Origin of the sequence: Nonomuraea harbinensis (assembly GCF_019396385.1) — a bacterium.
GTDB lineage: Bacteria > Actinomycetota > Actinomycetes > Streptosporangiales > Streptosporangiaceae > Nonomuraea > Nonomuraea ferruginea.
This window is the reverse complement of the sequence record NZ_JAHKRN010000026.1, coordinates 56533-114203: the sequence shown is the minus strand read 5'-3', so window position 1 is coordinate 114203 and position 57671 is coordinate 56533. Positions and strand designations below refer to the sequence as shown.

The following is a 57671-nucleotide window of genomic DNA, read 5'->3' as shown; positions in this document are numbered from 1 at the left end:
TCGGCGGCCGTCGCGCGCACCCCCGGGAACAGCTCGCCCAGCGTCGCCATCACCACCTGCGTCTCCCCCAGCGACGGCAGCACCTGGCCGATGTAGCGCAGGAACATCGCGTTCGGGCCGACCACCAGCACGCCGCGCCGCTCCAGCGTGTCGCGGTGGGTGTAGAGCAGGTAGGCGGCGCGGTGCAGCGCCGCCACCGTCTTGCCGGTGCCCGGCCCGCCCTGCACCACCAGCGCGCCCTGCAGCGAGGCGCGGATCACCCGGTCCTGCTCGGTCTGGATGGTGGCCACCACGTCGCCCATGCGGCCGGTGCGGCCCCGGCGCAGCGCCGCCAGCAGCGCCGCCTCCCCCACCAGCGTGCGGCGCTCGCCGTCGCTCATCCCCTCCAGGTCGAACACCTCGTCGTCCAGCCCCGTGACCGTGCGGCCCCGCAGGTGCAGGTGGCGGCGGCGCACCAGCGAGCCGGGGTCGGTGGCGGTGGCCAGGTAGAACGCGCGCGCGGCCGGGGCCCGCCAGTCGATCAGCACCGCCGAGCCCTCCTCGTCGCGCAGGCCGATCCTGCCCACGTAGACGCTCCGGCCGTCGCGGTCGTCGACCCGGCCGAAGCACAGCCCGCGCTCCACCCCGTTCAGCTGCGCCAGGCGGCGGGCCTGCGACGTGGCCAGCGCCTCGCGCTCGACCATGGCCTGGCGGGTGCCGCCGCCCCGGGCGTGCACGGCGCGCAGCGCCGACTCCGCCCGCTCCCTGGCGGAGTCGAGCCTGCCGTAGAGGCCCGACACGACCCGCTGTTCGGTGTCAAGGGCCGCGGCGAGAGCATCTTGACGATTATCCATCAAGTGGTATACTCCTTACGGGAGACGTGTGAAGACTGCCTTAGATGTCAAGCAGTCGAGCTTACCTCCCGTCGGCGTGCGCGGCAACGCCTCCCTGCCGACCGCCTCCGCCGGGCCGCGTGCTAGCTTGCCGATCATGCCTGACTACCTGCAGAGCCTGTTCTCCCTCGCTGGGCGGCGCGCGCTGGTCACCGGCGGCAGCTCCGGCATCGGCTACGCCATCGCCGAGGCGCTCGGCCGCGCCGGCGCCGAAGTGGTGATCGTCGCCCGCGGCAAGGCCGGGCTAGACCGGGCCGCCGAACGGCTGCGCGGACACGGCGTCACCGCCGCCACGATCGTGGCCGACCTCGGCGACCGCGAGGCCGTGCGCCGCGTGTGCGAGCAGGCCGGCCACATCGACGTGCTGGTCAACGACGCGGCCAACAACATCCGCAAGCCCATGGCCGAGCTGACCGAGGACGACTACGCGCAGACCATCGCGGTCAACCTGACCGCCCCCTACCTGCTCGGGCAGCACTACGGGCCGCTCATGGCCGCACGCGGCTGGGGCCGCGTCATCAACATCGGCTCCCAGCAGAGCGTCCGCGCCTTCGGCGACAGCGGCGTCTACGGCGCCGCCAAGGCCGCGCTCGCCGGCCTCACCCGCTCCCAGGCCGAGGCATGGTCCGCCCAGGGAGTGTCGGTCAACACGATCATCCCCGGATTCGTCCTCACCCCGCTGACCGAGCCCGCCCAGGCCATCCCCGGCCGCGTCGAGCAGATGGCCGCCCGTCACATGGCCGGCCGCAACGGCGTCCCCCAGGACTTCGCGGGCGCCGCGGTGTTCCTGGCGAGCGACGCCGCCGCGTTCGTCACCGGCCACCTGCTGTACGTCGACGGCGGCTTCTCGGTGCACTGACCCGGTGCCTTTACAAAGTAGATCAGATCGATCGGGCGAGTTAATAAACGAACGGTCGTTTACAAACCCGGCGGGCTGGGCGATTCCCTCGGCCTGGCGCTCGGCGCGTGGCTCCAGCTCGTATTCGGCGGCCGCGGCCAGGACCGCGAACCCTCCTTGGTGCCCCGATCGAAGTTCTCGGTCAGCGACACCACGGTGATGCCGCGGTCGCGGAGCTCGTTGACGGTGGTCGGCACGTGCCCCGGCCGAGTGGCCCACCGGCCGAACCTCCCGAACCTCAGCGTGTCGCCCGCCTTGGGCAGCGTCAGGAGCCTCCCACGCCGGTCGCGCGACGCCGCGTTCGCCCGACTTCTTCTCCGTGACCAGCTTGTCGTAGCCGCTGGGGCCAGGCTAGCTGCAGGTTCTGGCCACGCGTCGAGACTCGTACGTACGCGCAGCGCCTAGCGCCGGCTCTGAACAGAGCCGAGCGAAAAACCCCGTCTCCGCCAGCATAGATCGACGTGCCGCCCGCGTCCTTACCTGTGAACATCACGAGGAGGATTGGGTGGATCCAGGATTTGAGGCGGCCTTCCGGCACTTCGTCGCCGACCGATCGGGGGCGTTGTTCCGTACCGCGTACCTGCTGACCGGTGACCGGCACGCCGCCGAGGACCTGGTGCAGTCGGCCCTGGTCAAGACGGCCGCGAAGTGGCGCAGTGTGCGCAATCCGGTCGCCATCGAGGGATATGTCCGCCGTGTCATGTACCACGAGCAGGTGAGCTGGTGGCGGCGACGGTCACGCGTCGCGGAGGTGCCCACCGGATGGCTGCCCGACCAGATCGGTGACGGGCACGCCGACGTTGTGGACCTTCGCCTGGTGATGCGCGCGGCCCTCGCCCGGCTCACACCCCGGCAGCGGACCATGCTCGTGCTGCGCTACTTCGAGGACCTCTCCGAGACAGAGATCGCGCGCCTGCTCGGCGTCAGGGTGGGGTCGGTACGCAGCCAGATCTACCGCTCGCTGGAACGCCTGAAGAAGACGGCACCTGAACTGACCACCGTGAGGGAGTTCGGATGAACATCGAGAACCTGCTGCGTGAGACCCTCGCCGACATGGCCGGCGAAGAGCGGCCACCCGCGCCGGGCCGGTACCTCCTGGTCCTCGATCGCCGACCCCGTCGCCGCGGCCTCGCCCTGGCGGCGGCGTCGGCCGTCGCCGCGCTGGCCATCGGATCCACAGTCGTGGTGCAGGAGATGTCGTCGCGGGCTCCCGCTGATGTCGCCGGGCAACACAACGCCGTCCCGCACCTGGTCCCCGAGCGCCGACCGGCCGTCACCGTGACCGTGGTGGAAGGGATGCGGCTCTCGCAGCTCTTCAAGGTGCTGTCGTCGCTCACCGGCAGGCCGGTGGCGGAGTTCGAGAAGGCCGCCAAGGACGGCACGGTGCTCGGCCTGCCGCCCTACGCCAAGGGCAGACTCGAAGGGTTCGCCATCCCCGGCACCTATGAACTCCCCCCCACCATGAACCCGGACGAGATCCTCAGGGCGATGGTGGCCCGGTTCGGGCAGGCCGCCGAGGACACCGACCTGGTCGACGGCGCCAGGCGTGCCGGCAGAACACCGCTGGAGATCCTGACCATCGCCAGCATCGTCCAGGCCGAGGCGGGCAGGGACGAGGACATGCCCAAGATCGCCCGGGTCATCTACAACCGGCTGGACCGGAAGATGCGACTGCAGATGGACAGCACGGTCTTGTACGGCCTGGACAAGTACGGCACCGACGCAAAGCCCGGGGACCGCAAAAGCCGATCGCCGTACAACACCTACAAGCGTCTCGGCCTGCCACCCGGCCCCATCAGCAGCCCGGGGGACGACGCCATCAGGGCCGCGTTGAAGCCGGCCTCCGGCCCTTGGCTCTTCTACGTGACGACCGACCCGAAGAAGAACATCACAAAGTTCGCCGCCTCCCGCTCGGACTTCACCAAACTGGTCCAAGAACGCGACAAGAAGCACGGAATCCGGTGATGCGGCCGAACGACCATCACGATGATCCTTTGAGTACCGACCGCCGACGGTATCGGCCGGCGCCGACAAAACCAGGAAAGGACATCCGTGACGCGCGGACCTGACAGGTCAGGGCACGCTCGGGCCTTGGCGGCCCTCCCGCTCCCGATTCCCCCGTCGCCTCAAGGCACCGGTCCTCTCGGGAGGATCTGATGGCTGAAGGCCCTCGCCGGCCCGGGGGGCCTTCGCTGTTCCGGGATCCGTCCCATGCGCTCCTCCGGCCGCCCACGGGAGCGGAAGGGCGCACGCGCGAGCCGTCCATGACCGTCCTGGGAGCTGGCATCCTGTACGGATGCGACAGGTGACCGTCCTCGGCAGTTGTGGTGCGTTTCCCGAGCCGGGCCGTGCCTGCAGCGGGTTCGCGGTGGACTGGGACGGTTACCGGCTGCTGCTCGACCTCGGCTACGCCACGCTGCCGCGGCTGCTCGCGCACTGGCCGGACGGCGCGGTGGACGCGGTCGTCGTCACCCACGAGCACCCCGACCACTGCGTCGACCTGCACGGGTTGTTCCGGATGCGCTTCTACGGCGACCCCGGTGGCCCACGGCTGCCGTTGTACTGCCCGCCCGGCGTGCTCGACCGGCTCCGCGGGCTGGAGCCCGACGCCGACCTCCACGCGGTCTTCGACGTGCGTCCGCTGCCGGGCGGTCACCGGGTGGGGCCGTTCGCCCTCACGGGATTGTCGCTGCCGCACTATGTGCCCAACGCCGGCATCCGCCTGGAGGCCGACGGGGTCGTCCTGGCCTACACCGGCGACACCGGTCCGACTCCCGCGCTCGCCGAACTCGGGCGCGACACCGACCTGTTCATCGTCGAGGCCACCGACCGCGACGGCGAGACCGGCCGCCCCACCCGCAATCTGCTCGCCTCCGCGGAGGCCGGTCAGTGGGCCCGCCGCGCATCCGCCCGCCGGTTGATGCTCACTCACTTCTGGCCGGGTAACGACCGGGCCGCCGCCGTGGCCGCCGCCCGCGAGGAGTTCGGCGGTGAGGTGTTCGCGGCCGAGGAAGGACTCACTGTCCCACTCGGGTGGAACTGATCAACGAGCGAGGGCCGGCGTCCGGTGTTTTCAACCGAAGACGCCCGTCCGCAGGGCTCAGGCCGGAGTGACCGTGAGGTCCGCCGGACGATCGGAGCGGGAGCCGGGCTCGGTCAGCGGGGCGAACAGGGCGCCCAGTTTGTTCACCGTCTCGGGGATGATCCAGTAGTAGACCCAGGTGCCGCGCCGCTCGCTGCCGATCAGGCCGGCGGTGCGCAGCACCTTCAGGTGGTGGCTGATGGTGGGCGCGGTCAGGTCGAAGGCGTCGGTCAGGTCGCACACGCAGGCTTCGCCGCCGGCGTGGGAGCCGATCATGGACAGCAGGCGCAGCCGGACCGGATCGGCCACCGCCTTGAGCAGGACGGCCATCTCGGCGGCGTCGCCTTCGCCGAGCGGCCGGCGGGCGATCGGCGCGCAGCACGTCCCGGCCTGAGCGTCCTGGCTGCCTCGGGCGAGGGGCAGGGTGGTGGCGGTCATGCGGGAGCCTCCGGGCCTGACTGGTGTTTCGATGTTCGTCTAAATGATAGGCGGTGGTAGAGGGTCAGCGCCGCGGCGGCGGTCAGGCAGGTGAGGGCGACGCCGGCCATGACCCATCCGTAGCCGGCGGCCTGGGCCAGGGCCAGGGCGGCGGCCGGGCTCACGGCCTTGGCCAGGGCGGCGGGCAGGGCCAGGCGACCGGACAGGCTGGCGTAGGCGGTGGTGCCGTAGCGTTCGGTCAGCAGGTGCGGCTTGGTGATGGTGGCGACGCCGAAGCCGAGCCCGAACATCAGCACCGCGGCGACGGCGCCCGCGGTGGTGACGCCGATCAGCGGCAGCGCGGCGGCGCCCACGGCTTGCAGGGCGAAGATGGCGGCGGCGATCAGCGCGGCGGGCAGGCGGCGCTGCAGCCCGGTGGTGATCAGCCGTCCGGTGACCGACAGCACGCCGAGCAGCCCGGCCACGCCGGCGGCCAGCAGCGGCGGGTGGCCGAGGTGGATCAGGTAGGTGATGAGCAGGACCGAGATGGTGGCCGTGCCGGCGCTGTGCAGGGTGAAGGCGGCGGCCAGCAACGAGAAGGCCGCCTGGCGGGTGGCGGCGCGCACCAGCGCCGCCCGCTCGCCGGCCCCGGCCTGGGCCGAGTCACTCGTGTCCGACGGCGAAGGCTTCCCCGTCCGGGGACGGCCCACGGCCAGGAGGTGCAGCGGAACGGCCGCCGCGCCGTAGACGATGCCGAGGATGATCAGGGCCTGGCGCCAGCCGTACGCCTGGACCAGCGCGCCGGTCACCGGCATGAAGATGGAGGAGGCGAACCCGGCCACCACGGTGACCGCGAGCAGCGCCGTGGCGCGGGCCGGGGCGGCGAAGCGGGCGACGATCACGGCGAAGGCCGCCTCGTACAGCACCATGGCCGCGGCGACGCCGATGAGGACGAACACCGCGTACAACTGGGCCACGGTCCGCACCTGCGACCAGGCCAGCAGCGAGACGACGCCCAGCACCGAGCCCGCCGTCATCAGGGCGCGGCCGCCGCGCGCATCCAGCCAGCGGCCCGCCACCGGCGCGCCCAGCGCCGCGATGAGCACCGAGACCGTCAGCGCGAGCGAGACCCGCGACGGGTCGGCGGCCAGGTCGCGGCTCATCGGCGTGAGCAGCACCGAGAAGCTGTAGTACAGCACGCCGAACCCGAGGGTCTGGGTGATGGCCAGCGCCGCCACCAGGGGCCACCCCCTGCCCAGGCCGCGGCCGGGCGCGGGGCGGGCACCGCTCTCTCCGCCGGCCGAGGCGGCGGAGAGAGGATCGACGGCCGGCATAAGCGCTCCTTGGAAAGAGGCAGTCGTCGGGGATCAGCCGCAGCAGCCGCCGCCCTGCGAGGCTCCGGCGGTCGCCAGCGGCAGCGGGCCGCCCAGCAGGCCGCCGCTGATCCCGGTGGCCAGGCCGAGGCGCTGCTCCTGGGCCTCGGCCAGGCTGGAGGAGCACACGCCGGTCTCGGGCAGGTCGAGCCGCACGTCCCGGGCGGCCTCCCAGTCGCCGGCCAGCGCGGCGACGACCGACCGGGCCTGCTCGTAGCCGGTGGCCAGCAGGAAGGTGGGGGCGCGGCCGTAGCTCTTGACCCCCACCGCGTAGTAGCCGTCCTCCGGGTGCGCGAGCTCGTCGGCGCCGTGCGGCGGCACGGTGCCGCAGGAGTGCGCGTTCGGGTCGATCAGCGGCGCCAGCGCCCGGGTGGAGCCGAGGACCGCGTCCAGGTCCAGGCGCAGCTCGCTCGCGATGGCGTGGTCGGGGCGGTAGCCGGTGGCGGCCACGATCCGGTCGGCGGTGACGGCCTGCTCGGCGCCGGACGGATCGCGGCTGATCACCCGCGCCCGCGCGCCGTCGCGTTCGACGGCGTGCGTGAAGAAGCCGGTCAGCCGGCGGATGCGGCCGGAGGTGACGTGGGCGTGCAGGCGGGTGCCGAGCGCGCCGCGGGCGGGCAGCGCGTCCGCCTCGCCGCCGCCGTAGGTACGGCCGGCGTCGCCTGCGCGGATGGCCCAGGTGATCGGGGTGTCGTCGAGCTGGGCGAGCGCGAGCAGCGTGGTGGCGGCCGAGTGCCCGGCGCCGACCACCAGGACATGCTTGCCGGCGTACCGGCCGCGATCGGCGCCGAGCACGTCAGGCAGCGCGTGGTCGACCAGGTCCGCCACATCGGCCTCGCCGTGGGCGGGCAGGCCGGACGCACCGAGCACGTTCGGGGTGGCGTAGGTGCCGGAGGCGTCGACGACCGCGCGCGCGTGCAGCTCGCCGCCGCCGGCCAGCCGGATCAGGAACGGCGCCCGCTCGCGGCCGGCCGTGCGGACCCGGTCGTAGCCGAGTCTGCTGATCGCGCTCACCTTCGCGCCCGTACGGATCCGGTCGCCGAAGAGCTTGGCCAGCGGCGCGAGATAGTCGTCGATCAGCTCGGTCCCGGTGGGCAGCCACTCGGAGTCGGGGGCGCTCCAGCCATCGGCCTCCAGCAGGCGGCGGGCGGCTGGGTCGATGTCGTACTTCCACGGGCTGAACACCCGCACGTGTCCCCACTGGGCCACCGACGCGCCCGCCTGCTCACCGGCCTCCAGCACCACGAAATCGAGGCCCCGTTCGGCCAGGTGGGCCGCCGCGGCCAGCCCGACCGGGCCCGCGCCGACGACCGCGACGGGCAGGTCGTCGGATCGCACGGCCTGCGCACTCGGCTGGAGTTCGACGGCGGTGGGACCGCAGCATCCGCTCATGATGCTTCTCCTCATGGTTCCGCGGGCCGCGACGGTCCGCGCTGTTTTGACGATTGTCTAAGTAGCTTGGCGGACAACTTAGAGCAATGTCAAATTAGAGACATATCTAATCAGTGTGTACCCGGAAGCGGCCCGCTCGCGCGCCGGAGGGTTCCACGACAGCGCTGGCGTCACCCGCCTGGATGGGAGAAAGTGGGGCAAGATCGGCATTCTTGGAGGAGGCGACTGTGCGACTCGGATTCAGCATCGGCACCCTCGGGCCCGTCGCGGCCACCCACGAAGCCCAGCTCTCGCTCGTCCGGGAGGCCGAGCGGCTCGGCTACGACTCGGTGTGGGCGTCGGAGGGGTACGGGGTGGACCCGGCCACCACGCTGGCCTGGCTCGCGGCCGGGACCGAGCGGATCCGCCTGGGCACCGGGGTGCTCCAGGCGACCGGCCGCACCGCCATCGCCGCCGCCATGGCCGCGGCCACCGTCGACCGCCTGTCGGACGGCCGGTTCCTGCTCGGGCTCGGCGCCTCGGGACCGCAGGTGGCCGAGGGCTGGCACGGCCACCCCTACCGGCGCCCGCTGGCCCACCTGCGCGACTACGTCGCCGTGGTCCGCACCGCGCTCGACGGCCGCCCCGTACGGCACGACGGGCCGGAGATCACGCTGCCGCTGCCCGGCAGCCGCGGCAAGGAGCTGACCATGCAGGCGGCGCCGGTGCAGCGGCCGCTGCCGATCCACCTGGCCGCCATGGGTCCCAAGGCGGCCGGGCTGGCGGGCGAGATCGCCGACGGCTGGCTGCCCATCCACTTCCCGCCGGAGCACGTGGCCGAGACCCTGGAGCACGTCCGTGCCGGGGCGGCCCGCGCCGGGCGCGACGCCTCCCGCGTCGAGGTCTCGCCCATGGTGATGGCCATGGTCGACGACGACGCCGACTACGCCCGCGACATGGTGCGGCCCATGCTGGCGCTGTACCTGGGCGGGATGGGCACGCGCGGGGTGAACTTCTACAACCGGCTGGCGCACCGGCTCGGCTTCGGGCCGGCCGCCGGGCGGGTCCAGGACGCCTACTTCGACGGCGACCTGGGCGCGGCCGTGGAGGAGCTGCCGGACGACCTGGTCGACGCCCTCACCCTGTGCGGCACCCCGGAGCGGGTGCGCGAGCGGCTGACCGCCTACCGCAAGGCGGGCGCGACCAGGCTGATCGTCGGCCTGAACGCGCCCACCCTGGAGGACCGCGCCGAGCAGCTCGCCTGGCTGGCGGAACTCGCCGCGTGACCCTCAGCTCCCGACGGGAGCCGAGGGCAGCTCGCGCATCTTCGGGATCGGCGACCGCCACAGCACCACCATCGGCACCAGCGCCCCGATCACCGCCGCCACCAGCACCACCGGCCGCATCCCGAACGCCTCCCCGAGCAGCCCGGCCACCAGCGCGCCCACCGGCGCCGGCACCAGCCCCATCGCCCAGATGGTGGCGATCACCCGGCCGACCAGCTCGCGCGGCGCGGCCGACTGCAGCACGGTGATGTTGTTGACCACGAAGATCTGCGTGCAGAGCCCGACCAGCAGCTGCGACAGGCCAAGCGTGCCGAGCGCCAGCCACAGCGGCCCGCCGGCCAGCGGCACCAGGATGAGCGCGCTGTTGCCGATCACCGTGGACCAGAACATGGTCGGCCCCGGCCCGAACCCCTTCATCAGCCGCACCGACAGCCACGCCCCCGCCACCGCGCCGATCCCGCCGACCGCGAGCACCCCGCCGACCACCGCGGCCGGCAGGTCCACGACACCGAGCACGTACGGGATGTAGAGGGTCTGCAGGATGCCGATGTCGAAGAAGGAGTAGACGGCACTCGCGATCGCCAGCGGCCGGATGATCGGCTGGCTCATCACGAAACCGAACCCGGCCCGGATCGCCGAGATCATGCTGCCGCCGCTGTCCGGCGGGGGCGGGTCCTCCTTCTTGCGGATGAAGATCAGGCACAGCGCCGAGGCGACGTAGCTGACGACGTCGACCAGGATGATCAGCGGCGCGGAGCGGGCCGCCAGCAGGACCCCGGCCAGGCTGGGCCCGACCGCCTTGGACACCGAGTCGCTCAGCTGCAGCTTGCTGTTGCCGTCGCCCAGATGCTCGGGCGCCACCAGCAGCGGCAGGTACGACCGGTAGGCGATCTCGAACAGCACGCCGAACACGCCCATCACCAGGACGACCACGTACAGCCACCAGAGCGTGAGCATGTCCATCACGAACAGCAGCGGCACGGTGCAGAGCATGGCGGCGCGGATCACGTCGCTCCAGATCAGCACGGGCCGGCGCCGCATCCGGTCCACCCAGACGCCGACGACGAAGAACAGCACCATCGGCAGGCGGGCCAGCGCGCCGAGCACGCCCATCTCGGCGACGGAGGCGTTCAGCAGGAGGTAGGCGACGATGGGCATGGCCAGCACCGTCACCTGCGAGCCGACCAGGGACAGGCTCTCACCCGCCCATAACTTCAGGAAGTCCGGATTGCGCCACAGGGTGCCGGCGCGGTCAGTCGTCGGTGAGGCCATTGTCGATGCTGCTCCTTACCTCGGCGGCCGCCCGCGCGACCCGCGGCTCGTACATGACGGTGAAGCGCTCGCCGTGGATGGGCGAGATGCGCAGCCGCCCGGTCACGACGTCGCGCCAGCCCATGTCGTCGGGCGGCACGCCCTCGGCGGCGGGCGAGAACAGCAGCACGTCACCGTCGTAGGGGGCGTGCCGGTAGTAGCCGACGGCGTGCGCGTTGGCGCGGAAGACGGAGACGAAGCGGCGCGCCTGGCGCAGGTCGGCCGCGTCGGGCTGGAGGGTGTCGGCGCGGGCGGCGGCGTCGATGACGGCCAGCAGCCGCTCGTCGGGGTCCAGCCGGTGCAGCTCGTCCAGGTCGACCTGGACCCTGCCGCCCGCCAGGGCGTGGGTGAGCAGCACGGCGTCGTCCTCCAGCGAGGCGCGCAGCACCGGCTCGGCGGCGTCGGAGTAGAACAGCACCACCAGCGGCACCCGCTCGCCGCGCTCGCGCAGCCGGCGGGCGGTCTCCAGCGCGATGTTGCCGCCGATGCAGTAGCCGCCGAGCACGTACGGGCCCTGCGGGCGGACCCGGAGCAGGTGCTCGGTGTAGTCGTCGACCATCTCCTCCAGCGTCTTGTGCGGCTCCTCGCCGGGGGCGAGCCCGGCGGCCTGGACGGCGAGCACGGGCTGGTCGGCGCCGAGGTGGCGGGCGAGCGGCAGGTAGCGGAACACCTGGCCGCCCAGCGCGTGGAACAGGAAGATCGGGATCCGGTCGCCGGTGGGGCGCAGCGGCACGATCCGCTCGGGGACGCCGTCGTTGTCGTGCGGGCGGCGCAGCTCGGCGGCCAGCAGGGCCACGGTGGGGGCGGTGAGCACGGCCTGCAGCGGCACCTCGCGGCCCAGCTCCTTGCGCAGCCGCATGGTCAGCCGCAGCGCCAGGAGCGAGTGTCCGCCGAGGGTGAAGAAGTCGTCGTGCACCCCGACGGAGTCCACGCCGAGCGTCTCCTCCCAGGCGGTGGCCAGCCGGGCCTCGAACGGGTCGCGCGGCGGCAGGTACGGGGGCCGCCCGGCCTCGCCGGGCTCGGGCAGCGCGGCCCGGTCGAGCTTGCCGCTGGTGGTGACGGGCAGCTCGGCCAGCCGCACCCACGCCGACGGGATCATGTGATCGGGCAGATGCCGCCGTAACGCGGCAGCCAGCTCGGCACCCGGATCCTCGGCCTGCGCGGAGATCGCGGGGACGACGTAGCCGACGAGGCGTTCGCCGCGCAGGACGACGGCGGCGGCGCGTACGGACGGGTGGGCGGTCAGCAGGGACTCGATCTCGCCCAGTTCGACCCGCTGGCCGCGGATCTTCACCTGGAAGTCGGTGCGGCCCAGGTACTGGATCTCGCCGGTGGGCAGCCAGCGGGCCACGTCCCCGGTGCGGTACAGGCGCGTGCCGGGCGGGCCGTACGGGTCGGGTACGAAGCGTTCGGCGGTCAGCGCGGGCCGGTTGACGTAGCCGCGGGCGAGCTGGACGCCGCCCAGGCACAGTTCGCCCGGCGTGCCGACCGGCACCCGGCGGCCCTCGGCGTCGAGCACCTCCAGGCGGGTGTTGGCGACCGGCCCGCCGATGGGGATCACGGTCTCCCCCGGCTCGCAGGCGTGCCAGGTCACGTCCACGGCCGCCTCTGTCGGGCCGTACAGGTTGTGCAGCTCCGTACCGGGCATCCGCTCGTGGAAGCGCGCGGCCAGCTCCGGGGAGAGCGCCTCGCCCGAGCAGATGACCCGCCGCAGCGGCGGCAGCTCGGGCTCGTCCAGGAACACCTCCAGCATCGACGGCACGAAGTGCGCCACACTGGCGCGGTGCCCGGCGGCGAGGGCGGCCAGGCGGGCGCTGTCGCGGTGGGCGCCCGGCTCGGCGACGACCATCCCGGCGCCGGTGATGAGCGGCCAGAACAGCTCCCACACCGACACGTCGAACGACAGCGGCGTCTTGTGCAGGACCCGGTCCTCGCCGGTGAGCGGGAAGGTCTCCTGCATCCACCGCAGCCGGTTGACGATCGCCCGATGCGACACCCCCACCCCCTTCGGACGTCCCGTCGACCCCGACGTGAAGATCACGTACGCGAGCGCGTCCGGATGGACGGCGACCTCCGGAGTCGTGTCGGGGGCGGGACCGTCGAGAGGCAGCGCCACCACCCCGGCGGGCAGACCGGCGTCGGACGACGGCGGGTCGCCGTCGGTGAGGACGATGCGGGCGCCGGCGTCCTCGATCATGTGGGCCAGCCGTTCCGGTGGCAGGCCGGGCTCCAGCGGGAGGTAGGCGGCGCCGGCGCCGAGGACGCCGAGCAGCGCGGGCAGGAGGCCGGGGCCGCGGTCCAGGTGGAGGCCGACCACGTCGCCGGGGCGGGTGCCGGCGGCGGCCAGCCGGGCGGTGACGGCGCGGGCGCGGGCGGCCAGCTCGCGGTAGGTGATCCAGGTGCCGTCGTAGCAGACGGCCGGCGCGGTGGGGGTGCGTGCGGCCTGCGCGGCGAACAGCTCCGGGAGGGTCGCCTCCGGGTACGGCCGCGCGGTGGCGTTCCACCGGCCGATCTCCCCGGCGTCCGCCGTCAGGAACGGATCGGCCCGGCGTGGATCGGCGGCGCTCGTGGTGGCCAGGCGCAGGGCCGTCAGGTAATGGCCGCCGATACGGGCGATCTGCGCGGCGCCGAACTGGGCCCGGTCGTAGGTGATGACCAGGTCGAACCCGCCGTGCTCGCGCGAGCGGGTGAACGCGGCGGTGAACGGCAGGTCGGTCTGTTCGAAGAACTCCTGGCCGACGATCTCGGCGCCGGGCATGCCGCGGTAGACGTGGAAGTCGCGGTAGTCGAAGAGCGCGTCCAGCATCGGCGAGCGCCCGGACAGCCGCTGGATCTCGAAGAGCGGGAACTGCCGGTGCGGCAGCAGCGCCACCTCGGCGTCGAACACCCGGCGCACCAGCTCGCCCCAAGTGGGCGCGGCCGTGTCGAGGCGCAGCGGCACCGTGTTGAGGAACAGGCCGAGCACCTCCTCGCCCGCCTCGCTCTCCGGCCGGCTGTGCGTGACCAGGCCGGTCATCACCTCGTCCTCGCCCGTGACCAGCGCCAGCACCCGCAGGTGGGCGGCCAGCATGACGGTGCGCACCGGGACGGCGAGCTCGCGGGCCACCTCGGTCACGCGGGCGAGCAGGGCGGGCTCCAGCGGCAGCCGCAGCACCTCGACGCCGTCGCCGTCCCGGTGCTCGGGCAGCCGCGGCAGCCGCGTGTCCGGCGCGTCGTCCACCCGGGCCTGCCAGAAGTCACGCGTCTGGGCGCAGGCGACGACGGCGCGCTCGCGGGCCACCAGGTCGCGGAAGGCCGCGGCGGGCGGGGTCACCGGCAGCGGCTCCCCGGCCAGGCGGGCGTGGTAGCGGCGGAACAGCTCGGTGACGAGCGTGGCCACGCTCCACCCGTCGAGGATGGCGTGGTGGAAGCTCAGGCTGAACGCGAACAGCTCGCCGGGCAGCAGGTGCGCGTGCGCGCGGGCCAGCGGCGGCCGCGACCAGTCGAACGGGCGCCGTTTCTCCTCCTCCGCCCAGCGCGCCACCCGTTCGTCCGCGTCCGGGACGCCCGACAGGTCGGTCACGGCGAACGGCAGTGCGGCCGAGCGGTGCACGAACTGCAGCGGCTCGCTGAACCCGGTCATGTCGATCGAGGTGCGCAGCACCGGGTGCCGGGCGGTCACCTCGGCCAGGGCGGCCTCGAACGCCTCCCGGTCGAACCGGCCGCGCAGCGTGATCGTGGTCAGGTCGTGGTAGGTGGCCGCGTCCGGCTCGTAGGCGCTGTGGTAGAGCATGCCGGCCTGGAGAGCGGCCAGGGGGTAGGCGTCCTCCAGGCCCCGGGCCCCGGTCGTGACAGTCATCGCGCCTCGCCTTCCAGCATCCGTGCCAGGTCCTCGGGGTCGAGCAGGCCGAACGGCGCCGCGGCCCGCGGTTCGGCGGCCGGCGCGGCCGGTTCCAGCCGGGCGGCCAGCTCTCTGACCGTCTGGTGCAGGAACAGCTGTTCCAGCCGTACGGCGTAGCCCGCCTCGCGCAGCCGGGAGACCACCTTGAGGCTGCGGATGGAGTCGCCGCCGACGGCGAAGAAGTTGTCGTGCGCCGACACCCGCGCCAGGCCGAGCACGCCCTGCCAGGCGGCGGCGACGGCGCGTTCGGCCTCGCCCTCCGGGTCGGCGTGGGCGGCCGGGTCGGGGGCGGACGGGTCGGGCAGCGCGTCGCGGTCGAGCTTGCCGCTGCGGTTGAGCGGCAGCGCGTCCAGGATCGTCAGGGTGGCGGGGACCAGGTGGCCGGGCAGCCGCTCGCGCAGCAGGGCGTGCCACCGCGCCGGGTCGTGCTCGCCGGGGTCCGGCACCACGTATCCGGCCAGCCGCAGCCCGGCCCCGTCGGCGACGGCCCGCGCGGCGGCGGCGCGCACGCCGGGCAGCGCCGACAGCGCGGCGTCGATCTCGCCCAGTTCGACCCGCATGCCGCGGATCTTGACCTGGTGGTCGGCGCGGCCCAGGTACTCGATCTCGCCGTCGGGCCGCCATCTGGCCAGGTCGCCGGTGTCGTACAGCCTGCCGCCGGGCGGGCCGTGCGGGTCGGGCGCGAACCGTTCGGCGGTCAGGGCGGGACGGTTGACGTAGCCGCGGGCGAGCTGGACGCCGCCGATCCACAGCGTGCCGGGGACGCCGACGGGCACCCGGTTCATGCGCTCGTCGAGGATCTCCAGGCGGGTGTTGGCGACCGGCCCCCCGATGGGGATCACGGTCTCCCCCGGCCGGCAGGCGTGCCGGGTGACGTCCACGGCCGCCTCCGTGGGGCCGTACAGGTTGTGCAGCTCCGTGCCGGGCATCCGCTCGTGGAAGCGCGCGGCCAGCTCCGGGGGCAGCGCCTCGCCGGAGCAGATGACCCGCCGCAGCGGCGGCAGGCCGGGTTCGTCGAGGTAGGCGTCGAGCATGGACGGCACGAAGTGGACGGTGCTGACGTCCCCGGCGCCGAACAGGCGGGTCAGGTAGCCGGGATCGGCGTGCCCGCCGGGGTCGGCGACCACCATTCCGGCGCCGGTGATGAGCGGCCAGAACAGCTCCCACACCGACACGTCGAACGAGAACGGCGTCTTGAACGCCACCCGGTCCTCGCCGGTGAGCGGGAAGGCGTCCTGCATCCACCGCAGCCGGTTGACGATCGCCCGGTGCGACACCCCCACCCCCTTCGGACGTCCCGTCGACCCCGACGTGAAGATCACGTACGCGAGCGCGTCCGGATGGACGGCGACCTCCGGCGTCGTGTCGGGGGCCGGCTCCGTGAGGGGGGTCGCGTCGAGGAGGACGGGGGTGACGCCGGAGGGCAGGAGGGCGTGGTGGGTGGTGCTCGTGATCGCGAGGCGGGCGCCGGAGTCGGACAGCATGGCGGCGAGCCGGGCCGGCGGGTGGTCCGGCTCCAGCGGCAGGTAGGCGGCGCCGGCGGCGATCACCGCGTGCACGGCGACCACCAGGTCCGGCCCGCGTTCCAGGCACACGCCGACGACCCGGTCGGGTCCGGCGCCGAGCGCGCGCAGCGTGCGGGCCAGCCGGTCGACCCGGGCGGTGAACTGCTCGTAGGTGAGCCACTCCTCCCCGTGGCGCACAGCGGGGGCGTGCGGGGTGCGCGCCGCCTGGTCCGCCAGCAGGCCGGCGAGCGTCGCGCTCTCGTACGGGGTGGCGGTGTCGTTGGCCCGCAGGACAGTCTCCAGCTCTCCGGGCGTGAGCAGCGGCACCTCGCTCACGGGACGGCCGGGCGCGGCCACCGCCCGGGTGAGGAAGGCGCGGAAGTGGTCCGCGAACCGCTCCATCCGGTCATGGTCGAACACGTCGGTGGCGTAGTGCAGCACCCCCGTCAGCCCGTCACCGGCCTCCTCGATCACCAGGTGCAGGTCCGCCTGGGTGACGCCGGGGTCGATGTCCAGGGTGCGCAGCGACACCCCGGCCGCCTCCGGCGGGGCGGGCGGCACGTTCTGGTAGGCGAGCATCACCTGGAACAGCGGGTTGCGGGCCAGGTCGCGCTCCTCGGCCAGCTCCCGCACCAGCACCTCGAACGGCAGCTCGGCGTGGTCGTGCGCGTCGAGCACCCGTTCCCTGGTGCGCCGGACCAGCTCGCCGAAGCCGGGGTCGCCGGACAGGTCGCCGCGCAGCACCAGCGTGTTGAGGAACAGGCCGGCCAGCTCCTCGACGTCCGGGTGCGCCCGGCCGGACACCGGCGTGCCGATCGGGATGTCGTCGCGGCCGGTGTAGCGGGCCAGCACCGCCTGCAGCGCCGCCAGCAGCACCATGAACGGCGTCGCCTGCCGCTCCGCCGCGAACTCCCGGACCGCGGCGACGGTGTCCGCGTCGATCCCGAACGTCAGCCTGCGGCCCGCCATGCCCGCCGGCCCGTGCCGGTGCCGGTCCGCGGGCAGGTCCAGGGTGGCGGGCAGGCCGGCGAGGGTGTCCTTCCAGTACGCGAGATCGTCCGTACGTTCGCCGGCCCGGCGGCGGTGCCAGGCGGCGAAGTCGCGATAGCCGGTGGGCAGGGCGGGCAGGTCCGGCGGCGTGCCGGTGACGCGGGCCCGGTAGAGCTCCATGAGGTCGCGCAGCAGGATCGACAGGCTCCACCGGTCGGCGCTCACGTGGTGCAGGGTCAGGAACAGGTCGTGCTCCTCCCGGCTCCGCCTGACGAGGACGGCTCTGGCGAGGGGGCCGGTGGCGAGGTCGAACCGGTGGCGGGCCTCCCGGCGCCCGATCTCGTCCTCGTCGGTCCCGCCGGGAGCGGGGAGGGGGCGGACGGCCAGGCGGGGTCTGCGGGTGCCCTCCTGGAGGTGCGGTTCGCCGTCGGCGCCGGTGATGACGAGGCGGAGGGCGTCGTGCCGGTCCACCAGGTCGTCGAAGGCGGCGGCCAGCGCCTCGACGTCGAGCGGGCCGGTCAGGCGTTCGGCCCAGGCCACGTTGTAGGCGGGGCTGCCGGGATCGAGCTGGTCCAGGAACCACAGGCGGGCCTGGGCGTGCGACGGCTCCACCGGCCCTTCGGCCGCGGGGATGGAGGCGGCGTGCGCCGAGGTCAGCAGGGGGGCCAGCCCGGCGATGGTCGGCGTCTCGAAGCAGCGGCGCAGCGTCACCCGCGCGCCGAACTCCTCCCGCATCCTGACCACGAGCCGCATCGCCAGCAGGGAGTGGCCGCCGAGGGTGAAGAAGTCGTCGTCCACGCCGATCCGGTCCCTGCCGAGCAGGCCGGTCCAGACGGCGTGCAAGGTGTGCTCCTCCGGCGTGCGCGGCGGCCGCTGCTCGCGGGCCTCTTCCGGCGGGGGCGGCGGGAGGGCCTTGCGGTCGAGCTTGCCGCTGGGCAGCACCGGGAAACCGTCCACCGTCACGAACGCCGCCGGGATCATCGCCTCCGGCAACCGCGCCCGCAAGAACCCCCTCAACGAACCAGAATCAACCCCCGAACCCGCACCAGGCTGGACATACGCCACCAGACCACGACCACCCGGAGCATCGTCACGCACCACCACCACCGCGCGACCCACCCCCGGACACTCCCCCAGCACCGCCGCAACCTCATCAGGCTCGACCCGCACCCCCCGCACCTTCACCTGATCATCAACACGCCCCAGATACTCCAACTCCCCCGACACACACCACCGCACCAAATCCCCCGTCCGATACAACCGCCCCCCACCACCACCGAACGGATCCGGAACAAACCGCTCCCCCGTCAACCCCGCACGACCGTGATAACCCCGAGAAACCCCCACCCCACCCACCAGCAACTCACCCGGCACCCCCACCGGAACCGGACACAACCCCCCATCCACCACATACACCGACGTATTCGCCACCGGCGTGCCGATGAGGATCGTGGTGGCGTCACGCGGCACCCGGTAGGCGGTGGACCAGATGGTGGTCTCCGTCGGGCCGTAGAAGTTCCACAGCTCCCCGGCCACCTTCAGCAGCCGCGCCGCCAGGTCGGGCGGCAGGGGCTCGCCGCCGAGGATGAGGCGCGGCAGGCCGGGCGGCAGGTGCCCGGCGACCAGGCCGGCCACCGAGGGGGTGAGCTGCACCAGGTCCACCCCTTCGGCGGCGCGACCGGCCTGGCGGGGCACGCGGGAGGTGTCGTCGGGGGCGACGACGAGGGTGCCGCCGGACAGCAGCGGCGTGAAGATCTCCAGCGCGGCGATGTCGAAGGACAGCGACGTCATGAGCAGCGCGCTGCCGCCGCCGACCCGGCGGATCACGTCGGTGACCAGGTTGACGACTCCCCGGTGCGGCACCTCGACGCCCTTGGGCCGCCCGGTCGAGCCGGAGGTGTAGATCAGGTAGGCCAGGTTGTCCGGACCCACCCGTACCGGCGTCGCGGGCGGCCCTTCCGGCGGCCGGTCCAGCAGGAACACCGGCGGCCGGTCGGCGGGGAGGTCGCCGGCCAGGCGCGAGGTGGTGATCAGCAGGCGCGCGCCGGAGTCGGCCAGGATGTACGACAGCCGTTCCGCCGGGTACGCCGGGTCCAGCGGCAGGTAGTGGCCGCCCGCCCGCAGGACCGCCAGCAGCGCCACCACCAGATCGGCGTCGCGGGGCAGGCACAGCGCCACGCAGGTCTCGGCGCCCACGCCGGCCGCCGCCAGCCGCCCGGCCAGCGCGCGGACGCGCTCGTCCAGCTCGGCGTAGGTGAGCGTGCCGCCGGCGAGGTCGCGGAGCGCGACCGCGTCCGGCGTGCGCGCGGCCTGCTCGGCGACCAGCTCGTGCAGGGTTCCTGCGGGGTACGGTGCGGCGGTGGCGTTCCAGCCGGTGAGCAGCCGCCGTTCCTGTTCGGGCGTCATCAGCGGCAGCCGTGACAGCCGGACGCCCGGGTCGGCGGCGACGGCCTCCAGGACGAGCCGGTACGCCTCGGCCATCCGCGCCACCGTGTCCGCGTCGTACAGCTCGGTGCTGTACTCGAAGTAGAGGCCCGCGCCGGAAGGGGTCCTGACCACGTCGAGGCCGAGGTCGTGCTGGGCGGTGCCGTTGGGGAACTGGCCGCGCGTGTCCATCGGCAGCAGGTTGAAGCCCACCTGGTACAGCGGGGTGCGGCTGGGGTCGCGGGCCGGCCGCAGCGCCTCCACCAGCCGGTCGAACGGCACGTCGGCGTGGTCCAGCGCTTCCACGACGGTGCCGCGCACCCGGTCCAGCAGCTCGTCGAAGGACGGGTCGCCGGACAGGTCCGTGCGCAGCACCAGCGTGTTGACGAACATGCCGATGACCGGCTCGAACTCGGGCAGGTCCCGGCCGGCTACCGGCGAGCCGACCACGACGTCGTCCTGGCCGCCGTAGCGGGCGAGCAGCGCCTTGAACCCGGCCAGCAGCACCATGAACAGGGTGGCGCCGCGCCGCCTGGCCAGCTCCTCCAGCGCGCCGACGAGGTCCGCGGGCAGGGTGCGGGCGTACTCGTCGCCGGCGTGGCCGCGGGTGGCCGGGCGCGGCCTGTCGGTGGGCAGGCCGGTGTCGCCGGGCAGGCCGGCCAGGCGTTCGCGCCAGTAGCCGAGCTGGCCGGCGAGCACGCCCCCGGCGAGGTGCTCGCGTTGCCAGGCGGCGTAGTCGGCGTACTGGATGGGCAGTTCGGGCAGGTCCGGCTCGCGGCCCTGGCCGAGCGCGTCGTGGATCTCCTTCAGCTCACTGGTGAAGACGACGCCTGAGCGGGCGTCGAACACCGCGTGGTGCACGACCAGCACGATCCGCTGCAGCTCGTCGCTCATGCGGACCAGCCGCGCCCGCCACAGCGGCGGCCGGTCCAGGGCGAACGGCCTGCGCGCCTCGGCCAGGGCCAGCGCGCGGAACTCGCGTTCGGCCCGCTCGGGCGGCAGGCCGCGCAGGTCGGTGCAGGGCAGCGTGACCGGCAGGTCCACCTGGACGACCTGGATCAGGTCGCCGTCCTCGGTCGCCAGCGACGTGCGCAGCGTCTCGTGCCGCCGGACGACCTGGCGCAGCGCGTCCAGGCACCGCTCCGGGTCGCTCCGGCCGGGCAGCTCGATCACCGCGTTGACGTGGTGCGCGGGCGCGTCCGGGTCGAGCCGGGCGAGGAACCACAGGCGTTCCTGGGCGTACGAGGCAGGCAAGACGTAGGTGCCGGTCACGGCCGGTGTCCTCCTAGTGTCGGTCCATGGCCTCGCGCAGGCTGCGCGGGCGCATGTCGGTCCAGACCTGCTCGATGTGGTCGAGGCAGCTCTGCTTGGCGCCCTCGAACCCGGTCTCCCGCCAGCCGTCGGGGACGGGGCGTCCGGCGAACCAGATCGAGTACTGCTCCTCGTCGTTGACCACGACCTTGTACTGGCCGTCCCGCATGTCAGCGCCTTTCCGTCCGGGGGAGCCTGCTGATGGTGGTGGTGGTGCCGGTGGCGGGGGCCTGCTGCTTGCCGCGCAGCTCCTCCACGAGCGCGGCCATGCCGGCCACGGTCGGCACCTGGAAGAGGCTGCGCATCGGCAGCCGGACCCCGACCTTCTTCCTGATGAGCGCGATGAGCTGGACGGCGACGAGCGAGTTGCCGCCCAGGTCGAAGAAGTCCTGCTCGACGCTGACCCGGCGGGCGCCGAGCACCTCGCCCCACAGGCCGGCGAGCGTGCTCTCCAGCTCGTTGCGCGGCGCGACGTGGTCGTCGGGGAGCTCGTCCGCGCCCCCCGCCGCGGCGGCCGCGTCCAGCTCGCCGGCGACCGTGTCCTGGGTCAGCTCGCGCACGCCGGCGACGTACTCGGCCAGGTCGGTGGCGTTGACCACGACCTGCGGGCCGAGGTTCGCGGCGAGCAGCCGGCGGACCGCCTCGGCGCCTTCTGCCGGGCTGATGCCGCGCCTGGCGCCGTCCACGTCGAGCGCCTGACCGGCGGCGGCCGACTCCTCGTCGACGGCGGTGTCCTCGGCCTGCCGGCGGGCTCCCTCGCCGACGGTCCGCGTGACGGCGTCCCTGTCGATGCGGCGCAGCACGAAGTCGGCGATGGTGACCACCCGTTCGCCGGCGTCGTCGTACAGGGTGAGGTCCGCGGCGAGCACCTCGCCGCCGCCGGTGTCGCGGTGGCGGGCGTGGCTCCACAGGCGGGCCGGGAGCGGCGCGTGCACGGTGACGCGGCCGTAGCCGAGCGGCAGGTAGCTGTGGCCGCCGGAGACGGAGCTTGACGCGACAGAGATGAACGCCGTCGCCTCGTCCAGCAGCGCCGGGTGGAGCGGCAGCCGGTCCAGGTCGGCGGCCACGTCGGGGCCCGCCTCCAGGCGGGCGAGCCGCTCGTCCCCGCCCTGGCTCACCGAGCGCAGGCTGTTCCAGCGGGGGCCGAAGGTGACCAGGCCGGAGGCGGAGGCGAACGGGCTCGGCCCGTCCTCGCCGCCGTACACGCATCGCTGCCGGGCGCCCGCCAGGTCCGACGGCGGCGGCTCCCCGGCGACCCAGGCGGCCGAGCCGCGGGCGTGCTGCGTGGCCTCGCCGCCGGTCACGCTGACCACCTCGAAGTCCATGCCGTCGCCCGCCGGGGTGAGCAGCACCCGCAGCTCGGCGGCGGCGCCGTCGGCGACGGGCAGCGGGGCGACGAACGCGACGTCACGCAGCTCGATCGCTTGGCCGGGGCCCGGGCTCGGCACGGCGGCCTCGAACGCGGCCCGCGCCGTCTCCAGGTAACCGGTGCCCGGCATGACGGGCACGCCCGCCACCCGGTGCTCGTCGAGCAGCCAGTGCGTGGACGGGGAGAGCGTGGCCGCGTACCAGGGCCGGCGGCCGGCGCTCTCGTGGCGGTGGCCGAGCACCGGGTGGTCGATCCTGGTCACCCGGTCGCCGCGCTGCAGCGCCCGGAACGCGGCCGGGGCCGCGACCTCGGCCGCCATGCCGACCTCCAGCCAGGCGCCCCAGTTGACCGAGACCGCCCGGCCGGGCCAGGCGTGCGCGCAGGCGTCCATGAAGGCGTTGGCGCCGCAGTAGTCGACCTGGCCGAACCCGCCGGCCACGGCGGTGACCGACGAGCACAGCATGACGAAGTCGAGCGGCAGGTCGCCGAAGACCTCGCGGACCGCCAGCGTGCCGGCGAGCTTCGGGGCGAGCACGGCCTCGGCCGCCGCCCGTTCCTTGACCTCGGCCATGCCGCCGCCGGGAACCCCGGCCGCGTGCACCACGCCGTCGATGCGGCCGAACCGGTCGAGCGCCTCGGTCCTGGCGCGGCGCAGCGCCCCGGGGTCCGCGGCGTCGGCGGCCAGCACGACCACCTCGGCGCCTGCCCGCTCCATGCGGCGCACGGCGGCGACGGCGCGGCGGACCCGGTCGGGGGCGCCGTCGAGGGTGTCCCACTCCTCCCGGGGCGGCAGCCCCGACCGGCCGAGCAGGACGAGCCGGGCCTGTGCCCGACCGGCCAGGTCCTCGGCGAGGGTGAGCCCGATGCCGCCGAGCCCGCCGGTGATGACGTACACGCCGTGCCGGCGCAGCGGGTCGGCCTGCGGCGGCAGCGGCACCCGGGTGTGCCCGCGCAGCCAGCGGCGGCCGGCGCGCAGCGCGACCGGCGACGGCGGCTCGCCCTCGGGCGGCTCGCCGGGCTCGGCGGCCAGCTCGGCGAGCACGGCGGCCGGGTCGTACGGTCCCTCCTCCAGGTCGACGTGGCGGGCCGTCAGCCAGCGGGCTTCCAGCGGGACGACAGCGGTGAAGCCGGCGACGGTGGCGTGCTCGGGCCTGGTGACGTCCCCGCCGACGACTCCCTGCGTGCCCCTGGTGACGATGTCCAGATGGACGCCGCCGTCCCGGTCGGCCTGGGCGAGCGCCTGGACGAGGCCGAGCAGGCTGAAGAACCCCAGGTCCTGGGCGGCGTCGGTGGCGGCGATGTCCCCGGCGGGGGTGCCGTCGAGCGGCCAGGCGTGCACGATCCTGGCGGGGACGCCGGTCCGCGCGATCAGCGCCTCGTAGTCCTCGCGCTCGGCGGGCCTGACGGTGACCGTGCCGTCGGGGGCGACCCCGTACGCGGTGCCGGGGACGACCTGGACCGCGTCTGCGCCGGCGGCGCGCAGGGCGTCGAGGAGCGGCACGCCGCCGGGCCCGGCGAAGACCAGGCAGCGGGTGCCGGCGAGGGAGTCCGCCGGGACGGGGGTGACGGGGGCCTGCCGCCAGGCGGGCACCGAGAAGCGCTCCTCCTGCGGCAGCGCCCCGGTCCGCGCGGCTCTCGGGTAGATCAGCTCGGGGTCGACCGCGGTCGGCACCCAGTGGCGGGTCCGCTCGTACGGGTAGGCGGGCAGCGGGACGCGCCGCGCGGGCTCGGTGATCGCGGTGACGTCGAGCGGCGCGCCCGCGGCCCACAGCGTGCCCGCGGCCGCGTACAGGACCTCGAGGTCGGACTTGGTGTCGGCGGGTCCTGGCAGGCTGGGCAGCGGGGCGGGCGCGGTGCGCGGCAGCTGCGTCCTGGCCAGGCCGGCGAGCTGGCGTCCCGGACCGCATTCGAGCATCCGCCACTCGCCCTCCGCGGCGAGCGCGGCCACGCAGTCGCCGAACCGGACCGCCTCGCGCAGGTGGCGGGTCCAGTAGCCGGGGTCGGTGGCCTCCTCGGGCGTGATCCAGGTGCCGGTGACGTTCGACAGGAACGGGATCCTGGGCGCGTCGCGGGTGGCGGCGGCGACGGCGGCGTGGAAGTCGCCCAGGATCGGGTCCATCATCGCCGAGTGGAAGGCGTGCGACGTGCGCAGCGCGGTGTGCTGGACCTCGGCCTCGTCCAGCGTGGCCGCGTACCGCTCGACCAGCTCGGTCGGGCCGGCGACGACGCAGGTGCCCGGGCCGTTCACGGTGGCGACGGACAGCCCGTCCGGCAGGGTGCGGCGGACCTCCTCGTGGTCCTGGCGCACGGCCAGCATCGAGCCGGGCGGCATCGACTGCATGAGGCGGCCGCGGGTGGCGACCAGGCGCAGCGCGTCCGGCAGCGGGAAGACGCCGGCGACGGCGGCGGCCACGTACTCGCCGATGCTGTGGCCGATCATGGCGGCCGGTTCGATCCCCCACGACGACCACAGCCGGGCCAGCGCCCACTCGACGGTGAACAGCGCGGGCTGGGCCAGCTCCGTCTGGCGCAGCCGCTCGTCGGCGGCCTCCCGCTCGTCGTCGCCGGGGAACAGCAGCGTCCGCAGGTCCAGGCCGAGCTCGTCGCGGAGCAGCGCGGCGCACTCGTCCACGGCGGCGGCGAACACCGGCTCGGCGCGGTAGAGACCGGCGCCCATGCCGGCGTACTGGGCGCCCTGACCGGAGAACAGCCACGCCACCCGGGGCGTGCCCGCCTTGGCCTTGGTCACCCGGCGTGAGTCGCGCAGGGCCGCGACCGCGTCGGCGGGGTCGGCGGCGACCACGGCCGCCCGGTGCTTGTGCTGCTTGCGCCCGGTGCGCAGCGTGTGCGCCACGTCGGCGAGCGAGACCTCCCGGTCCTCCAGGTGGCCGGCCAGCCGCCGCACGGCGGCGTCGAGCGCGGCCGGGGTGCGGGCCGACAGCTGCAGCAGGTGGGCAGGTCGGGGCCGGGCGGTCGGCAGCGGGGCGGGCGGCGCCTGCTCGACGACGACGTGCGCGTTGGTGCCGCCGATGCCGAAGGAGCTGACGCCGGCGCGGCGCGGGTGGCCGTTCGTCTCCCACTTGGTCAGGGTGGCGTTGACCCGGAACGGCCCGGACTCGAAGTCGATGCGCGGGTTGGGCCGCTCGTAGTTGAGGCTGGGCGGGATCATGCCGTGCTCCAGCGCGAGCACGGTCTTGATGAAACCGGCGATGCCCGCGGCCGGTCCGAGATGGCCGATGTTGGTCTTGACCGAGCCGATGCCGCACCAGCCGGTCTCCTCCGAGGCCGCGCCGAGCACGCCGGCCAGGGCGGAGACCTCGATCGGGTCGCCGAGCGAGGTCCCGGTGCCGTGCGCCTCGACGTAGGTGACGGTGCGCGGGTCGATCTGGGCGACGCCGAGCGCCTGCGAGACCGCCGCGGCCTGGCCCTCGGCGCTGGGCGCGGAGAAGCCGACCTTCGTGGCGCCGTCGTTGTTGATCGCGTTGCCGATGACGACGGCGCGGACGTGGTCGCCGTCGGCGATCGCGTCGGACAGCCGCTTGAGCACGGCCATGCCGCCGCCACCGCCCCAGATCGTGCCCTGCGCGGACGCGTCGAAGGCCCGGCAGTGCCCGTCCGGGGAGTAGATGCCGTCCTGGTGGTACAGGTAGCCCCACTCGGCGGGCAGCTCCAGCGACGCGCCGCCGGTCAGCGCCATGTCGCACTCGCCCGCGCGCAGCGCCTCGCACGCGACGTGCAGCGCCACCAGCGAGGACGAGCAGGCCGTGTGCAGGGTGAGCGACGGGCCGCGCAGGTCGAGCTTGTACGACACGAGCGTGGCCAGGTAGTCGGGGTGGTTGCCGGTGTAGACGGCCAGGTTGCCCACGGAGGCGAACACCTCGGTGTTGGGCCGCACGTACAGCCACTGGTACTCGTCGGAGCCGATCGCCCCGTACACGCCGATCTCGCCGGGGTAGCGCGCCGGGTCGTAGCCGGCGTCCTCCAGCGCGGTGTTGGCCAGCTCCAGGAACATGCGCTGCTGCGGGTCGCGCAGTTCCGCCTCGCGCGGCGACATGCCGAAGAAGGCGGCGTCCAGCGCGCCGTAGTCGTCGGCGACGGAGGCCGCCGGGACGAACATCGGATCGTCGAGCAGGTGGGCGGGCACGCCCATCGCCTCCTGCTCGGCCCGGGTGTGGAACTTCACGGACTCCACCCCGTCCACCAGGTTGCGCCAGAACGCGGGCACGTCCTCGGCGCCCGGCAGGCGGCAGGCCAGCCCGACGACCGCGATCGGCTCGACCCCGTTGCCTTCTTCGTGGTTCATTCGTTGCTCTCCTGTCTGGGCTGCTGTGGCCGGTGGGGTGAGGATCGTGCCCGCCGCGCGGCGACCCGCCGGGCGGCTCGGTCCCAGCCGGCCGGACGGCGTTCGCCGTCGAGGTGCGCGGCCAGATCTCGTACGGTCGGGAAGCGGAAGAGGTCGACGATCGGCACCTCGCGGCCGAGCGAGGCGGCCAGGCGGGCCTGGACCTGCGCGGTGGCCAGCGAGTGCCCGCCGATCTCGAAGAAGTTCGCGCCGGCGGAGATGCTGGGCAGGCCGAGCACCTCGCGCCAGACGCCGGCGACCAGGCGTTCGGTGCCGGTGGCGGGCTCCTGGCCGCTCGCCGGCGCGGGGCGGGGCGGCGGGGCGGGCAGCCGGGCGCGGTCCACCTTGCCGTTGGGGGTGAGCGGGAGCGCGGGCAGCAGGACGAGCTCGGCCGGCAGCGCGTAGCCGGGCAGGCTCGCGGCCAGGTGGCGGCGCAGCTCGGCCTGGCCGACGGCGGGCCCGTCGGTGACCGCGTACGCGAGCGGCACCCTGCCGCCCGGCCGCTCGGCGACCGTGGCGGCGGCGGCCCGCACGCCGGGGTGGGCCAGGAGCGCGGCCTCGACCTCGCCGAGCTCCACCCGGTAGCCGCGGATCTTCACCTGCCCGTCGGCACGGCCGGCGAGCACGACGCGGCCGTCCGGGTCGTAGCGGCCGAGGTCGCCGGTGCGGTAGCGGGCCGTCGCGCCGTCCCGCTCGCGGGCGAACCGCTCCCGGGTGAGGGTCTCGTCCAGGTACGACTCCGCCAGGCGGCGGCTCCTGACCACGACCTCGCCCAGCTCTCCGACGGCCGCGGGCGCGCCGGCCGCGTCGAGGACGAGCAGCTCGGCGCCGTCCGCGCCGTGCCCGGCGGGAACCTGGTCGCCGTGGTCGGGCGGGTCGCCGATCTCGTGCACGGCCTGCGCCTGCGGGGTCTCGGTGGTGCCGTAGACGTTGACCAGGCGGGCGTCCGGGGCGACGCGGCGGAACCGGGCGGCGTCGGCGTGGGTGAGCCGGTCACCGCCGAACAGCACCAGCCGCAGATCGGGCAGCCGGACCCCGGCGGCGGCGATGAGCGCGGCGAGCTGCGGGGTGAGGTGGGCGACGGTGATCCTTCGCCCGCGCAGCCATCCGGCCAGCTTGGCGGGGTCCCGCACCAGGTCCGGGCCCGGCACGTGCAGGGTGGCGCCGAGCACCAGCGGGGTGAACGCGTCCCGCAGCAGCGGGTCGTGCGCCAGCCCGGCCAGGAGCGCGAACCGGTCGTCCCCGGTGAGGCCGTACGCGCGCGGGTACCAGTCGAGGAACCGGGCCAGCGGGCGCTCCGGCGTCCGCACGGGCTTGGGCTCCCCAGTGGTCCCCGACGTGAACGCCAGATACCCCCGTTCCTCCATCGGCACCACCCGACAGGCCGTCCCACCCTGCTCTGAACCCGCCTCCGCCCCGTCGCTGCTCCCGCGCAGGATCGCCCCTGTCCGGTCCCCACTGCCGTTCGTGGCCGCTACTGCCCGGTCACCACTTCCGTTCAGGACGTCGGGACCCGCAGTCCCTTCCTCACCGGTCAGATTCCGGGCCGCCAGGTCGGCTGGCCCTTTCTCACCGTTAGCGGGGGTACGGGGTTCTCCTGCTGGAGGGAGCCATGCCAGGTCGGGCGGGATCTGGATGCCGGGGCAGGCGATGATGCTGGTCGCGCCGGCCGCGCGGGCCTGGGCGGCGAGCCGGGCGGGCGGCAGCGCCGTGTCCAGCACCGCCCAGCGGGCTCCCGCCGCCAGCACGCCCAGCATCAGGGCCGGCAGCTCGCGCGTACGCTCGGCGAGGATCGCCACCGTCTCCCCCGCCCGCACGGCCGCGCCCGCCGCGTCGGCCAGCCGGGCCAGACCCGCGTACGTCAGCTCGCCGTCCTCGCCGCTGACCGCCACCCGCTCGGGCCCACCGGCCACCTGCTTGAGCACCCGCTCCACCACCCCGGCCCCGTCCCATCCGGACAGCACCGCAGTCCCGTCCGGCAGCCGGACCGCCCCGGATGCGTCCATGAGCCCCGTACTCACATCCGGCGAAGCACCGCCCCACACCCCGTGACCGCCCTGCGCCCCCGCCCACGCTCCCCCGTCGCGGAAGGCTTCCCCGCCCTGAACCTCGGCCGCCCCGGCCACGTCACCGACGCCCACCACCCCGGCCTGTGCCCCCGCCGCCACCTCCACGCCACCGGCGCTGGCCGCCCCGGCAAGGGTCAGCGGCTTGACCTCAGCCGGGTCCGGGAGCGGCCCTTCGTCACCTCGTCCAGGACGGGGGCGCAGGCGTGACTCGCGTACGGGACGGGCCGGGTCGGCGGTGAGGTCGGTGAGGAGGCGCAGGTAGCCGTGCAGCAGCGCGTCGACGCGCGACCGGCGGAACAGTCTGGGGTTGTAGACGGCCTGCAGCACATAGCACCCGTCGCGCTCCCCCACGTACAGGGTGAGGTCGAACAAGGAGCCGGGCAGCCCGGGAGGCAGCGGGGCCGCCGCGACGCCGGGCAGGTCCAGCCGCGGCTCGGTGAAGTCGTACATGTTGAACAGCACCTGCACGAGCGGGTTGCGCGACAGGTCGCGGCCCGGCCCGAGCCGGTCCACCAGCCGCTCCAGCCGCACGTCCAGATGGGCCAGCGCACCCGACAGCGCCTCCTGGCAGCGGGTGACGTGCGCGGCGAACGGCGCGCCGTCGTCCACCCGCAGCCGCACCGGCAGCACCTGCACCAGGCACCCGGCCACCGGGTCGAGCGCCGGGTCGCGGCGGTCCGCGACGGGGGTGCCGACGATCAGGTCGGGCTGGCCGGACAGCCGCCGCAGGACCTGCCCGTAGGCGGCGAGCAGCACCGCGTACGGGGTGCCGCCGAGCCGCACGGCCAGCTCCCGCACGGCGGCGCTGACCCCGGCGCCCGCCTCGGCGGTGACGGACTCGCCGTCGAACGTCTGCACCGGCGGGCGCGGATGGTCGCGCGGCAGGTCCAGCACCGTGGGCGCGCCGTCGAGGTGCCCGCTCCACCAGGCCAGGTCCGCCTCGCCGTCGCGCCTGCCGAGCCAGTCCACGTACCCGCCGTAGGTGGCGCGCAGCGGCGGGAACGCCTCCTGCCGGTACGCGCGCGAGATGTCCTCGTACAGCACCTTCTGTGACCAGCCGTCGAACACCAGGTGGTGGACGGTGACGACGAGCACGTGTTCATCGCCGGCGAGCCGCAGCAGCCTGGCCCGCCACAGCGGCCCCTCGGCCAGGTCGAACGCCAGCCGCGCCTCGGCCTGCAGCCGTTCGCGCAGCTCCGCGTCCGTCACGTCCTCGACGGGCAGCGGCACCGGGCCGGGCGGAGTGACCGTCACGGACGGGACGCCGCCCGTCTGGGGCACCCGCCAGCGCAGCACCTCGTGCCGTTCGGCCACCGACGCCAGCGCCCGGCGCAGCGCCGACACGTCCAGCGGGCCGGTGAGCCGCTGGGCCATGGCGATGTTGTGCGCCGGCGTGCCGGGGGCCAGCCGTTCCACGAACCACATCCGCCGTTGCACCGCCGACAGCGCCGCCGGTCCGTCGCCGGGCGGCTCCTCCCGCAGCGGAGGCGCCGCCGCTGCCCGGCGGGCGATCCCGGCCACGGTCCTGCCCGCCAGCACGTCCTCGACGGCCAGCTCCCGGCCCAGCCGGGTCCGCAGCAGCGCGGTCAGCCGCATGGCCAGCAGCGAGTGGCCCCCGCGGGCGAAGAAGTCGTCGTCCGCCAGCGGCTCCGCACCCCCGAACGCCTCCCCCCAGGCCCCGGCCACCTCCCGCACCATCACCTCACCCCCGCCCAGGTGATCGCTGTCGCGGGCCGCAGACGAACCGGCCCCGTGCTCGCCGTCGCGAGGAGCCGTCTGTTGGTCGGCCGTGGGCGGGGCCGACCGATGCGTCCTGGTTGTTTCCTCGTCGTGGGCGAGCCGGTGGCCGGATTCCTCCGTGGTGACCTCAGGGCCGGAGGGGTGGGTGTGCTGGTCGCCGAGGGTGCGCAGGGCGGCCAGGTCGACCTTGCCTGCCGGTGTCAGCGGGAGTGCGGGCAGGCGCAGCACCCGGGTGGGGACCATGTACGCGGGCACGCTGTCCAGGCAGTGGGCGCGCACCCGTTCCAGGTCCGGGGCCTCCTGCGGGGTCAGGTACGCGACCAGTTCCGTCAGCCCGCCCGCTCCGGTGCCGGCGTCCACGACGGCCTGGCGGATCTCGGGGTGGGCGCGCAGCACCACCTCGATCTCGCCGATCTCCACCCGCTGCCCCTGGACCTTCACCTGCCGGTCCAGCCGGCCGATGAAGCCGATCCGGCCGTCCGCGTCCAGCACCACCCGGTCCCCTGTCCGGTACAGCCGCGCGCCGGGCTCGCCGTACGGGTCCGGCACGAATCTCTCGGCCGTCAGCCCAGGCCGGTGCAGGTAGCCGCGGGCGAGCTGCGGCCCGCCGACGCACAGCTCGCCTGGCGTGCCCGGCGGGACCGGCCGGAGCAGGTCGTCGAGGATGTACGCGGTGCAGCCCGGCAGCGGGTGCCCGATCGGCAACGGCCGGTCCCAGTCGCCGTCGAGCTCGGTGCCGACCACGCACACGGTCGTCTCGGTCGGCCCGTACCAGTTGTGGAACCGCCTGCGGCCCGGCCGCGACCACCGCGCCACCTGCTCGGGCCCGGCCGGCTCCCCCGCGGTGAGCAGGTCGCGCAGCGCCGGCAGCCGGTCGGGGTCGAGCAGCGGCAGCAGCGCGGGCGGGATCGTGCCCCAGGTGACCCGGTGCCGTTCCAGGAACCGCTGCAGTCGTACGGGATCGACCCGGTCCTCGTCGGCGGTGAGCATGACGCACCCGCCCCGCGCGAGCGGCGCGAAGATGTCGAGCACGGACACGTCGAACCCGAGCGCCGCGAACCCGATGGAGCGGCACGACGCGTCCAGGCCGAAGTACGCGCCCGCCATGGTCACGAACGCCACCGCCGACGCGTGGCTCACCACGACCCCCTTGGGCCGCCCGGTGGATCCGGAGGTGTAGAGCACGTACGCCGCGGAGCCCTCCGCGGTCGCGGCCGGTTCCGGGGGCGGGAGCTCGCCCTGGGCGGGGGCGACGAGGCGGAGGGGGAGGTCGCGCAGGACGCCGCGGCCCGCCTGGTCGGCGACCACCAGGGTGATCCCGGCGTCGCCGATGACGGTCTCCAGCCGCTTGCGCGGGTGCGACGGGTCGAGGGGGACGTACGCGGCGCCGGACATCAGGACTCCCAGCACCGACACCAGCAGTTCGGGCGTGCGCCGCCCGCACACGCCGATCCGCGTCTCCGGGCCTGCGCCCAGCTCGCGCAGCCGGTGTGCCAGCGCTCCCGCCGCGGCGGTGAGCCCGCGGTAGGTCAGGCTCGTGTCCCACTGCCGCACCGCGGGCGCGTCAGGAGTGCGGGCGGCCTGGGCGGTGACGAGTTCGTGGAGCAGCGTCGCGGTGGTCACGGTCACCCCGTCATCCGGCCCGGTCGGGCAGCGTGTCGAATCTCAGCCGCACCCGGTCGTCCGGCACGGCCACGGCGGCCGGCGCCTCGCCCCGGGCGGTGGGCACCGGCAGGTGGACGACCCACCAGCCGGACAGCCGGCCTTCCGAGGCCCGCCACGGCGCGGGATCGGCCAGATCGGGGAACCCGGCGGCCGTCGGGTCGGCGCCGGGACCCGCCGCGGCGGCGAGCGCCCGCTTCGCGGTGACGGCCCGCAGTTCGAGCCACCGCCGGTCCTCTTCCGCGGCCCCTTCGACCTGCTCCCGCTCCCCGGCGCTCAGCCACCTCGCCGCGTCGACCGGCCCGGCCGGGTGCGTGAGGGCCACGCCCACGGTCGGGGCGCGGGTTGCCGCTGTCAGGACGAGGCCGGCCGCCTGGCAGGTGGCGACGGTCAGCCCGGCGTCCCCGTGCTCGCCGTACGGAAGCGGTCCGCTGCCCAGCCAGAGGTGGACCTCGCCCAGGTCAGGGAGGGGGTGGACGCCGGCGAGGTCGGCGGCGATGAGGGCCGCCAGGTCGCCGGGCCGGTCCTTGACGAACAGGTGGCCGCCCGCGAGGGTGCGCAGGCGGAAGCCGGCCGTCGTGTGGCGGGCCCAGCCGAGCATGTCCGCCGCGCCCACCTCGCCGTCGTCCAGGCCGGTGAAGGCGACGATCGGGGTGTCGACGGGCGGCTCCGGCTCGTACCGGTAGCTCTTGATCCAGGCGAAGTCGGCGCGGAGCACGGGCAGCAGCAGCTCGCGCAGCTCGGGCACGTGCTTGAGCTCGGGCAGCGCGCCCGAGCGGCGGACGAGCTGGTCGATGAACGCCTCGTCGGGCAGGTCGGCGGTGGCGGCGAGCGGGACCTTGCGGTGCGGCGGGTGGGCGCCGCCCACGTACAGTCGCGAGGGCGGCGGCAGGTCGCGCCGGCGCAGCTCGCGCACCACCTCGAAAGCGAGCCGCGCGCCCATGCTGTGCCCGTACAGCGCGTACGGGCCGCCGGTGGCTGGCTCGATCTCGTCGGCGATCTCGCCCACGGTGAAGGCCGGCGGCTCGGCGATGCGGTTCTCGCGGCCGGGGAGCTGGATGGGGGTCACCGTGAGGCCGGCGAGCTCGCGGAGGAGACCTCCGTAAGCGCTCGCCCCTCCTCCGGCGTAGGGCAGGCAGAACAGCGTGCGGGCGGGAGCGGGCACCGTGGGATGGGGGGTCCGCTGCGCCGCCGTCAAGAAGCCGGCGATCGTCCAGCACCTCCCCGGCGGGGAGCGGCGCAAGTTGTCGGAGTGTGATGGATTCGTCGCTCGATGTGCAGGCCGTCAATCGCCATGTTACGGCGCTCCTCGACAAATGCCTCGGAACAACTAAGCAAATGGGGAATTACTACGAAGGGTCACTACATTTCGTGCGATGTAACGCGGTAGTGCGACAAGAACTCTTATATCCAGGTTGAGAGGAGGAGTCAACGCCACGATTAACGCTCTTCCGCCATGCGACGCGACAAAAATCAGACCCGGGGAAATATTGCCCAGGCAGCCCTGGGATGATAGGCGCGCGTGCGAGGCGGCCGAATGCGACCGAAACCACATACGGCGGACCGATTCCGGGCCTTGCTGTCCGTTATGTCAGCCTTTATCTCCAAATCTGCACCTATAGGGTGATTCACTGCTGCGCCCAGCCGTCGGCGAGCTTCCGCACGGCGGGCCGCAGGCGCCCCCGAGCCTCAGGGCGGCCGGCCCCGTGACAAGAATTCCCGGCTCGCGCGTTTTTTCGTCAGATCCCGGCCCCGGCGGCCACGGTCCGGCGATCCGGCCACCACCATCGGCGCGATTCCACACCGCTTTCCGGCCCACATGAATAGGAGCTTGTCAAGGCGAGAAAGCTGTTCGAGCAATATCGGCCGTAGTCGCTACGAGCAGGCCGACGGCACTGTTCCCCGGGGACCGGAAACACGGGGAACCGCGACGGGGCACGACATCATGACAAGGACGGCCCTTGGTTGCAACACATCCAGTAAGAAAGCCTCGAAATCCCTCCCCCGCATTTCCCCGAGAAAATCCCTATCCATATGAATGCGCCCGGCCTCGGAGCCGCCGGAAAACAATTCGCCCACGTTTGAACGGGCTCGATTCCGGTAGGGCGTCGCGTGTGGGTGGATTGCGGATGCGCGAGCGCTGGGACGACGTGGGCGGCCGCCGGATGCGGAGCCTGGAGGTGGGTCGCCGCGGCGAGACGGTCGTGCTGCTGCCCGGCCTGGGCGCCGTCGGCTACATGAAGGACACGCTGGCCGGTTGCGCCTCGTGGGCGCACGCGTTCCTGCTGGACGTGCCGGGTTTCGGGCACCGGCCGCCGCGTCCGTGCGCGGCTGAGGTGCCGGCCGTGGCGGAGGCCGTGGGCGACTGGCTGGAGGCGGTGCCCGACGGGCCGGTGGTGCTCGCGGGGCACTCCAGCGGCGCCCAGGTCGCGCTGCAGGTCACGGCCGCGCACCCGGCGCGGGTGAGGTCGCTGGTGCTGCTCGGGCCGACGTTCCCGCCGCGCCAGCGGACGCTGCGGCGGATGGCGCGGCCCTTCCTGCGCACGGTGGTGCGCGAGCCGCTGAGCGTGCTGCCCGTCACGGTGCCGTACTACCTGCGGGGCGGGCCGGCCGAGGTGCTGCGGTGCGTCCGCTCGGCGCAGTCCGACTTCCCCGAGTACCTGATCGGCAAGATCTCCTGCCCGGTGCTGGTCGTCCGCGGCGCGCGCGACCGCATGTGCCCGAAGGCCTGGGCCGACGGCCTGGCCATCACGGCACCGCTGGGCCGTTCGGTGACGGTGCCGGGGGCGCACGTGTTCCCGTTCCAGCACGGCGGGATGACGGCCTCGCTGATCGCGGAGGCGGCCGCCCTCGCCGACTCCTACGCCCCCATGCGGCCTTCTTACCGGCGGGCGGAACCGCCGGCCGTGGTGCTGCCGTCTTCGGTGGAGCCCCGGTCGGCCTCGCCGGGCGTGTAGTAGCGGCGCAGCCAGGCGGCCAGCCCGTCCAGGCCGGGCAGCAGCACCCGCTCGGTGATGCCCGCCTGGTCCAGCCGGTTCCTGATCTCCAGTTTGACCCGGGTGGGGAGCAGCCAGCCCCGCCACAGGTCCGGATGCCCGGCCAGCCATTCCTGCACCTGGTAGGCGGGGGAAGAGGTCGCCGACAGCACCGACGACTGGTTGACGACCCGCTCGTCCAGCGACGGCGGCTCGAAGAACGTCAGGAACGGCCGGTCGCCGGCCAGCCGGCCGAACCCGTCCAGGTCGCCCGCCACCCGGGCGAGCATCTCGGTGGTGAACACCAGCGCCCCCTCCCGGTCCAGCTCTTCGCGCAGCGGCCCGGGCAGCAGCCGGTGCGCGCGCTCGCAGTCGACGGCCAGCAGCGCCCCGTCCTCCTCGGGCCAGGACGAGGTCGCGAAGTGCAGGGCCACCAGCGGCGAGAACGTCCAGTCCAGCAGCCGGGTCGGCAGCCCGTGGTGCTGGCCGAGCGCCAGCCAGTCCCACACGGTCTCCCCCGGCGTGGCGCGGTGGGCGTACTTGCGGAAGTTGCGCACCAGGTGCCGCTCCAGGGCGGCGTAGTCGCCGCGCAGCCGCGACAGGCTGGACACGTGTGCGTCCGTGCTCCGGGCCAGCCCGCGGAAGACCAGCGTCGGATGCACGTGGGCGCTGCCGCGCGGCCTGCTGGCCTCGCAGATCGCGTCGTCCAGCTCCCGCCACGACGACACCTCGTGCGACCTCATCCCCGCACCGCTGCCCCGAGGCAGCCGGTTGACACCGATGACCTGCGACGTTACGCCCCGGCCCGGCCGTGCCACTCGGTGAGCAGCACCGTGGCGTCGTCCTGGAGCCGGCCCTCGTGGTGGTCCATGACGTCCTTGATGAGCCGGCGGAGCGTCTCCGGCACCGGCAGCCGGGCACAGGAGTGCCGCAGGATGAAGTCGACGAACCGCTCCATCCCGAACTGCTCGCCGCGGTGGCGTCCCGCCTCGACGATCCCGTCGGTGTACATGAGCAGCCGGTCGCCGGGTTCGAGCTGCTCGTGGCAGACCTGCGCGGGAAGCTCCAGGCCGAGCCCGAACGGGGCCGTCGGCGGGCAGTCCAGCGTGGTGCCCCACCGGCCGGCCCTGATGAGCACCGGCGGGTGGTGGCCGCGGTTCACCCACGACAGCACCCCGGTGCGCAGGTCGAAGTCGGCCATGATCGCGGTGACGAACCGGGCCGTCTCCCCGAACTCGCGCAGCAGCAGGTTCTCGATGCCCTCGCTGGTCGCGGCCAGGCAGGCGCCGTCGCGCCGCAGGTTGCGGCTGGCGGCCATGACCAGGTTGGCGGCCAGCCCGGCGGCCACGTCGTGGCCCATCGCGTCGAAGATGGCCAGGTGGACGATCTCGTCGCCGAGCGCGTAGTCGAAGGCGTCCCCGCCGATCTCGTAGGCGGGCTCCAGCACTCCCGCGATGGTCACCTCGGCGTTGGCGAAGGTGAGCGGCGGCATCAGATGCCAGAGCATCTCGGCGGCGACGTTCATCCGCCGCGAGCGCACCAGGCGCGTGTACGAGTCGCTGAAGGAGCGCCGGCCGGCGACCAGGAGAGCCAGCAGCTGGGCCAGGTCGAGCACGTCCTCCTCGGCCACGACGCTCGGGCGCTCGACGAGGACGCGGAGCGCGCCGAGGCGCTCGGCGCCGTTCAGCAGCGGCACCCACCAGCATTCCATGCCGCGCTCGGCGGGCTTGCGCAGGATGCGCACCTCCTGGAAGGCCCGGCCGCCGTAGGTGGCGTCGATGCGCAGGTCGTCGGGCGGCTTGTCCTCGGTGACGTCGTCCGGCGCGCCGGGGTGGCCGTACGGCCCGTCCCGCTCGGCGAGCAGCCGCAACGTGCTCTGCTGCAGGTCGGCCAGGTAGATCAGGCACTGCCGGACACCCACCTGCGGAGCGTGGCGGGCGGCCAGGTTCGGCAGGTCCTCCAGCGTGGCCTGCTGCCCGTCCCGCAGCAGCCCACTCAGCGCATTCCGGACATCACGAGGGCCGCTCATCGGATTTCGCCCCCTATTTCGCCTTTATGGTTGCTGGCCATTATTCGCGGTTGCCGCGTCCCGCCGGTCAAAGGCAGCGGCAAACATCCGCAAACGCGTCGCATGGAGAGGGTGGCCGGGTGCTGACCTGCGTCATCACCCCGGAAAGCAAGAGACGCGCCGGCGAACCGCCGACGCGTCTCTTGTCCTCACAGGCTCGTCACAGCACCGCGCCCGAGCCCTCGCGGGCACGCTTGACACGCGGCTGCGGCGGCTCCGGCGGCGGCTTCTTGTCGAACCGGTCCAGCGTGATGGCCAGCGGCCCGGCCACGAACGACGACGACAGCGTACCGACGACGATGCCCGTCACCAGGGCGATGGCGAAGTCGCGCAGCGAGTCGCCGCCGAACACCGCCAGCGCCATCAGGATGAACAGCGCGCCCAGACCGGTGTTGATCGTCCGGGGCAGCGTCTGCAGGATCGCCCCGTTCACCGCCTTGGCCAGGGGCTCCTTGCGGTTGAGCGCCCACAGTTCCCGGACCCGGTCGAAGACCACCACCTTGTCGTTGACCGAGTAACCCACGACGGTGAGCATCGCGGCCAGGAACACGCCGTCGATCGGCTTGCCCAGCCAGGCGAACAGCCCGATCACCACCGACACGTCCACCACCAGCGCGGAGACCGCGGCCGTGCCGAACGTCCAGCGGAACCGGTACGCCAGGTAGGCGAGCTGGGCGGCGATCGCCACGCCGAGCGCGATCAGCGCGTTGCGGCGCAGCTCCTCGCCGAGGCTCGGGCCGATGAACTCGTCGCGGCTCTTGTTCACCTCACCGCCGACCTCGCCCAGCGCCTCCTGGATCCGGTTGACCTCGGCGATCTCCAGCTCGCCCGCCCGTACGGAGACGTCCGGGCCGGAAGCCTGCACCACGGCGTTCGGGAAGCCCGCGTCGGCGACCGCCTGCCTGGCCGTGTCGGCCGTGATGGGGGTGGAGGTGGAGAACTCGACCAGCCGGCCGCCGGTGAACTCGACGCCGAAGTTGAGCCCGCGGGCGAACAGCCCGGCGAGCGAGACCACGGTCACCACCACCGCCATGCCCAGCCAGAGCGTCTTGTGGGCCATGACCTGCGGGTCGCGCTTGGTCAGCCAGGTCCTGACCCGCCCGACCGAGCCGAGGCCGGACACGCGCGGGCCCATCCGGTCGATGATCAGCGAGGTGAACACGCGGGTGATGAGCATGGCCGACACGAGCGAGGCCAGCACACCGATGCCGAGGGTCACGCCGAAGCCCTTGACCGGCCCGGAGGCCAGCCAGAACAGCAGCCCGGCGGCGATCAGGGTGGTGATGTTGGAGTCGGCGATGGCGCTCCAGGCCATCTTGAACCCGCGGTCGAGCGCATGGCGCAGGCCCCGCTTGGGCGCTCCCGCGTACTCCTCCCTGGCGCGTTCGAACACCAGCACGTTGGCGTCCACGGCCATGCCGATCGCCAGCACGAAACCGGCCAGGCCCGGCAAGGTCAGGGTGGCGCCCATCGCCACCAGCGCCGCGTACGAGATCAGCCCGTAACAGGCCAGCGCGAGGGCGGCCGCGAGGCCGACCATCCGGTAGATGACGACGATGAACAGCGTGGTGAGAAGCAGACCCACCACACCGGCCTTGGCGCTGGCCTCGATGGCGTCGGCGCCCAGCGTGGGGCCGACCGTGCGCTGCTCGACCAGCTCCATCGGAACGGGCAGCGCGCCGCCCTTGATCAGCACGCCCAGCTCGCGGGCTTCCTCAAGGGTGAAGTCGCCGGTGATGTCGGTGCCGCCGCCGGGGATGCCGGCCCTGCACGCGATGGACGGGTCGAGCTGCGGGGAGGAGATGATCTCGTTGTCGAGCAGGATCGCGAGCCGCCGGCGCGGGTCGCCCGCCTCGAAGCAGGCGACCTCCCCGGTGAGTTTCTGCCAGGCGGCGGCGTCGCGGAACTGGACGCTCACCCACCAGCCCGGCCCCTGCTGGGGGTCGCTGCGCTCGTTGGCGTCGCTGACGCCGTCGCCGCTGATGACCGGCGGGCCGAGTCTGAGACGCTGGCCGCTCTCGTCGGCGACGACGATCTCGCCCTTCTCCGCCTTCTCGCCCTCCTGGGCCACTCCCTTCACGGCGTGGAAGGACAGCTGGGCGGTCTTGCCGATGACCTCGGCCGCCTGCTCCGGGTCGAGCACGCCGGGCAGCTCGACGATGATGCGCTGCTCGCCGGAGCGGACCAGGGTGGGGTCGACGACGCCGAGCGCGTCGGCCCGCCGGCGGAGCACGTCGAGGGCGCGGTCGGTGGCCTCGGAGTCGGCCTTCATCGTGGGCGAGTCGCGCGTCTCGAACACGAGCTGGGTGCCGCCGCGCAGGTCGAGGCCGAGCCGCGGCGCCATGGTGAGGGCGAGGACCAATGAGGTCGCGATGACGGCGAAAGCCGCCAGTGCGCGCCAGAGCGGCGCACGTGACATGGGAAGCCTCCACGGGCTTGAGAGGAAAGAAGGGACCAGGTGTTCTCAGAGCGCCGTGGAGGAAGGGGGCGCGCGAGCGGGGATGGTCTCCTGGCAGGCGGCGGTGAACCCCGCGCAGGCGTGCGGCCGCTCGGCGGCTGCGGCGTGCAGCGACGGACGCGGCGGGCCGGGCGGGAGCAGGGCGGCGCCGCCGCTCATCTCGTACGAGATCGTCCGGGCCTGGGCGGTGGACGGCGGGAGCGGCGACTTGCGCGCCCCCGGGTGGTGACTGCCCTGCTGGGCCTGCTGGGTCACCCCCTGCGCGGTGACGACCTGGACGACCTGTCCGTGGGCGGGGGCGGGCAGGAACCACGACAGCATGAGGAGGAGCACTGCGGGCACCCTGGTGCACACGGTCCCTCCTCGTCGCTGCCTTGATCTTGACCTGCTTGCGGTGTGGACACCGGAGATCCGGCCGGGCCGCACGGAACGCGGCTTCCCCGCTGCGCAGCCGCCGCCATCGGTGACGATGATCTTACCGGGACGATCACCGGGATCGTCCCGTCCACCGGCGGTACGCGACCGGACGGCTGGATCCGATCTCCATGCTGGCACACGCGCGCCGCGAAGGCACTCACGCGCGTAAGCCTCCACCCTACGGCGTGCCCGCCCCAGCACCGGACGCCTCGCCGGTATCGGCGCCTTTCAGGGGTGCTTTCCCGGGCCCGTTCCAGAGTGCGGACGCCACCCTGATCAGGCGACTTTGACCGGTGCTTCCACCAGGAAAGTGAGCTATGGTCGGCCTCATGGCGACCCGGAGCATCACACGTGGCTCCACCCCGTTTCTCGCGGTGGTGGGCCTGCTGCTGCTTGCCCTGGTCATGGTCGCCTCCACGCCTCGCTGGGCCGGGGTCCACCCGGTGCAGCAGCGCGTCCAGACCGCGGGGGTGATGACGCCCGGGTCGGAGGTGACGGCGGTGTCGACGCTGCCGCACCAGCAGGTCAGGGCCGAGCACCTGCCCCGCCTGTGGCCGGCGCGCCAGCGTGCCGAGACGGTGTCCGTCAGGCACGCCCCGTCCTGGCCGGAAGCGGGCTCGGCCGCCATCCGCGGCCCCCAGCAGCCGGGTCATCGCGCGGCCGGCTCCCGGAGCCCGCCGCCCGTCTAGAGATCTTCCCTCCCCGTGCTGTCGCGGCGCGGGGCCTCCTCGGCGTACGCGCCGGATCTCTCAGGCTAGGAGCGATGCCTCATGGCTTCATTGCAGACACTCATGCAGGACTACGACCAGCACCGTGCGCGGCTTGAGGAGCTGCGCGACCTGCTGGAGGAGCGGCTCGCCGCCGCTCGCGCCGACCTGTCGGCCGCCGTGACGGCGGGTTCCGCGGCGCTGGCCGGGCTCGCCCGCCGGGAGAGCGACGCGATCGAGTCGGCGCTCGCCCGGATGGACCGCGGCCTGTACGGCACCTGTGTGCGTTGCGGCGCCTTCATTCCGTACGGTGTGCTGCGCCGCATCCCGCACGAGCAGCTCTGCCTCGCTTGCGCCGGCACCAGGGAGCAGCAGGGGCCCTCCGGCGCCACCGAGATCCCGGCGCCGCGCCCGGCCCCCGCGGGAGTCCCGGAGCGGAGCCGGCCCGAGGCGGCCGTCCCGCCGGGACCTGGAGCCGGAGACGAGGCGGGGAACGGGACGTGACCGGGAACGGCCGCGTTTCCTGGCTGGACGACAGGGCCGCGGTCGATCTCGGCACCGCGCGGATCCGCCTGATCGGTTTCGGCCACCCTTCGATCGTCGACGAGCCGTCCGGCGTGCCCGGCTCCGCCCGGCCGGTCAGGCACGGCCTGGTCGCCGACGTCGCCGCCTGCGCGCGGCTGGTCGACCAGGTGCTGCGCACCGCACTGCCCGAGGGCGCGCGGACGCCCGGCCGGGTGCTGGTGGGCGTGCCGGTGACCGCCTCGCCCGCCGAGCGGGCCACGGTCACCGGCATCGTCGAGCGGGCCGCCGGCTGTCCGGCGACCGTGGTGGAGGAGCCGCTGGCCGCCGCGCTCGGCAGCGGCCTGGACATCACCGGCCCGCGCCCGCGGCTTCTGATGGACGTCGGCGCGGGCATCATCGAGGCGGTGGTCATCAGGGACGCCGCCGTCACCGACGCCTTCGCCGTCCAGCTGCCCGCCGATGGCGACGGGTCGCTGCCCGCGCACGTCCAGGACCGCGTCACCGAGATGGCGGCCGAACTCCTGGCCCGCCTGCCGGCCCGGCTGCGCCCGGCGGCGCGCGAGGGCGGGCTGATGCTCACCGGCGGCGGCGCGGCGGAAGCCGGGCTGGCGGGGCGCCTGTGCTCCAGGCTGCGCATGACGGTGAGCAGCGCCCCCGAACCCGCGCACGCCACCGTGCGCGGGCTGGCGCGGCTGTGCCTGCCTCCCATGGCGGCACTGCTCGCCCTTCCCACGGCCTGAGCGCCGTCCCCTCTTCCGCAGCTACGAACACCTCTCTCTCACGTAAGGACGCATTCCATGACCCAGCACGACGAGCACGTCATGCTCAGCGAAGTCCAGGTCCAGACCATCAGCGAGAACCTGCAGAGCCAGCTCATGTGGCGCGCCTCCAGGCTGGACGAGCTCCGGGCACTGGTGGAGGGAGGCGGTGGCACGGACGACGGCTCCAAGCAGGGCGTGCTGGCCGACCTGGCCGCCACCGAGCGGACCATCACCGAGATCCGCGACGCCCTGGAGCGGCTGGCGGACGGCAGCTACAGCCGCTGCGCCGACTGCGGCACCAGCATCCCGTTCGAGCGGTTGAAGATCAGGCCGCTGACCCGGCACTGCGTGCCCTGCCGTCAGCGGCACGAAGCCCGCTGAGCATCCGGTCCAGATAGCCGCGCGTCTTTCCCGGGGCGCGCCGCAGGCAAGACTTACGATTGGGAAACGGTCGGTAACGAAACCGCCTTGATCGGCCATGATTGTCTCGGCGCGCCGTTGACGTCTCACGGCCGGGAGTTCGTGCACGCTCGGGGAGGAAAGTGCTGGGAGCGCGGGTCGGGACTGGGCGGCGACGGGGTAAGGGGCTCCGGTGAGATCGCAGGTCGTGCTGCGCTACCTGCCGTTCGCCGTGCTGCTCGCGGTGGCGGTGACCGACCTGATGGCCGGCCGCGATCTGGGTTTCCTCCCGCTGCTGACGCTGGGCCCGACGTTCGCCTCCGTGTACGGGAGCGTGCGCAGGACCGCTTTCGTGGGCGTGGCGGCGCTGGCTCTGTGCGTGCCCCTGGCCGCGTATCAGGGCACGCTGCTGACCCGGCAGAACAACATCACCATCGCCACGGTCGCGGGCGTCACCGCGGCCAGCATGATCGTCAGCCGCCTGCGGCTGCGACGCGAGCGCGAGCTGGCCAATGTGCGCCTGGTCGCCGAGGCCGCCCAGCGGGTGCTGCTGCGGCCGGTCCCGCGCCGGGCCGCCGACCTGCGGATCGCGCTGTCGTACACGTCGGCGGCGGCGGAGGCGCAGATCGGCGGTGACCTGTACGAGGTGGTCACGACACCGCACGGGGTGCGGCTGCTGATCGGCGACGTGCAGGGCAAAGGGCTGACCGCGGTGGAGACCGCCGCGTGGGTGCTCGGCGCCTTCCGCGAGGCCGCGTACGACATGAGCGAGCTGACCGAGGTGGGCGAGCGGCTGGAGGCCAGCCTGGGCCGCCACCTGAGCGCGGAGACGTTCGTGACGGCGATCCTGGCCGAGGTGCACGACGAGGAGATCTCGCTGCTGAACTTCGGGCATCCCGCGCCGCTGCTGATCCGCGGCGAGGGGAAGATCATCACGGTGGATCCGCCGGAGGAGAGCCTGCCGCTGGGGCTCGGAGCGCTCGCGACCGACCGGCCCAAGCCGCACCGGGTGGCGTTCGGCGTGGGCGACCAGATCCTGCTGTTCACCGACGGGGTGATCGAGGCGCGCAACCGCGCCGGCGACTTCTACCCGCTGACCGACCGCACCGGGCTCCTGCTGGCCGGTGAGCCGCAGGAAGCCCTCGACGCGCTGCGCGCCGACCTGATCCAGCACGTCGGCGGGCCGCTGCCGGACGACGCCGCGATGCTGCTGCTGCGCCGCCATCTCTCCTGAGTAGATCCCTCCGCTGGACCTTTCCGGGCCTTCGCGCGTAGTGTGTTGGACAGTCGTCCAAGGCGTTCGTCCAAAAGGAGGGTGTATGACAGCGGTTCCGACGAGGCGGCGGCTGCTCGACGCGGCCGTCCCACTGATCGTGGAGGCGGGCTGGGGCGGGGTGTCCACGCGGATGGTGGCCGAGCGGGCGGGGGTCGCGCCGGGGGTGGTGCACTACCACTTCTCGTCGGTGACGGACCTGCTGGCCGAGGCGGGCACGGAGGTGACGGGGCGGCTGCTGGAGGAGTTCGCGGGCGGCCTGGCGCGGCACGCCGACCTCGGCGACGGGGTGCGCTGGATGGTGGCCGAGCTGGGCCGCTATCCGGGCACCGACCCCGCGTCGCTGCTGGTCGCGGAGCTCTACCTGGCCGCCACCCGGATCCCGGAGCTGCGGGAGCGGCTGCGCGGGCAGGTCGGCGGGTTCCGGGCCGTGGTGGCGGCGTGGCTGCGCGAGCGGGGGCACGAGGGCGACGCGGACGCGGTGGCGGCCGTGCTGGCGGCGGCGATGGACGGCATCGTGCTGCATCGCGCGCTCGACCCCGCCCTCGATCCGGACCGGCTGGCCGCGCCGCTTCTGGCCCTGGTGCGGGAGGGGACGCGATGAGAGCGGTGGTGTGCGGCGCCGGCATCGCGGGGCTGACGCTGGCCTGGCATCTGGAGCGGGCCGGGTGGGACGTGGAGCTGGTGGAGCGGGCCGGGTCGTTCCGCGACGACGGCTACATGATCGACTTCTACGGCCCGGGTGCCGAGGTGGCCGCGCGGATGGGGCTGAGCGAGAGGCTGCGCGAGCTGCGTTACGAGGTGAACGAGCTCGGCTACGTGGACGGGGACGGGCGCACCACCAGCCGGCTGACGCTGCCGCCCGGCGCGTACGGGGTGACCAGCCTGCTCCGGGGCGATCTGGCGCGGGCCGTCGCCGACCGGGTGCGCTCGCCCGTGCGGTACGGACTCACCGTGGACGCGGTGGAGCAGGGCTCGGGCGGCGTGCGCGTCCTGCTCTCCGACGGGACGTGGCGGGACGCCGACCTGCTGGTGGGCGCCGACGGCGTGCACTCGCGGGTGCGGGAGCTGGTCTTCGGGCCGCGGGAGCGGTTCGTGCGCTACCTGGGCCACCACGTGGCCGCGTACTCGCTCGACGACGAGGAGCTGAGCCGGCGGGTGGGCGTGCGCTACCGCATGCTGACCGTTCCCGGGATGATGGCCGGCGCGTACGCGCTGCGCGGCGGCCGGCTCGCGATGCTGTTCCTGCACCGCGAGCCCGATCCGGCCTGGCCCGCCGCCCCCGCTGCCGCGCTGCGTGAGCGGTACGGGCACCTGGGCTGGATCCTGCCCCGGGTGCTGCCGCACTGCCCGGACCCGCCGGAGCTGTACTACGACCAGGTGAGCCAGGTGGAGATGGACGCGTGGAGCCGGGGCCGGGTGGTGCTGCTGGGCGACGCCTGCCAGGCGGTGTCGCTGTTCGCCGGACACGGGGCGTCGCTGGCGATGGCGGCGGCCCGGGTGCTCGCGGAGGAACTGACCGGTGGCGGGCCTGACGTGCCCGGCGGAGGGCTCCTGGCGGATGTGCCCGCCGCGTCGGCGCGTTACGAGGCGCGGATGCGCGGGCCCGTGGCGCGGGTGCAGCGGTTCGGCCGCCGGTTCGTCAAGTGGATGGCGCCGCCGAGCCGGGGCCGGATCGCGGCCCGCGACTGGCTGCTGCGGCTGGCCGCGCTGCCGGGCGCGGGCCGGTTGCTGGCGGGCAGGCTCGGCCCAGGAGGTCACGAGCTGTTCAGCGCTTCACCTCGTGCACCTGGCTCCTGGCCGGAGCGCTGATGCGCACCTTGCTCCCCCAGCCGGTGTAGCGGGTGTCGACGCTGATCGTCTCGCCGCCGTTGTGGCTGCGCCGCCACGGTCCGGAGGCGGCGGGGAAGGTGGTGACGAGCCTCTGGGGGAGCTCGCCCGCGCTCAGTGTGAGCCGGTACTCCAGCACTTCCGGATCCGTGGGTTTGATCACCTTGGAGAGCCGGAACCAGGAAGAGATCTTCCACAGCTCTGCTTCGCTGATCTTGCCGGTGTACGTGCGCCCGGACTTCTCGCCGGAGGTGATCAGCGCCTTCAGCGTGGCGGGCTCGGCCGGGTTGATCGTCTGGCTGTACCGACCGCCCAGGCCGAGAGAGGCGCGGGGGAGCTTGACCCAGGTCTTGCCCTCCGGCGCGCTGCGGGACAGGATGCCCCCCTTGACGTAGGTCCGCTTGCCGACGGCGATCACCCGCTCGTCGTCCACGATGCCTCCGAGGTGGTCCGCGTCGTTCTTCACGGTGCGGGCACGCACCTCGACGGCGGCGGCGCCCTTCCGGTCCAGCGTCAGCTTCCCGGTGCGGCGCAGCGCCGCCGTCGTTCCCTCCAGGTCGATGTACGAGATGGTGTCGGTGAACTTCAGCCCCGTGCCCTTGGCCAGCCGCTTCTGCAGGACCTTCACGGGGTCGGCCGGGGCGGTCGCGTGGGCGGGGGCGGCGGCGAGGAGGGCGGCGGCGCCCGCCAGCGCGGCTATGGCACGCTTCATCGGATGTCCTTCATGATCAGTACGGGATCGGGGCATCCTCGCAGACGATCATCACGGGGACGTCTCGGGGCCGTGTGAAACGATCGAGCCGAGCGTTGTCCCCTCACCCAGAAAGACGCGCATGGAGCCTGTCATCCACCACTTCAGGGCCTCCGGGGTCTCCTTGGTGATCGAATGCCCCTCCGACGCCCTGCCCGCCATCCTGCACTGGGGGCCAGACCTGGGCCCGCTCGACTACCGGGCGCTGGCCGCGCTGGTCTCCTCGCTGCGGCCCCGCCTCGACCTGACCTCCGACGTCCCCGTACGCACCGGCCTGGTCCCCGAGGCGCGCACCGGCTGGACCGGCATGCCCGGCCTGCGGGGTCACCGCGCGGGGCGCGACTGGTCGCCCGCCTTCACCGCCGTCACGTACGGGCTCGAAGAGGGCGGCGGGGTGCGGGCGCTCACCGCGGAGGCCGCCGACCCGCGCGCCCGGCTCACGCTGTCGCTCACCGTCGAGCTGCACCCTTCGGGGCTGCTGCGGGCCAGGGCCGGGCTGCGCAACGACCACGCGGACCCGTACACGCTGGAGGCGCTGCACCTGGCGCTGCCGGTGCCCGCCGTCGCCACCGACCTGCTCGACCAGGCCGGCCGCTGGTCCAAGGAGCGGGTCCCGCAGCGGCGGCCGATCACCGTCGGCACCCACCTGCGCGAGGGCCGCCACGGCCGGACCGGCGCCGACGCCGCGACCGTGCTGTTCGCCACCACCCCGGACGCGGGCTTCCGGCGCGGCGAGGTGTGGGGGGTGCACGTCGCGTTCAGCGGCAACCACCTCTCCTACGCCGAACGCGTCCACACCGGCCGCACCCACCTCGGCGGCGGCGAGCTGCTGCTGCCGGGCGAGGTCGTGCTCGCCGAGGGCGAGTCGTACCCGGGGCCGTGGATCTACGCGGCGTACGGGCGCGGGCTCGACGAGGCCGCGCACCGCTTCCACGGCTTCCTGCGCGCCCGCCCGTCCCATCCGCCGGCGCCGCGGCCGGTGGTGCTCAACACGTGGGAGGCCGTCTACTTCGACCACGACCTGGACCGGCTGACCGAGCTGGCCGACCGGGCGGCCCGGATCGGCGTGGAGCGGTTCGTGCTGGACGACGGCTGGTTCAGGGGCCGGCGCGACGACCGGGCCGGGCTCGGCGACTGGTACGTCGACCCTGAGGTGTGGCCCGGCGGGCTCAAGCCTCTGGTGGAGCGGGTGCGGGCGCACGGCATGGAGTTCGGGCTGTGGTTCGAGCCGGAGATGGTCAACCCGGACTCCGACCTGGCCCGCGCCCATCCCGAGTGGATCATGGGGGCCGGTGACCGGCTGCCGCCCACCGCCCGTCACCAGCAGGTGCTCAACATCGCGCACCCGGACGCGTACGCCTACGTCAAGGAACGGCTGCTGGCCCTGATCGGCGAGTACGACATCGACTACGTCAAGTGGGACCACAACCGCGACCTGGTCGACGCGGGCTGGGCGGAGACCGGCAGGCCCGCGGTGCACGAGCAGACGCTCGCCCTTTACCGGCTGCTGGCCGAGATCCGCGCGGCCCGTCCGGGGCTGGAGATCGAGTCCTGCTCGTCCGGGGGCGCCCGGGTGGACCTGGGCGTCCTGGAGCACACCGACCGGGTCTGGGCCAGCGACTGCATCGACTCGACCGAACGGCAGCAGATCATGCGCTGGACCGCGCAGCTGCTGCCGCCGGAGCTGATCGGCAGCCACGTCGGCGCGCCCCGCTCGCACACCACCGGCCGCGTCCACGCGCTGCCGTTCCGCGCGGTGACCGCGTTCTTCGGCCACTTCGGGCTGGAGTGGGACCTCACCACGCTGACCGAGACCGAGCTGGCCGAGGTGGCCGGCTGGATCGAGCTGCACAAGCGGCACCGGGAGCTGCTGCACACCGGGACGGCGGTGCGGCTGGACGAGGCGCCTGAGGGCTTCCAGGCGCACGGGGTGGTGGCCGGTGACGGCTCCGAGGCGATCTTCGCCGTCGCCATGCTGGCGCTGCCCGTCACCTGGCCACCGGGCCTGCTGCGGCTGCCGGGGCTCGACCCCGGCACCGCCTACCGCGTCCGCCCGCTGACGCCGGTGCGCTCCCGGCCGCGGAACGGCGACCCGGTCTGGGTCACGGGCGAGCACGTGCTCACCGGCCGGGCGCTGGGCGTGTCCGGCATCGGGATCCCGTCGCTGTCTCCGGACGACGCGGTGCTGATCCACCTCACGGCGGTGTGACGGGCGACCGGCGGTCAGTCCGGCCGGCTCTGCCGCCGCCGTTCCTCCGCCAGCTCCTCGCGGAGCCGATCGAGCTCGGCCTCCAGTTCGAGGATGCGTCGGACGGCGACCAGCGTCATCCCCTGGTCGGTCATCCCGATGACGTGGCGCACGACCAGGATGTCGCGGCGCGAGTAGCGCCGCTGGCCGCCCGGTGAGCGCCGGGGGCTGATCACGTCGTGCTGGTCGAGGCGGCGCAGGAACGCCTGCTGGACCCGGAGCATGTCGGCCACCTGCCCGAGCGTGTAGAGCGGCGCGTGATCGTCGTCGATCGGCAGCTGGGACATCATGGCCTCCTCCGGGGCGGGGGGCGGGGAGCCGCCCCCCGCGCGGTGCGGCGTCAGCGCCTGATGGCCTTGACGTCCGCGCGCTGGATCTCGACCTTGCGCGGCTTGGCGCGCTCGAGGACGGGGATCCGCACGGTCAGGACGCCGTCCGCGTAGGCGGCGTCGATCTTGTCGCTGTCGAGGTGCTCCGACAGGTAGATCCTGCGGGTGAACGCGCCCATGGGACGCTCGCGGACGAAGAGACGCTCGTCCGCGCCGGTCTCTTCCTCACGGTGGGCGCTGACGCTGAGGACACCCCGGTCGATGGTGACCTCGATCGAGCCGGGGTCGATGCCCGGCAGGTCGAAGCGGAGCACCACGTCGTCGTCGCGGCGCAGGCCGTCCATCGGCATGACGGCTCCGCCGGCGCCGAAGGCCTGACGGGTGAGCCGGTCGAACTGGCGCTCGAACTCCTGCAGGAACGGGTCGACGGTCGTCAGGAGCATGTCTGAACCTCCTCGCTGGCTAGGCGCTAACCTCCAACTGCATTTGTAGGTTACGTCAGACTCCACGAGAAGGCAACCGCCTCCGCGTCAGCCGCCGGGCAGGGCGCGGAACACGGTCCCCTCCCCCGTCAGCGGCAGCTCCGGGGCGTTCGCCGGGACGAACGCCGACTCGCCGGGACCCAGGGCGAGCCCGCCCGCGACGGCGTGGCCACCGGTGCACAGCAGGATCTGCGGGACCCCGCCCGGCACGGTGTGCGCGGCCCCCTCGGCGAGGTCGTGGCGGACGAGCGCGAACTGGGTGGCCGGCGGGTGGTAGCCGTGCCTCCCGTCGTCCGCGGACGGCCGGACCCGGTGCGGCGGCGCGGGCGTGAAGTCGACGATCCGCATGAGCTCGGGCACGTCGCGGTGCTTGCCGGTCAGGCCGCAGCGCAGCACGTTGTCGGAGTTGGCCATGATCTCGACCCCGACGCCGCCCAGGTAGGCGTGCGGCACCCCGGCGCCGAGGAAGATCGCCTCACCGGGCTGGAGCCGTACGTGGTTGAGCAGCAGCGCGGCGGCCACACCCGGATCCCCCGGATAGGCACGCGCCAGCTCCGCGTACACCGCGAGCCCGCCCGCGGGATCGGAGCCGCCGCGGGAGGGCGCGCCGGTCAGGGCGTGCTCCACCGCTTCGCGGGCGTCCTTGGAGGCGTCGCCGAGCATGTCCTGGAAGACCTCGCGGAGCGCTTCACCGGCGGGGCGGGCGCGCAGGGTCTCCACCCAGCGGCCCGTCTCGGGGATGTCCAGGCTCTCCAGCAGGTCCGCCGCCTCGTCCGGCGCGCGGAAGCCGCAGAGCCCGTGGAACGGCGTGAGCGCGCACACCATCTCCGGCTTCGGGAACGGGTCGCGGTAGGTGCGCGCCGGGTCGCCGATCGGCACCCCGGCGGCCTCCTCCCGGGCGAAGCCGGCCCGCGCCTGCTCGGCCGTCGGGTGCACCTGCAGCGACAGCGGGCCCGCCACCGCCAGCACCTTGAGCAGGTAGGGCAGGCCGGGGCCGGACGCCCCGGCCATGCCCAGCGGGTCACGGGCGATCAGCTCGGTGAGCGGGACCCCGCCCACGGTGGACGGGGCCGCGGGGTGGGCCCCCATCCACATCTCCGCTTGCGGTTCGCCGGTCGCGGGGGTGCCGAACAACTCGGGGAAGGCGGTCGGCGACCCCCACGCGTAGGGCTGGATCACCGGCGCCAGCCGCATCGGTGCCGTCACGTCGTCTGCTCCTCTGGGACGGGGCTGCGGGACGGCACCAGTCTAGGGACGATCGATCAGCGGGCCGCGTCGCCGGGCCGGTCGTACGCCCCGGTCACGGCCGGGCTCAGCGGTCCACGTACAGCCTGCCGAACTCGGCCTGCGGGGTGCTGCCGGCGAAGTTGCGGTCCACCTCGGCCCGCTCGGCGGCGCTCGGGTTGGGGTTCGTGCAGCTCACGGGGGCGCTGGAGCCGGACATCAGGTCGGTGCAGCGGCCGGTGCGCCGGTCGGGCAGGCCCAGGATGTGGCCGATCTCATGGGCGGCGATGCGGACCGGGTGGTAGCCCTGGTTGGTGGCCTGCCGGCCCATCCAGATCCGGCCCCGGCCCAGGCTGGTCGGCTGGGCGCGGGGCCAGCCGTTGTCGGCGACGACGACGAAGTCGGCCGGCGTGCCCGCGACGAGCCGGACATTGACGACGCTGGCGTTCCAGATCTGCGCGGCCTGGTCGACCGCGCCGCGGAACTCCGCCGCCCGGCTGGCGTCGTAGCGGAGCACCCTGACCAGGGCGGTGGCCTGCGCGGGTGTGGCGGCCAGCAGGAAGGCCAGGGTGAGGATGAGAGAGAGCGCGAGACGGAGGGGTCTTGGCATCGTGTCTCCTCGGACAGTGGGGGTGCTGTCACGGTAGACGCGACGGCATCGTCCGGGGACAAGGCACTTTGCCCCTATCACCGCGGTATGGGCTCACCGGTCCTCTCGGTAGTCGGCGGCGACGCCGATGAGGGAGATGAGGCCGGCGGCGAACTCCATGGCCTCGGCGTGGCCCTCGGCGAACGGCGGCTGGAAGCCGACGCCCTCCCAGGCCCCGGTCCGCGGGTTCCACAGGTCGCTGCCGACCTCGAAGTCCCACCCGTAGACGCCGTGGTCGTACCAGAGCTCGTCGGCGGAGTTGCCCGCGGCCGAGTAGAGCACGTCGGTGACCGGCCCGGTCTGCTGCGGCCAGGTGACGGTGCCGCGCTCGGCGGCGATGGCCTCCAGGATGGTGCGGGCCGAGCGCAGGAAGTACGCCTCCTGCTGACGGCTGGGCCTGGGCAGGGTGACGCGGCCGTCGAGCCGGTAGGCGCCGGGCGGCCACATGAAGTAGCCGCCGTAGCTGTGCACGTTGAGCGCGAACCGGATGTTCGGGTACGTCTCCGCCAGCCAGATCACGTTGCGGCTCTCCGGCTCGGAGTGCTCGCCCGGCCCGGCGTAGGTGCCGCTCTGACAGTTGGCCGAGGCGCCGAAGTAGCCGTCGAACAGCGAACCGACCGCGTAGTTGCGGTTGACGTCCACGCCCCAGGTGTTGCGCAGCGCCGGGTCGGACTGGGCGGCCGGGCAGTGGTTGGTCATGTTCTTGCGCTGGGCGTTGAAGTCGTAGAAGGAGTAGTTGGCGCCGTCGGGGTTCACGGTCGGGACGATGAAGATGTCGGCGCGGCGCAGCAGCTTCCTGGTGGCCGGGTCGCGCGGGTAGTTGCGCAGCAGCCGCTCGGCCGCCTCGATGGTGACCAGCGGCGTCACCCACTCCCTGGCGTGCTCCTGGGCGTAGGCGAGGACGCCGGTGCGCGAGCCGTCCCGGTGCGTGCCGATGCGCAGCGCCAGCACCCGCCACGGCTCCCGCGACACGTCCGCGGGCGCGCCGAGGAAGTCGCTGAGCTGGGTGAGCGGCGCGGGCGCCAGGACGCCCGCGCCCGGGTCGGTCCGGTACGTGGCGGCGGTCACCGGGCTGCCCGGCGCGCCGGTGATCGCGGCGGCGACCTCGGCGGCGGTGCTCACCGGGGCGCCGGAGCCGTCGGTGGCCAGGCTGACCCTGACCTGCTTGCCGTCCACGACCACCGCCAGCGTCCGGTCGGCCGCGCCCGGGTCGGACAGCTCCACGGCCAGGTCGTTGCCGCCTTCCGACCCGTACGCGCGCGAGGTGACCACGACGGCGGCGCCCGGCGGGGTGCCGATCAGGGCCTGGGCGTGGCGCCGGTAGCCGTTGGTCAGGTGGGGCAGCTCGATGATCTCGGTGAGGGCGGGGAAGCGGCGGTGCAGGTCCTTGACCCGGGCGTTGAGCTGCGCGGGCGGCATGTACTGGGTGATGAAGTCCTTCTGGTAGCCCGGCCGGTCGCGGTCGGGCCGCTCGCCGTCGGGCCACTCCCCGACCCGCGCCTCCGCCACGCCACCCGCGGCGGAGGTGATGGTGACGCGGTCCGGCCTGACGCCGGCGGGCACCGGGACGCTGAACTGGTGGCCCAGATAGGCGCCGGCGTCCACGTACGGGACCATCTCGACCTGGCCGGTCGCGCCGCCCTTGCCCTTCCAGGTCACGGTGAGCGCGGCGTCGGCGCCGGCGCTGCTGGACGCCTCGACCGACAGGAAGTAGCCGTCGCGGGACTGGAACCACACCGCCCGCTCGACCACGATGCGGTCCTTCGTGCCGCCGCGGTCCTCGGGGGCGGGCGCCGGGGTGCCGGTGGCCAGGGTGGCGCCGAGCGGGCGCAGCTCGGCCAGCCCGCTGGGGGTGACCACCGCGTCGACGCGGATGCTGCCGTCGGGCTGCGGCCGCACCCGGCCGGTGAGGTCGGCGCCCGAGCCCACCAGCCGCTCCAGCGCGGCCCGGTCGGGCACCGTGAGCGTCACCAGCGAGGCGGGCTCCGGATCGGCGGGGCCGGCGACCGCCGGGAGCGACGGCTCGGCGGCCACGAACGTCGTGAGCACCATCGCCAGGACAACTGCGGACGCCCGTGAGCCACGCATCGGTTCCTCCGGTGATCGCCGTATGGCCGTCATTGAAGGCCGAACCGGCGACTCCGGCAAGACCCAAGGTTCCGTCGCGAGGGTACTGCGCTGATCGATCTCGCCCCAGCACGATGGGCGGGTGTCTGGACATTCCCGCGTCACCGTGCGGCGCGTCAGGGCGGACGACGCCGAGGAGTTCGTCGCGCTGTCCGGCGCGAGCCGGAGCCTCCATCACGGCTCAGCCGCACTCGCCTACCTGGACGTCGTCCTGGGCCACCTCGCGCTGGACGACGCCCAGGACTGGAATGAGGCTACTGCCGGGGTGCGGCGGGGGCGGTCGAGCCGCGTACCACGAGTTCGGTGGCGAGCTCGATGTGGTGGGAGTCGATCCGTTCGCCGGCGGCCAGGCGCAGGGCCCGCCGGAGGGCGACGCCGCCCATCTCGCGGAGCGGCTGGCGGACGGTGGTCAGCGGTGGTGAGGCCATGCGGGCTATCTGGGTGTCGTCGAAACCGACGACGCTGAGGTCGTCGGGGACGCGCAGGCCGCGCGCCCGCGCGGCCTCCATCACGCCGAACGCGGTCTCGTCGCAGCCGGCGAAGATCGCGGTCGGCGGTTCGGGGAGGGCGAGGAAGCAAGCGCCGGCCTCCACTCCGTCGCCGTAGCGGAACCTGCGGTGCTGGATGTACTCCTGGCGCACCGCCACGCCCTCGGCCTCCATGGCGGCGCGGTAGCCGTGCAGCCGCGCCTGGTTGCACGCCGCCGTGGCGGGGCCGCCCAGGTAGGCGATGCGCCGGTGGCCGAGGGAGAGCAGGTGCTGGGTGGCGGCCAGCCCGCCGGCGAAGTTGGTCGACCCGACGCTGGTCACGCGGGTGCGCGGCAGGTTGAGCGGGTCGATCACCACCAGGGGCAGGCCGGCCTCGGCCAGGGCGGCGAGCTGGGCGGCGGTCAGCTCGCTGGTGACGGCGACCAGCGCGCGCCGGCCGGTCGCCGCCAGTTCCCTGGCCCACCTGCTGGTGCGCTCGGAGCCCTTGCGGATGCTGATCACGACGGACACGCCGAGTTCGCCGCCGGCCCGCACCGCCCCCTGGATGATCTCGTTGGAGTAGGCGTTCAGGTCGGAGTCGAACTGCAGCTCGACGGTGCCCGCGGTCTCGTCGCGCCGGGGCGGCGGGGCCACGTAGTCGTGCTGCCGCAGCGCCGACAGCACCAGCGAGCGGGTCGCCGGCGCGACGTCGCTGCGGCCGTTGAGCACCTTCGAGACGGTCGCGACCGACACGCCGGCGGCGGCCGCGATCGTGGCGAGCGTGGCGCGCTTGGCCGGCACGGCTAGTCCCGATCCCCCGCCGGGTGCACGTCCACCGGTGTGAACAGCCGCCTGTCGTGGCCGACGGCCCGCAGCGGCCCGGTGAGCCGGACGGTGCCGGCGCACGGCAGGTCGCGGGCCGAGGTGCCGGCGAGCACCTCGATGTCGCCGGGCTCGACGATCCGCTGCAGGTCGCGGCCGGTGAAGGCGGTGCGGTCGGCGTGCACGCGGAAGCGCACGTCGGCGGCGGCCCCCGGTTCGAGCCGGACCCTGGCGAACCCGGCGAGCTGCCGCACCGGCCGGGTGACCTGGGCGAGCATGTCGTGCAGGTAGAGCTGGACGACCTCGTCCCCGGCGCGGGCGCCGGTGTTGCGGACCCGGAGGGAGACGGTGAACTCGCCGTCGGTGGGCACCTCGGTGTCGCTGATCCGGAACTCGCCGAGCTCGAAGGAGGTGTAGGAGGTCCCGTACCCGAAGGGGAAGAGCGGGGTCGGGTCGAGGTTGCTGATGCCGTCGCTGTCGGCGCCGAGCGGCGGCTGCAGGTAGGTGTGCGGCTGGCCGCCAGGGGTGCGCGGGATCTGCACCGGCAGCCTGCCGCCGGGCTGGACGCGGCCGGACAGCACGCCCGCGATGGCCGCGCCGCCCTCCTCGCCGGGCATGAACGCCTGGACGAGCCCGGCCGCCCTGGGGTGGATCTCGCCGAGCGCGTACGGGCGGCCGGAGACGACGACCACGACGACCGGCGTGCCGGTGGCGGCCAGCTCGGTCACCAGGTCCTCCTGGACGCCGGGCAGGCGCAGGTCGTCGGCGTCGCAGCCCTCGCCCGAGGTGCCCTGCCCGAACATGCCGGCCAGGTCGCCGACGACGACCACGCACAGGTCGGCGTCGCGGGCCGCGGCGGCAGCGGCGGCGAACCCGGAGCGGTCCCCGTCGCGCACGTCGCAGCCGCGCTCGTAGGCGATCTCGGCGCCCGGCAGCTCGGCGCGGAGCGCGTCGAGCACGCTCGGCGCGTCGATGCCGAGACCGAGTCCGGGGTAGCGGGGCAGCACGTGGTTGGGGAAGGCGTAGCAGCCCATGAACGTGCGCGGGTCGTCGGCGCACGGCCCGACGACGGCGATCCGGCGCGGGGCGGTGCGGCCCTCGCCGAGCAGGGGCAGCGCGCTGCCCGCGTCGAGCAGGACGACGGACCTCTCGGCCAGTTCGCGGGCCAGCTCCCGATTGGCCTGCGAGTCCAGCTCGACGGTCTCGGCGCCGGTCACCGAGGACTGCGGTGTCCAGTCCGGGTCGAGCAGCCCGAGCTGCGCCTTCTGGGTGAGCAGGCGGCGCACCGCCCGGTCGATCAGCTCCTCGGGCAGCTCGCCGCGGCGCACCCGCTCGGCCAGGTGCTGGCCGAAGCCGAGGGTGTCGGGCAGCTCGACGTCGAGGCCGGCGGTGAGCGCCTGCACCCCGGCCTCGCCGGCGTCGGCGGCCACGAGGTGCATGGTGGCCAGGAACGGGATCGACCAGTAGTCGGAGACGACGGTCCCGGTGAACCCCCAGTCGTCGCGGAGCACCTCGGTCAGCAGCCACGGGTCGATGGCGGCGGGGACGCCGTCGACGTCGGAGTAGGAGTTCATCACCGAGCGGGCGCCGCCCAGCTCGATGGCCGACTCGAAGGGCGGCAGGATCATGTCCATCAGCTCGCGCCGGCCCATCGGCACCGGGCCGTGGTTGCGTGCCGCCCGCGAGGCGGAGTAGCCGGCGAAGTGCTTGAGCGTGGCGATGACGCCCGCGCCCTCCAGCCCGCGCACGTACGCGGAGCCGATCATCGAGACGAGGTACGGGTCCTCGCCCATCGTCTCCTCGACCCGGCCCCACCGGTAGTCGCGGACCACGTCCAGCACGGGCGCCAGGCCCTGGTGCACGCCGACGGCGCGCATGTCGCGCCCGATCGCGGCGCCCATCCGGGCCACCAGCTCGGGGTCGAACGTGGCGGCCCAGGCGATCGCCGCCGGGTAGACCGTCGCGCCGTACGTGGTGAAACCGGTCAGGCACTCCTCGTGGACCAGCGCCGGGATGCCGAGCCTGGACTGCGCGATCACCTCACGCTGCAACCGGACCACCTCGGCGGCGCCCTCGGCGGGGCTCACCGGGCGGCTGCCGTGCACCCGCGTCAGATGGCCGATGCCGTGGCGGACCGCCTCCTGGAACGGGGAGGTGTTCGACGCGGCGAACACGTCCTGCAAAGGGGCCACGTTGCCGGTGCCGCCGTCGCCCGGATCGGGGGCGGAGACGGGCTCACCCATGGTGTTGCCCTCCCACCGGCTGCCGAGCTGCGCGACCTTCTCCTCCACCGTCATCTCCGCCAGCAGGGCGTCCACCCGCTCCCCTACCGGAAGCGCGGGATCCTGCCAGGGACGGAGGGCTTGGCCCGCCGCCGGCCGATCTAGAGCCGTCATTGATCGCTCTCCTTAGAGGCGGCTCTTGCCGCAAAGTTTCGAAACATTTCGGACGCGCTGCGCGGGGGTGGCATGGGAGCGCTCTCGGCTCCAGATCACCCAGCGTGGCGCCCGTGCGAGCGTATCCCACTCGTCTCGCTCTTGCCGAGAGGGAGTTTCGTGCGGGGAGAGGTTGACACCCCTTCGGCCGAAATCTAGATTGGCGTGCCACGCGGTCGTTTCGAAAATGTTTCGACACTGTGGAGCCGCGGCACCATCCCCCGGCGTTCGAGTACGGAGATCAGCGTGGAATCCAGGACAACGTCTCGCCGCAACTTCCTCGCCCTGTCCATGGGCCTGCCCCTGGGAGCCGCGCTCGCCGCCTGCGGCACCTCCGGCCCCGGCAGCACGAGCACCAGCGGCGGTGGCGGTGGTGGCGCCACCGCCAGCTACTGGTACCTGTCGACGGAGCCGCAGGAAGGCGTCCGCAGGCGGACCATGGAGCGGTTCAACCAGGCCAACCCCAACGGGAAGATCGTGGGGACGACCTTCCAGAACGACGCCTTCAAGACCAAGATCAAGACGGCGATCGGCGCGGGCGAGGCGCCGACGATCATCTGGGGCTGGGGCGGCGGCGGTCTGCGCAGCTACGTGCAGGCCGGCCAGGTCGAGGACCTCACCTCGTGGTTCGACGAGAACGCGGCCGTCAAGGACAAGCTGTTCCCCTCGTCCTTCGGTGCCGCGACCGTCGACGGCAAGATCTACGCGATCCCCTGCGAGACGATGCAGCCGATCGTCCTGTACTACGACAAGCGCGCCTTCGAGAAGATCGGCGCCGAGCCGCCCCAGAGCTGGGGCGACATCATGGACCTGGTGCCCAAG

At 73.8% G+C, this 57671-nt stretch carries 38 protein-coding genes (2 of these 38 only partly in view); 15 read left to right on the top strand and 23 right to left on the bottom strand.

Going from position 1 to position 57671, the window contains the following annotated elements:
- A protein-coding gene (locus tag KME79_RS25640; RefSeq protein ID WP_219546663.1) for a HelD family protein crosses the window boundary here: on the bottom strand, positions 1 to 833 show its beginning. It extends 1438 nt beyond the left edge of the window; only the first 833 of its 2271 coding nucleotides appear in the window; its start codon is at positions 831 to 833; the stop codon falls past the left edge of the window.
- Between the two features lie 136 nt (positions 834 to 969).
- On the opposite strand from KME79_RS25640, the gene KME79_RS25635 reads away from it, so the two are divergent.
- The 4 genes from KME79_RS25635 (at position 970) to KME79_RS25620 (ending at position 4813) form a co-directional block, all read left to right on the top strand.
- The gene (locus tag KME79_RS25635; RefSeq protein WP_148031543.1) at positions 970 to 1731 is read left to right on the top strand and encodes an SDR family NAD(P)-dependent oxidoreductase; all 762 of its coding nucleotides are present in this window, start codon (positions 970 to 972) and stop codon (positions 1729 to 1731) included.
- A 544-nt stretch (positions 1732 to 2275) separates the two neighbouring features.
- Entirely contained in the window at positions 2276 to 2788 is a 513-nt protein-coding gene (locus tag KME79_RS25630) for a SigE family RNA polymerase sigma factor (protein ID WP_219546662.1), read from the top strand.
- The gene (mltG, locus tag KME79_RS25625) at positions 2785 to 3735 is read left to right on the top strand and encodes an endolytic transglycosylase MltG (RefSeq protein ID WP_219546661.1); all 951 of its coding nucleotides are present in this window, start codon (positions 2785 to 2787) and stop codon (positions 3733 to 3735) included. Before KME79_RS25630 ends, mltG begins: the two co-directional genes overlap by 4 nt.
- Positions 3736 to 4066: 331 nt before the next feature.
- Positions 4067 to 4813 carry an MBL fold metallo-hydrolase gene (locus KME79_RS25620; RefSeq protein WP_246640430.1) on the top strand — a complete coding sequence of 249 codons (747 nt, stop codon included), beginning with the start codon at positions 4067 to 4069 and terminating at the stop codon, positions 4811 to 4813.
- 57 nt (positions 4814 to 4870) lie between these two features.
- Here KME79_RS25620 and KME79_RS25615 read toward each other — a convergent pair whose 3' ends face one another.
- The 3 genes from KME79_RS25615 to KME79_RS25605 are packed head-to-tail and all read right to left on the bottom strand — an operon-like array spanning position 4871 to position 8034.
- Positions 4871 to 5290 (bottom strand): ArsR/SmtB family transcription factor, encoded by a 420-nt coding sequence (locus tag KME79_RS25615; protein ID WP_219546660.1) that lies wholly within the window; start codon positions 5288 to 5290, stop codon positions 4871 to 4873.
- A complete protein-coding gene (locus KME79_RS25610) occupies positions 5287 to 6603 on the bottom strand; it encodes an MFS transporter (RefSeq protein WP_219546659.1) in 1317 nt (438 codons plus the stop codon). The genes KME79_RS25615 and KME79_RS25610 overlap by 4 nt, the downstream gene beginning before the upstream one ends.
- Positions 6604 to 6636: 33 nt before the next feature.
- Positions 6637 to 8034 (bottom strand): FAD-dependent oxidoreductase, encoded by a 1398-nt coding sequence (locus KME79_RS25605; RefSeq protein WP_219546658.1) that lies wholly within the window; start codon positions 8032 to 8034, stop codon positions 6637 to 6639.
- 227 nt (positions 8035 to 8261) lie between these two features.
- On the opposite strand from KME79_RS25605, the gene KME79_RS25600 reads away from it, so the two are divergent.
- Positions 8262 to 9299 carry an LLM class flavin-dependent oxidoreductase gene (locus KME79_RS25600; RefSeq protein WP_148031539.1) on the top strand — a complete coding sequence of 346 codons (1038 nt, stop codon included), beginning with the start codon at positions 8262 to 8264 and terminating at the stop codon, positions 9297 to 9299.
- Positions 9300 to 9302: 3 nt separating this feature from the next.
- Here KME79_RS25600 and KME79_RS25595 read toward each other — a convergent pair whose 3' ends face one another.
- The 7 genes from KME79_RS25595 to KME79_RS25560 are packed head-to-tail and all read right to left on the bottom strand — an operon-like array spanning position 9303 to position 33145.
- Positions 9303 to 10571: an MFS transporter gene (locus tag KME79_RS25595; protein ID WP_219546657.1), complete on the bottom strand. Its 1269-nt coding sequence runs from the start codon at positions 10569 to 10571 to the stop codon at positions 9303 to 9305.
- Positions 10552 to 14448: a non-ribosomal peptide synthetase gene (locus KME79_RS25590; RefSeq protein WP_219546656.1), complete on the bottom strand. Its 3897-nt coding sequence runs from the start codon at positions 14446 to 14448 to the stop codon at positions 10552 to 10554. The genes KME79_RS25595 and KME79_RS25590 overlap by 20 nt, the downstream gene beginning before the upstream one ends.
- Complete coding sequence (locus KME79_RS25585) at positions 14445 to 20681, bottom strand: non-ribosomal peptide synthetase (protein WP_219546655.1); 6237 nt, start codon at positions 20679 to 20681, stop codon at positions 14445 to 14447. The genes KME79_RS25590 and KME79_RS25585 overlap by 4 nt, the downstream gene beginning before the upstream one ends.
- Positions 20682 to 20694: 13 nt before the next feature.
- Positions 20695 to 20889 (bottom strand): MbtH family protein, encoded by a 195-nt coding sequence (locus KME79_RS25580; protein WP_219546654.1) that lies wholly within the window; start codon positions 20887 to 20889, stop codon positions 20695 to 20697.
- 1 nt (position 20890) lies between these two features.
- Positions 20891 to 26392 (bottom strand): type I polyketide synthase, encoded by a 5502-nt coding sequence (locus KME79_RS25575; RefSeq protein WP_219546653.1) that lies wholly within the window; start codon positions 26390 to 26392, stop codon positions 20891 to 20893.
- Positions 26389 to 31869: a non-ribosomal peptide synthetase gene (locus KME79_RS45290; RefSeq protein WP_308249049.1), complete on the bottom strand. Its 5481-nt coding sequence runs from the start codon at positions 31867 to 31869 to the stop codon at positions 26389 to 26391. The genes KME79_RS25575 and KME79_RS45290 overlap by 4 nt, the downstream gene beginning before the upstream one ends.
- 4 nt (positions 31870 to 31873) lie before the next feature.
- A complete protein-coding gene (locus KME79_RS25560) occupies positions 31874 to 33145 on the bottom strand; it encodes a thioesterase II family protein (RefSeq protein ID WP_219546652.1) in 1272 nt (423 codons plus the stop codon).
- An 886-nt stretch (positions 33146 to 34031) separates the two neighbouring features.
- Between KME79_RS25560 and KME79_RS25555 the strand changes: the two genes are divergently transcribed.
- Complete coding sequence (locus KME79_RS25555) at positions 34032 to 34859, top strand: alpha/beta fold hydrolase (protein ID WP_219546651.1); 828 nt, start codon at positions 34032 to 34034, stop codon at positions 34857 to 34859.
- On the opposite strand, the gene KME79_RS25550 is transcribed toward KME79_RS25555, so the two are convergent.
- From KME79_RS25550 to KME79_RS25535, 4 genes are all read right to left on the bottom strand, one after another.
- On the bottom strand, positions 34784 to 35620 hold the full coding sequence (locus tag KME79_RS25550) for an FRG domain-containing protein (protein ID WP_219546650.1): 837 nt from the start codon (positions 35618 to 35620) through the stop codon (positions 34784 to 34786). The genes KME79_RS25555 and KME79_RS25550 overlap by 76 nt on opposite strands.
- Positions 35621 to 35670: 50 nt before the next feature.
- Positions 35671 to 36906, bottom strand: a complete 1236-nt coding sequence (locus tag KME79_RS25545) for a PP2C family protein-serine/threonine phosphatase (protein WP_219546649.1) — start codon at positions 36904 to 36906, stop codon at positions 35671 to 35673.
- Positions 36907 to 37105: 199 nt separating this feature from the next.
- Complete coding sequence (gene secD, locus KME79_RS25540) at positions 37106 to 39364, bottom strand: protein translocase subunit SecD (protein ID WP_219546648.1); 2259 nt, start codon at positions 39362 to 39364, stop codon at positions 37106 to 37108.
- Positions 39365 to 39409: 45 nt separating this feature from the next.
- Positions 39410 to 39757: a hypothetical protein gene (locus KME79_RS25535; protein ID WP_219546647.1), complete on the bottom strand. Its 348-nt coding sequence runs from the start codon at positions 39755 to 39757 to the stop codon at positions 39410 to 39412.
- A 392-nt stretch (positions 39758 to 40149) separates the two neighbouring features.
- On the opposite strand from KME79_RS25535, the gene KME79_RS25530 reads away from it, so the two are divergent.
- The 7 genes from KME79_RS25530 to KME79_RS25500 all read left to right on the top strand — a co-directional run bounded on the left by KME79_RS25530 (position 40150) and on the right by KME79_RS25500 (position 45297).
- A complete protein-coding gene (locus KME79_RS25530; RefSeq protein ID WP_148031526.1) occupies positions 40150 to 40509 on the top strand; it encodes a hypothetical protein in 360 nt (119 codons plus the stop codon).
- A gap of 81 nt (positions 40510 to 40590) precedes the next feature.
- Positions 40591 to 41031 (top strand): TraR/DksA family transcriptional regulator, encoded by a 441-nt coding sequence (locus KME79_RS25525; protein WP_219546646.1) that lies wholly within the window; start codon positions 40591 to 40593, stop codon positions 41029 to 41031.
- Entirely contained in the window at positions 41028 to 41792 is a 765-nt protein-coding gene (locus KME79_RS25520) for a rod shape-determining protein (protein WP_219546645.1), read from the top strand. Before KME79_RS25525 ends, KME79_RS25520 begins: the two co-directional genes overlap by 4 nt.
- Before the next feature lie 57 nt (positions 41793 to 41849).
- Positions 41850 to 42194, top strand: coding sequence for a TraR/DksA family transcriptional regulator (locus tag KME79_RS25515; protein WP_148031523.1), 345 nt, complete (start codon positions 41850 to 41852; stop codon positions 42192 to 42194).
- Positions 42195 to 42405: 211 nt separating this feature from the next.
- Positions 42406 to 43446 (top strand): PP2C family protein-serine/threonine phosphatase, encoded by a 1041-nt coding sequence (locus KME79_RS25510; RefSeq protein ID WP_219546644.1) that lies wholly within the window; start codon positions 42406 to 42408, stop codon positions 43444 to 43446.
- Positions 43447 to 43531: 85 nt separating this feature from the next.
- Positions 43532 to 44089: a TetR/AcrR family transcriptional regulator gene (locus KME79_RS25505; protein WP_219546643.1), complete on the top strand. Its 558-nt coding sequence runs from the start codon at positions 43532 to 43534 to the stop codon at positions 44087 to 44089.
- Positions 44086 to 45297 carry an FAD-dependent oxidoreductase gene (locus tag KME79_RS25500; RefSeq protein ID WP_219546642.1) on the top strand — a complete coding sequence of 404 codons (1212 nt, stop codon included), beginning with the start codon at positions 44086 to 44088 and terminating at the stop codon, positions 45295 to 45297. The genes KME79_RS25505 and KME79_RS25500 overlap by 4 nt, the downstream gene beginning before the upstream one ends.
- Here KME79_RS25500 and KME79_RS25495 read toward each other — a convergent pair.
- Entirely contained in the window at positions 45254 to 46027 is a 774-nt protein-coding gene (locus tag KME79_RS25495; protein WP_219546641.1) for a hypothetical protein, read from the bottom strand. The genes KME79_RS25500 and KME79_RS25495 overlap by 44 nt on opposite strands.
- Positions 46028 to 46148: 121 nt before the next feature.
- Between KME79_RS25495 and KME79_RS25490 the strand changes: the two genes are divergently transcribed.
- Entirely contained in the window at positions 46149 to 48275 is a 2127-nt protein-coding gene (locus KME79_RS25490) for an alpha-galactosidase (protein ID WP_219546640.1), read from the top strand.
- A gap of 14 nt (positions 48276 to 48289) precedes the next feature.
- On the opposite strand, the gene KME79_RS25485 is transcribed toward KME79_RS25490, so the two are convergent.
- The 7 genes from KME79_RS25485 to KME79_RS25455 form a co-directional block, all read right to left on the bottom strand.
- Entirely contained in the window at positions 48290 to 48604 is a 315-nt protein-coding gene (locus KME79_RS25485) for a MerR family transcriptional regulator (RefSeq protein WP_219546639.1), read from the bottom strand.
- Positions 48605 to 48654: 50 nt separating this feature from the next.
- Positions 48655 to 49086: an Hsp20/alpha crystallin family protein gene (locus KME79_RS25480; RefSeq protein ID WP_148031517.1), complete on the bottom strand. Its 432-nt coding sequence runs from the start codon at positions 49084 to 49086 to the stop codon at positions 48655 to 48657.
- An 87-nt stretch (positions 49087 to 49173) separates the two neighbouring features.
- Positions 49174 to 50331, bottom strand: coding sequence for a mannose-6-phosphate isomerase, class I (gene manA, locus KME79_RS25475; RefSeq protein WP_308249048.1), 1158 nt, complete (start codon positions 50329 to 50331; stop codon positions 49174 to 49176).
- A gap of 106 nt (positions 50332 to 50437) precedes the next feature.
- Positions 50438 to 50959, bottom strand: a complete 522-nt coding sequence (locus KME79_RS25470) for a snapalysin family zinc-dependent metalloprotease (RefSeq protein WP_219546638.1) — start codon at positions 50957 to 50959, stop codon at positions 50438 to 50440.
- Positions 50960 to 51052: 93 nt separating this feature from the next.
- Positions 51053 to 53086, bottom strand: a complete 2034-nt coding sequence (locus KME79_RS25465) for a M14 family zinc carboxypeptidase (protein ID WP_219546637.1) — start codon at positions 53084 to 53086, stop codon at positions 51053 to 51055.
- Between the two features lie 293 nt (positions 53087 to 53379).
- The gene (locus KME79_RS25460; protein ID WP_219546636.1) at positions 53380 to 54393 is read right to left on the bottom strand and encodes a LacI family DNA-binding transcriptional regulator; all 1014 of its coding nucleotides are present in this window, start codon (positions 54391 to 54393) and stop codon (positions 53380 to 53382) included.
- A gap of 2 nt (positions 54394 to 54395) precedes the next feature.
- Positions 54396 to 56810 carry a beta-xylosidase/alpha-l-arabinosidase gene (locus tag KME79_RS25455; RefSeq protein WP_219546635.1) on the bottom strand — a complete coding sequence of 805 codons (2415 nt, stop codon included), beginning with the start codon at positions 56808 to 56810 and terminating at the stop codon, positions 54396 to 54398.
- A gap of 285 nt (positions 56811 to 57095) precedes the next feature.
- Here KME79_RS25455 and KME79_RS25450 point away from each other — a divergent pair, with 285 nt between their 5' ends.
- Positions 57096 to 57671, top strand: partial view of an extracellular solute-binding protein gene (locus tag KME79_RS25450; RefSeq protein ID WP_308249047.1) — the 5' end (the start) only. 768 nt of this gene lie beyond the right edge of the window; only the first 576 of its 1344 coding nucleotides appear in the window; the start codon lies at positions 57096 to 57098; its stop codon lies beyond the right edge, outside the window.

Coding starts and splice junctions, on each gene's coding strand:
- KME79_RS25635 (WP_148031543.1), top strand. CDS start 970: ATGCCTGACTACCTGCAGAGCCTGTTCTCCCTCGCTGGGCGGCGCGCG.
- mltG (WP_219546661.1), top strand. CDS start 2,785: ATGAACATCGAGAACCTGCTGCGTGAGACCCTCGCCGACATGGCCGGC.
- KME79_RS25620 (WP_246640430.1), top strand. CDS start 4,067: ATGCGACAGGTGACCGTCCTCGGCAGTTGTGGTGCGTTTCCCGAGCCG.
- KME79_RS25615 (WP_219546660.1), bottom strand. CDS start 5,290: ATGACCGCCACCACCCTGCCCCTCGCCCGAGGCAGCCAGGACGCTCAG.
- KME79_RS25610 (WP_219546659.1), bottom strand. CDS start 6,603: ATGCCGGCCGTCGATCCTCTCTCCGCCGCCTCGGCCGGCGGAGAGAGC.
- KME79_RS25605 (WP_219546658.1), bottom strand. CDS start 8,034: ATGAGCGGATGCTGCGGTCCCACCGCCGTCGAACTCCAGCCGAGTGCG.
- KME79_RS25595 (WP_219546657.1), bottom strand. CDS start 10,571: ATGGCCTCACCGACGACTGACCGCGCCGGCACCCTGTGGCGCAATCCG.
- KME79_RS25590 (WP_219546656.1), bottom strand. CDS start 14,448: ATGACTGTCACGACCGGGGCCCGGGGCCTGGAGGACGCCTACCCCCTG.
- KME79_RS25580 (WP_219546654.1), bottom strand. CDS start 20,889: ATGCGGGACGGCCAGTACAAGGTCGTGGTCAACGACGAGGAGCAGTAC.
- KME79_RS25575 (WP_219546653.1), bottom strand. CDS start 26,392: ATGAACCACGAAGAAGGCAACGGGGTCGAGCCGATCGCGGTCGTCGGG.
- KME79_RS25555 (WP_219546651.1), top strand. CDS start 34,032: ATGCGCGAGCGCTGGGACGACGTGGGCGGCCGCCGGATGCGGAGCCTG.
- KME79_RS25550 (WP_219546650.1), bottom strand. CDS start 35,620: ATGAGGTCGCACGAGGTGTCGTCGTGGCGGGAGCTGGACGACGCGATC.
- KME79_RS25545 (WP_219546649.1), bottom strand. CDS start 36,906: ATGAGCGGCCCTCGTGATGTCCGGAATGCGCTGAGTGGGCTGCTGCGG.
- secD (WP_219546648.1), bottom strand. CDS start 39,364: ATGTCACGTGCGCCGCTCTGGCGCGCACTGGCGGCTTTCGCCGTCATC.
- KME79_RS25530 (WP_148031526.1), top strand. CDS start 40,150: ATGGCGACCCGGAGCATCACACGTGGCTCCACCCCGTTTCTCGCGGTG.
- KME79_RS25525 (WP_219546646.1), top strand. CDS start 40,591: ATGGCTTCATTGCAGACACTCATGCAGGACTACGACCAGCACCGTGCG.
- KME79_RS25515 (WP_148031523.1), top strand. CDS start 41,850: ATGACCCAGCACGACGAGCACGTCATGCTCAGCGAAGTCCAGGTCCAG.
- KME79_RS25505 (WP_219546643.1), top strand. CDS start 43,532: ATGACAGCGGTTCCGACGAGGCGGCGGCTGCTCGACGCGGCCGTCCCA.
- KME79_RS25500 (WP_219546642.1), top strand. CDS start 44,086: ATGAGAGCGGTGGTGTGCGGCGCCGGCATCGCGGGGCTGACGCTGGCC.
- KME79_RS25495 (WP_219546641.1), bottom strand. CDS start 46,027: ATGAAGCGTGCCATAGCCGCGCTGGCGGGCGCCGCCGCCCTCCTCGCC.
- KME79_RS25490 (WP_219546640.1), top strand. CDS start 46,149: ATGGAGCCTGTCATCCACCACTTCAGGGCCTCCGGGGTCTCCTTGGTG.
- KME79_RS25485 (WP_219546639.1), bottom strand. CDS start 48,604: ATGATGTCCCAGCTGCCGATCGACGACGATCACGCGCCGCTCTACACG.
- KME79_RS25480 (WP_148031517.1), bottom strand. CDS start 49,086: ATGCTCCTGACGACCGTCGACCCGTTCCTGCAGGAGTTCGAGCGCCAG.
- KME79_RS25470 (WP_219546638.1), bottom strand. CDS start 50,959: ATGCCAAGACCCCTCCGTCTCGCGCTCTCTCTCATCCTCACCCTGGCC.
- KME79_RS25465 (WP_219546637.1), bottom strand. CDS start 53,086: ATGCGTGGCTCACGGGCGTCCGCAGTTGTCCTGGCGATGGTGCTCACG.
- KME79_RS25455 (WP_219546635.1), bottom strand. CDS start 56,810: ATGACGGCTCTAGATCGGCCGGCGGCGGGCCAAGCCCTCCGTCCCTGG.